This is a genomic window from Calothrix anomala FACHB-343, assembly GCF_014696435.1.
GTDB lineage: Bacteria > Cyanobacteriota > Cyanobacteriia > Cyanobacteriales > Nostocaceae > Aulosira > Aulosira anomala_A.
Genome location: NZ_JACJQG010000032.1, coordinates 1 through 57671, shown reverse-complemented (window position 1 = coordinate 57671; position 57671 = coordinate 1). Strand labels below are relative to the sequence as shown.

At 41.3% G+C, this 57671-nt stretch carries 31 protein-coding genes and 3 pseudogenes (1 of these 34 running past the window's edge); 21 read left to right on the top strand and 13 right to left on the bottom strand.

Annotated elements, in window-relative coordinates; all coding sequences use genetic code 11:
• The 6 genes from H6G08_RS18860 to H6G08_RS18835 all read left to right on the top strand — a co-directional run.
• Nucleotides 1-140 carry the final stretch of an SDR family NAD(P)-dependent oxidoreductase gene (locus H6G08_RS18860; RefSeq protein ID WP_190545669.1) on the top strand. 1594 nt of this gene lie to the left of the window's left edge, so only the last 140 of its 1734 coding nucleotides appear in the window; its start codon lies beyond the left edge, outside the window; the stop codon is at nucleotides 138-140.
• A 543-nt stretch (nucleotides 141-683) separates the two neighbouring features.
• Nucleotides 684-2033, top strand: coding sequence for a beta-ketoacyl [acyl carrier protein] synthase domain-containing protein (locus tag H6G08_RS18855; protein ID WP_190545668.1), 1350 nt, complete (start codon nucleotides 684-686; stop codon nucleotides 2031-2033).
• Between the two features lie 369 nt (nucleotides 2034-2402).
• On the top strand, nucleotides 2403-5774 hold the full coding sequence (locus H6G08_RS18850) for a PfaB family protein (RefSeq protein WP_190545666.1): 3372 nt from the start codon (nucleotides 2403-2405) through the stop codon (nucleotides 5772-5774).
• Nucleotides 5775-5990: 216 nt separating this feature from the next.
• Entirely contained in the window at nucleotides 5991-7661 is a 1671-nt protein-coding gene (locus H6G08_RS18845; protein WP_190545664.1) for a PfaD family polyunsaturated fatty acid/polyketide biosynthesis protein, read from the top strand.
• A gap of 2 nt (nucleotides 7662-7663) precedes the next feature.
• On the top strand, nucleotides 7664-9166 hold the full coding sequence (locus tag H6G08_RS18840) for a thioester reductase domain-containing protein (protein ID WP_190545662.1): 1503 nt from the start codon (nucleotides 7664-7666) through the stop codon (nucleotides 9164-9166).
• Nucleotides 9167-10068: 902 nt separating this feature from the next.
• Entirely contained in the window at nucleotides 10069-16779 is a 6711-nt protein-coding gene (locus H6G08_RS18835; protein ID WP_190545660.1) for a PAS domain-containing protein, read from the top strand.
• A 127-nt stretch (nucleotides 16780-16906) separates the two neighbouring features.
• Here H6G08_RS18835 and H6G08_RS18830 read toward each other — a convergent pair whose 3' ends face one another.
• The 8 genes from H6G08_RS18830 to fdxB form a co-directional block, all read right to left on the bottom strand.
• On the bottom strand, nucleotides 16907-17401 hold the full coding sequence (locus H6G08_RS18830; RefSeq protein WP_190545658.1) for an ArsC/Spx/MgsR family protein: 495 nt from the start codon (nucleotides 17399-17401) through the stop codon (nucleotides 16907-16909).
• A 146-nt stretch (nucleotides 17402-17547) separates the two neighbouring features.
• Nucleotides 17548-18159: a cysteine dioxygenase family protein gene (locus H6G08_RS18825; RefSeq protein ID WP_190545656.1), complete on the bottom strand. Its 612-nt coding sequence runs from the start codon at nucleotides 18157-18159 to the stop codon at nucleotides 17548-17550.
• Between the two features lie 461 nt (nucleotides 18160-18620).
• On the bottom strand, nucleotides 18621-19106 hold the full coding sequence (locus H6G08_RS18820) for a hypothetical protein (protein ID WP_190545715.1): 486 nt from the start codon (nucleotides 19104-19106) through the stop codon (nucleotides 18621-18623).
• Nucleotides 19107-19333: 227 nt separating this feature from the next.
• Nucleotides 19334-19924 (bottom strand): cytochrome c oxidase subunit 3, encoded by a 591-nt coding sequence (locus H6G08_RS18815; protein ID WP_190545654.1) that lies wholly within the window; start codon nucleotides 19922-19924, stop codon nucleotides 19334-19336.
• A gap of 323 nt (nucleotides 19925-20247) precedes the next feature.
• Nucleotides 20248-21927 (bottom strand): cytochrome c oxidase subunit I, encoded by a 1680-nt coding sequence (gene ctaD / locus H6G08_RS18810; protein WP_190545652.1) that lies wholly within the window; start codon nucleotides 21925-21927, stop codon nucleotides 20248-20250.
• 223 nt (nucleotides 21928-22150) lie between these two features.
• A complete protein-coding gene (locus H6G08_RS18805) occupies nucleotides 22151-23008 on the bottom strand; it encodes a cytochrome c oxidase subunit II (RefSeq protein ID WP_242046201.1) in 858 nt (285 codons plus the stop codon).
• Nucleotides 22989-23180, bottom strand: a complete 192-nt coding sequence (locus H6G08_RS37565) for a hypothetical protein (RefSeq protein ID WP_242046200.1) — start codon at nucleotides 23178-23180, stop codon at nucleotides 22989-22991. Before H6G08_RS37565 ends, H6G08_RS18805 begins: the two co-directional genes overlap by 20 nt.
• A 739-nt stretch (nucleotides 23181-23919) precedes the next feature.
• Complete coding sequence (gene fdxB, locus H6G08_RS18800) at nucleotides 23920-24213, bottom strand: ferredoxin III, nif-specific (protein WP_190545648.1); 294 nt, start codon at nucleotides 24211-24213, stop codon at nucleotides 23920-23922.
• Between the two features lie 1018 nt (nucleotides 24214-25231).
• On the opposite strand from fdxB, the gene H6G08_RS18795 reads away from it, so the two are divergent.
• From H6G08_RS18795 to H6G08_RS18775, 5 genes are all read left to right on the top strand, one after another.
• Nucleotides 25232-26824, top strand: coding sequence for a helix-turn-helix domain-containing protein (locus H6G08_RS18795; RefSeq protein WP_190545646.1), 1593 nt, complete (start codon nucleotides 25232-25234; stop codon nucleotides 26822-26824).
• A 218-nt stretch (nucleotides 26825-27042) separates the two neighbouring features.
• Nucleotides 27043-28350, top strand: a complete 1308-nt coding sequence (locus H6G08_RS18790; protein ID WP_190545713.1) for a P-loop NTPase fold protein — start codon at nucleotides 27043-27045, stop codon at nucleotides 28348-28350.
• Nucleotides 28350-34445, top strand: coding sequence for a WD40 domain-containing protein (locus H6G08_RS18785; protein ID WP_190545645.1), 6096 nt, complete (start codon nucleotides 28350-28352; stop codon nucleotides 34443-34445). Before H6G08_RS18790 ends, H6G08_RS18785 begins: the two co-directional genes overlap by 1 nt.
• Nucleotides 34446-34639: 194 nt before the next feature.
• Nucleotides 34640-34987 carry a hypothetical protein gene (locus tag H6G08_RS18780; protein ID WP_242046199.1) on the top strand — a complete coding sequence of 116 codons (348 nt, stop codon included), beginning with the start codon at nucleotides 34640-34642 and terminating at the stop codon, nucleotides 34985-34987.
• A gap of 11 nt (nucleotides 34988-34998) precedes the next feature.
• Nucleotides 34999-35421 (top strand): type II toxin-antitoxin system VapC family toxin, encoded by a 423-nt coding sequence (locus H6G08_RS18775; RefSeq protein WP_190545641.1) that lies wholly within the window; start codon nucleotides 34999-35001, stop codon nucleotides 35419-35421.
• A gap of 235 nt (nucleotides 35422-35656) precedes the next feature.
• Here the strand turns inward: H6G08_RS18775 and dnaK are convergent, their stop codons facing one another.
• Complete coding sequence (gene dnaK, locus H6G08_RS18770) at nucleotides 35657-37561, bottom strand: molecular chaperone DnaK (RefSeq protein WP_190545639.1); 1905 nt, start codon at nucleotides 37559-37561, stop codon at nucleotides 35657-35659.
• A gap of 471 nt (nucleotides 37562-38032) precedes the next feature.
• On the opposite strand from dnaK, the gene H6G08_RS18765 reads away from it, so the two are divergent.
• From H6G08_RS18765 to glsA, 6 genes and pseudogenes are all read left to right on the top strand, one after another.
• A complete protein-coding gene (locus H6G08_RS18765) occupies nucleotides 38033-39025 on the top strand; it encodes an ADP-ribosylglycohydrolase family protein (protein ID WP_190545637.1) in 993 nt (330 codons plus the stop codon).
• A 71-nt stretch (nucleotides 39026-39096) separates the two neighbouring features.
• Nucleotides 39097-39441, top strand: a pseudogene (locus H6G08_RS18760) (Rpn family recombination-promoting nuclease/putative transposase); the annotation flags it as partial.
• A 227-nt stretch (nucleotides 39442-39668) separates the two neighbouring features.
• Entirely contained in the window at nucleotides 39669-40952 is a 1284-nt protein-coding gene (iscB, locus tag H6G08_RS18755; protein WP_190545711.1) for an RNA-guided endonuclease IscB, read from the top strand.
• Nucleotides 40953-41025: 73 nt separating this feature from the next.
• A pseudogene (locus H6G08_RS18750) lies at nucleotides 41026-41517 on the top strand (Rpn family recombination-promoting nuclease/putative transposase); the annotation flags it as partial.
• 161 nt (nucleotides 41518-41678) lie between these two features.
• The gene (dusB, locus tag H6G08_RS18745) at nucleotides 41679-42734 is read left to right on the top strand and encodes a tRNA dihydrouridine synthase DusB (protein ID WP_190545633.1); all 1056 of its coding nucleotides are present in this window, start codon (nucleotides 41679-41681) and stop codon (nucleotides 42732-42734) included.
• Between the two features lie 35 nt (nucleotides 42735-42769).
• Complete coding sequence (gene glsA / locus H6G08_RS18740; protein ID WP_190545631.1) at nucleotides 42770-43684, top strand: glutaminase A; 915 nt, start codon at nucleotides 42770-42772, stop codon at nucleotides 43682-43684.
• A 268-nt stretch (nucleotides 43685-43952) separates the two neighbouring features.
• On the opposite strand, the gene H6G08_RS18735 is transcribed toward glsA, so the two are convergent.
• Nucleotides 43953-45578: a hypothetical protein gene (locus tag H6G08_RS18735; protein WP_190545629.1), complete on the bottom strand. Its 1626-nt coding sequence runs from the start codon at nucleotides 45576-45578 to the stop codon at nucleotides 43953-43955.
• A 630-nt stretch (nucleotides 45579-46208) separates the two neighbouring features.
• On the opposite strand from H6G08_RS18735, the gene psaA reads away from it, so the two are divergent.
• A complete protein-coding gene (psaA, locus tag H6G08_RS18730) occupies nucleotides 46209-48467 on the top strand; it encodes a photosystem I core protein PsaA (RefSeq protein WP_190545627.1) in 2259 nt (752 codons plus the stop codon).
• Between the two features lie 179 nt (nucleotides 48468-48646).
• Nucleotides 48647-50872 carry a photosystem I core protein PsaB gene (psaB, locus tag H6G08_RS18725; protein WP_190545625.1) on the top strand — a complete coding sequence of 742 codons (2226 nt, stop codon included), beginning with the start codon at nucleotides 48647-48649 and terminating at the stop codon, nucleotides 50870-50872.
• Nucleotides 50873-51040: 168 nt separating this feature from the next.
• Here psaB and H6G08_RS18720 read toward each other — a convergent pair whose 3' ends face one another.
• From H6G08_RS18720 to H6G08_RS18710, 3 genes are all read right to left on the bottom strand, one after another.
• Nucleotides 51041-52102, bottom strand: a complete 1062-nt coding sequence (locus H6G08_RS18720) for a DUF1350 family protein (protein ID WP_190545622.1) — start codon at nucleotides 52100-52102, stop codon at nucleotides 51041-51043.
• Nucleotides 52103-52393: 291 nt separating this feature from the next.
• Complete coding sequence (locus H6G08_RS18715; RefSeq protein ID WP_190545621.1) at nucleotides 52394-53071, bottom strand: sugar transferase; 678 nt, start codon at nucleotides 53069-53071, stop codon at nucleotides 52394-52396.
• A gap of 219 nt (nucleotides 53072-53290) precedes the next feature.
• Nucleotides 53291-55501 (bottom strand): GUN4 domain-containing protein, encoded by a 2211-nt coding sequence (locus tag H6G08_RS18710; protein ID WP_190545619.1) that lies wholly within the window; start codon nucleotides 55499-55501, stop codon nucleotides 53291-53293.
• A gap of 794 nt (nucleotides 55502-56295) precedes the next feature.
• Between H6G08_RS18710 and H6G08_RS18705 the strand changes: the two genes are divergently transcribed.
• Both H6G08_RS18705 and H6G08_RS18700 read left to right on the top strand, forming a co-directional pair.
• Nucleotides 56296-56916: a pentapeptide repeat-containing protein gene (locus H6G08_RS18705; protein WP_190545617.1), complete on the top strand. Its 621-nt coding sequence runs from the start codon at nucleotides 56296-56298 to the stop codon at nucleotides 56914-56916.
• A gap of 432 nt (nucleotides 56917-57348) precedes the next feature.
• Nucleotides 57349-57671 (top strand): annotated as a pseudogene (locus H6G08_RS18700) (photosystem II q(b) protein); the annotation flags it as partial.

Sequence of the window (57671 nt, the reverse complement as noted above, 5' to 3'; positions counted from 1 at the left end):
TTTCTTGTGAGGTGAAGGAGAAAAAAGCAACTGGTTTAACTGCTAATTTTATTCTCCACGATCGCGCTGGGCAATTGTACTCTAGAATTTTAGGAGCTAAGGCTGTTGTCGCGCCTATGAGTTTGCTACAGGCTAAGTAATGAATTCGTGATATTTATAGCATTTCTTTATTGATGAAATACAAAGTTAGATGTATTATACTCAATTTGGAAATGCTATAGATTGCATTTAGTTTAGTTTGGGTAAGGGCGTAAGTTCAGTCAAGTTTGGGAATCTAATTGATGTGGTTAATTATCTAGCTTTCCTATGTGATTAGTGAAAGTCTAGTAGGGTGTGTTATCGCGTAGCGTAACGCACCAAAAGCCAGATATATTAACTTACTCAGAACCATAAGATTTATTTTTATAAACCGCCAAGACGCCAAGACGCCAAGAAGAGAAATTTTAGAAAATTGAACCGCAGAGAACACAGAGGACACAGAGAGCAGTCTGAGTAATAGCTTCCGGCGATAAGAATTTCGGTGGAAATGAGAGTTTGGGAGATTTAGTGCGTAAGTCTTAATAAATATATATGTTCGGCTTATGACATCACGAGATTTTTCATTGCAGCAAGATGATTCATAGATACAGTTAATCTAAAATCCAAAATCTAAAATCTAAAATTAATTTGCGAGGATATCAGCAGTGGAAAAAATAGCAATTATCGGATTATCATGTCTGTTTCCAGATGCCAATAATCCTGAGCAGTTTTGGAATAACCTGACAGAAGAGAAAGATAGGACTTCTACTATTACTGTTGAGGATTTGGGTGTAGATCCCACAATATTTTACGATCCAATTAAGGGAAAACCGGAAAAAATATATTTTCTTCAAGGTGGATTTGTTCGGAATTTTCAATTTAATCCCAGCGAGTACAATTTACCTGGAGAATTAGTCGAAAGTTTGGATGATGCTTTTAAATGGTCGTTATATGCAGCAAAACAGGCGATTCAAAATAGCGGTTATTGGGGTAATCAACAAGTTCTCTCTAAATGTGGGGTAATTCTCGGAACTTTATCCTTACCCACGAAGATGTCTAATCAATTGTTTGCTCCAATATATCAGCAAACGATTTCACCTGCGATCGCAGAATTGTTACAAGATAAAAATTTCCGGTTGGCTGCGTTACCGACTACAGCGAAGCCTTCGCCCTATAATGCCATGATAACCGGCTTTCAAGCCGCCTTGGTATCTCAAGCATTTTCTTTATCTGGCAATCATTTCTGTATAGACGCGGCTTGTTCTTCTGCATTTTATGCGATTAAGTTGGCATCTTACTATTTGCGATCGCGTAAAGCTGATGTCATGTTAGCAGGTGCCATTAGTTGTGTCGATCCGCTATTCTTACGCATGTTGTTTTCGGGTATTCAAGGTTATCCCGAAAATGGTATCAGCCGTCCTCTAGATAAGGCTTCTCGCGGCTTAATTACCTCCGACGGAATTGGGATGGTAATGCTCAAGCGATATAGCGATGCTGTCAGAGATGGCGATAAAATTCTCGCCACCATTGCTGGTAACGGACTTTCTAATGATGGTAAAGGTAAGCATTTATTAAGTCCCAATTCTAAAGGACAAACTCTCGCCTTTGAACGGGCATATAAAGAGGCACAAATCAGCCCGAAAGACATTGATTATATGGAATGTCATGCTACCGGCACATTATTAGGAGACACCACAGAATTAAACTCCATAGAAACCTTCTTTGGTACACATCAAGCATCGCCATTAGTAGGTTCTGCTAAGGCGAATGTCGGTCACTTATTAGTAGCTGCGGGAATGGTTGGTTTAGCAAAGACGATTTACAGTATGAATGCTGGCGTGATTCCGCCAACAATTAATATCAGTGAACCAATTGGTAGTGAAAATAGCGTAATTTCTGACCAAAATATTGTGAGAAAGTTGACTGCATGGCCAAATAATTCACCTGTTAAACGTGCAGCTTTAAGCGCCTTTGGTTTTGGTGGAACTAACTCACATTTGATTCTGGAAAAGTAGGACAAGAAGGCAGAAGGCAGGAGGCAGAGGGCAGAAGGGAGGAATAGGGAATTTTTTTCTGAAATATGAAGTTTATTGTTCTCTATAAGTTAAGTAATAAAGATTCAAAGTTTACACAGAAAATACAAAACTTACCGTGTAAAAAATTCTCCAATTAATTTAACACAAGAGAATTAAAAATTTCTCTCTTCTCTCCGCGCCCTCTGCGTCTCTGTGGTTCATCAAATCATGAAACTTAATCACAAAGCCTACCATTTAACTGAACCTTATTACCCACCTACTTAGTCACACCAAAATTACTAATCCTCCCTTCTGCCTTCTGCCCTCTGCCCTATCTACATAACAAACCTTACTTACCCTCAATAAACAATGTTTGAACAAGAAATACAGTCAAGCAAAATTGCCATTGTGGGCATGGACGCCTTTTTTGGTGAATGTCAAAATTTAGATGCTTTTGAACGTACTATTTATGACGGCAAACAGCATTTTATCCCCCTCCCATCCCAGCGATGGTATGGCATAGACGAGAAAGCCGACTTACTCCAAGAATACGGCTTACCCGATGGTAAAGCACCAATAGGCGCATACATCAAAGAATTTACCCTCGATACTTTAGCTTACAAAATTCCCCCAAATGAAGTAGAACAACTCAATCCTCAACAACTGTTACTGTTAACAGTGGCAGATGGGGCGTTAAAAGATGCAGGAATTCAAGAAGGGGCAAATGTTGCAGTTGTTATTGCGGCTGAGGCAGAATTATCTGTGCATCAATTGCAACAACGCTGGAATTTATCCTGGCAAATTAAAGATGGTTTGAATGCGGCAGAAATTGCTTTACCAACCGATAAAATTACTCAATTAGAAACAATAGTTAAAGATAGCGTTCACCATCAAGTAGAGATTGGCGAATACCTTAGTTACATCGCTAACATCATGGCGAGTCGGATTTCTTCGCTGTGGAATTTTACCGGCCCATCCTTCACGATGACGGCGGTAGAAACCTCTGCTTTCAAAGCTTTAGAAGTAGCGCAAATGCTACTCCTCACCGAGGAAGTAGACGCTGTTGTGGTTGGTGCTGTGGATTTGGCTGGCGGGATAGAAAATGTCTTGCTGCGTAGCCAATGGGGAACGGTAAATACTGGCGCGAATACCTTAAGCTACGACCAAAACGCTAATGGTTGGACAGTAGGCGAGGGTGCAGGTGCAGTTGTTCTCAAACGTTATGATACAGCGAAACAAAATGGCGATCGCATTTATGCCGTAGTTGATGCTATCAGTATCGGTCAGGCCTCTTCCACATCTATAGATGCCGATACAATCAACCAAGTCTGTCAAAACGCTTTTCAAATGGCGGATATTCAACCCACAGCAGTTAACTATGTGGAAGTAGTTGCTAGTGGTTTTCCCCAAGAGGATGCAGCAGAAATCGCTGGGATGCTGCAAGCCTATCCCCCTGTAGGTGATGGGTTACATTGTGCCATTGGTAGTGTGAAAGCCAATATCGGACACACTTATGTAGCATCGGGAATCGCCAGTTTAATTAAGACCGCTTTATGTCTCTATCACAACTACATTCCCGCAACTCCTAACTGGTCTGGTGTGAAAACGCCCCACGTTTGGCAAGGTAGTCCTTTTTTTGTCGCCACAGAATCTAGACCTTGGTTCCTCCATAAAGATAGTACCCATAGAATCGCGGCGATTAATGGTATCGGTTGTGATGGGACTTGCGCCCATGTCATCTTGTCTGATGAACCAGACCAAATCAATCTCAGCAATAAATATCTCCAACAACAGCCTTTTTACCTATTCCCTGTAGCGGCTGATGATTGTTCGGCTTTGCTAAATTTGTTAAATAATCTCCAACAAGACATTGATAAGGCTGAGTCTTTAACTAACGCTGCAAGTCAGAATTTCGTCAAATTCCAACAGAATCCGACAGCGAAATACACCTTATCTATTACCGGACGCAACAAGAAAGAATTACTCAAAGAAATCGCCTCAGCGCAAAAAGGCGTAAATACAGCCTTTGAAAAAGGTAGTGATTGGCAAACACCTATAGGTAGTTATTTCACCTCTAAACCTTTGGGTAAAGAGGGTGAGGTAGCTTATGTCTATCCGGCGGCGGTAAATTCCTATGTAGGTATTGGTCGGACTCTCTTCCGCCTATTCCCCGACCTGCAAGCGGAACCTTTCGTTAAGAGTCTCTATAAACGAGTCTCGGATGTAGAGAAACTCGTATTTCCCAGAAGCTTGCATAAATTGTCTACCAGAGAACTAGAAACCCTAGAGAAGAAATTGCTAGATGATTCCCTAGCAATGTTTGAAGCAGAGATGTTCTTTACTAGACTAATTACTACCGTGATTCGCGATCGCTTTCAAGTCAAACCCAAATATGTGTTTGGCTATAGTTTAGGCGAAACCAGCATGATGGTAGCCCAAGGAGTTTGGAGTGATTTCTTTGCTGGTAGTAACAGCTTTAACTCATCAGCCTTATTTGGCGATAGATTATCTGGGCCAAAAAACGCTGTACGCGAATATTGGGGATTACCACCAGCCTCCGACACCTCACACAATAACTTCTGGGCTAACTATGTACTCATGACTACCCCAGAAAAAGTCAGAGAATGTCTGAAAAATGAGAATCGGGTATATTTAACGCAAATTAATACACCAGAAGAAGTATTAATTGCCGGCGAACCAGCAGCTTGTCAAAGAGTAATCAAAGTCCTTGGTTGCAACGCTTTTCCTGCACCCTTCGACCATGTAATCCACTGTGAAACCATGCGTTCCGAGTATGCAGAGTTAGTCAAATTAAACACTTTGCCAACTCAGGAACTACCCGGTATTACCTTCTATTCTGCAGCTGGGTATAAACCAATTTCACTCAATAGTGAAGTAGTCGCCCACAGTATCGCCACCGGACTCAGCCAAGAACTAGATTTTCCCCGCCTAGTTAACCGCGTGTATGCAGATGGTGTCAAAATCTTTGTCGAAGCTGGTGCTGGCGGTATCTGTTCGCGCTGGATAAGTAAAACTCTGCAAGGAAAAGAACACATCACCGTCTCCCTCAACCGCAGAGGTATGGATGATCATACTTCTATAGTTAAAGCATTAGCCAAATTACTCAGCCATCAAGTTGAAGTAGATATTTCTACTCTTTACGAACTTCCCCCAGAAACAGCAAACAAAAGCAAATTAACTCACAGAAATATTACCGTAGGTGGTAAATCAATTACTGACTCAATATTGAGTCCAGAAAATCGCCAACTTTTCCAAAACCCAGCAAACGAAAAAGATACCAACACTGTCACAGTTGATTATCTCAAAACAAATCCAATCATCAATTCACTTAACAAGCCCGTGGTAATTGCTACCACAAATCAACCCAGCCATGATATTTTACCGCCAACCCTTCAGCCAGACACAAGCGCAGAGAAAAATATCAAGGAACACGGTTTAATCTCCACAGAAGAATTAAAATCCTCTGAGATAACTACCACTGCGACAAAAACAACTCAGCCCAGCTTTTCCCCACAACATATAACTCGCAAATTTGGTCAAAGTATCCGTATGTCCGATTTAAATAAGACTCAATATCAAAAGCTCAATGCTAACAACGCCAACGTCACCAAAGCACATACAGCCTTCTTAAAATCCCGACAAGATTTTAGCAAGCAAATGAGTGAAATTATCCAATTACAACTAGCTTGCGCCCAAAACTTACTCAATGAAGAAGCGTAAAAAAGTATAAAAGCAGAGGGCAGACGTAATAGAAACCTTAAAATCTCTGTCCTCTAAAAACAAATACCAAGTTTTCACCCTATCTTCTCTCTTCTCTTGGCGTTCTTGGCGTCTTGGCGGTTCATTAAAACATAATCCTCACACCAAAGCCAACACTTAACGAACGCACCCCTTCACCCTTTATAAAGCATTACTGATAATCGAGGGATAACTAGCGTGACCACTGTCGATACCCCACTAAGCCAACACGAAAACGGACTAGGATTTACCTGCTATTCCTATGGACAAAATCTCATCTGGAAAGGTTCCCTAGATTGCATATCATTCGATCAACAAGGCATAGTAGAAAAATTCCTCACCTTAGAACAACCCTGTTATATAGTCAACGCCGCCGGCAGAATTGGCGTTACCAATGTTGGCTACTTATGCCCAGTTGATAGCACCGTCACCGCACCAGTAGAACTCTTAGCATCAATTCCCCCCATTAAAATTCACCAATTAGGCGACCCCTCTTTTCTCTCCTTTTATGGAGTGAAATATGCCTATGCAACTGGTGCAATGGCTGGCGGTATTGCTTCCGAGGAAATGGTAATCGCCCTCGGAAAAGATAAAATTTTAAGTTCCTTTGGTGCTGGTGGCTTAAGTCCAGATAGATTAGAAGCCGCCATCAACAAAATCCAACAAGCCCTACCTCAAGGCCCCTATGCCTTTAATTTAATTCACAGCCCCAACGAACCCATGATTGAACGTCGGGCTGTGGATTTATTTCTTAAATATGGCGTCACAGTAGTTGAAGCCTCAGCATTTTTAGACTTAACACCCAACATTGTTTATTACCGAGTTGCGGGATTAAGTTTAAATGATGCTAATCAAATTGAAATCAAAAATAAAGTCATCGCCAAAATTTCTCGCCGAGAAGTAGCCAGCAAATTCCTCCAACCACCACCACCAAGAATCCTCAAAGAACTTGTGGAACAAGGCTTAATTACTGAATTACAAGCCACCCTAGCGGCACAAGTTCCAATGGCTGATGATATTACCGTCGAAGCTGATTCTGGCGGACATACAGATAATCGTCCTCTGGTATGTCTCTTACCTTCCATCATGGCGTTGAGAGATGAAATTCAAGAACAATATCATTACCCCCAACCAATTCGTATCGGGGTAGCCGGGGGAATTGCTACACCACAATCAGCCTTAGCAGCTTTTATGATGGGTGCTGCTTATGTAGTTACAGGTTCCATTAATCAATCTTGTGTGGAATCTGGTGCTTGCGAACATACCAAAAAATTACTCGCGCAAGCAGAAATGGCTGATGTCATGATGGCTCCGGCTGCTGATATGTTTGAAATGGGAGTTAAATTACAAGTTCTCAAACGCGGCACAATGTTCCCCATGCGGGCACAAAAATTGTATGAGTTATATCGTGCTTATGACTCAATTGAAGAAATCCCTCAAGCGGAAAAAGAGAAATTAGAAAAGCAAGTTTTCCGCAAAACCATTGCCGAAGTTTGGGAAGGAACAGCAGCTTATTTATCCCAAAGAAATCCAGAGAAACTTGGTAAGGCGGTAAATAATCCTAAATTGAAAATGGCGTTAATTTTTCGCTGGTATTTAGGATTATCTTCTCGTTGGTCTAATTCTGGTGAAAAAGGACGGGAAGTTGATTATCAAATTTGGTGCGGCCCGGCGATGGGTAGCTTCAACGACTGGGTGCGCGGTACATATTTAGCTGAACCTCAAAACCGCAAAGTTGTTGATGTTGCTAACCATATTATGATCGGAGCAGCATTTTTATATCGCATACAAAGTTTGAAATTACAAGGCTTACAAATTCCCGATTACTACAGTCAGTATCGCCCAGCTAGTTCTACAGTGGAGATGTAAAAATGAATCTTAAAAACGCTTATAGTGCAGCAGATATTCAAGCATGGCTGGTTTCTAATTTGGCTGAGTTACTAGGGGTAGAAACTGACGAGATAGATGTTAACGAACATTTAGAAAATTACGGTTTGGATTCAGCCCAAGCAATGATTCTCGTTAGTAAGTTAGAGAAAATGCTGGGTTTCCAACCTTCGCCTTTACTATTATGGCATTATCCCAATATTGCGGCGCTTTCTCAAAGATTAGCTGAAGATTTACCCCAAGATGCCGTTATTCAAGATACTACTGCGGCTGTAAATACTCCCCCAGCTTTAGATTTAAATGCTGAGGCGGTTCTCGACCCGACAATTCGTCCTGATGCTTTACCGCCAGTTTCTATTACTGAACCAAAACATGTCTTTTTAACTGGTGGTACTGGCTATTTAGGCGCATTTATTATCAAGGAATTGTTAGAACAAACTAATGCAGATATTTACTGCTTAGTACGGGCTGCTAATCCTCAAGAAGGTAAGAGCAAGTTAGAAAAAAATCTCCAAGCTTATGCAATTTGGGATGAAAAATATAAATCGAGAATTGTCCCGGTTGTTGGCGATTTAGCTCTACCTTTGTTGGGTATGGGCGCAGAACAGTTTCAAATTTTAGCCGCTAACATCGATACTATTTATCATAGTGGTGCTTTGTTGAATTATGTTTATCCATACGCGCCATTAAAAGCAGCCAATGTGTTAGGTACTCAAGAAGTTTTGAGATTAGCTAGCCAAGTTAAACTCAAGCCTGTACATTATGTTTCTAGCGTAGCGGTGTTTGAATCACCTGCTTATGCTGGTAAGGTAGTGAAAGAGCAAGATGATTTTAATCATTGGGAAGGAATTTTCTTAGGTTATTCACAAACAAAATGGGTAGCTGAGAAGTTAGTAAAAATCGCCCGCGACAGAGGTTTACCTGTTACTATTCACAGACCGCCGTTAATTTCTGGCGATAGCCAAACAGGTATTTGTAATACCCATGACTTTATCAATTTGATGGTCAAAGGTTGTCTGCAAATGGGATATTTCCCAGATGTAGAATATATGATGGATATGTCTCCTGTAGATTATGTCAGCAAGGCGATTGTTTATTTATCAATGCAGCCTTCATCTATTGGTAAAGCTTTTCATTTACAACATCCTCAACCAGCGCCATTGAGTACTTTAATTAAATGGGTACAATCATTTGGTTATCCTGTAAAGGCGATTCCTTATGAACAATGGCAAGAAGAGTTAATTAATAATGTCTCTTCTGTGGATAATCCTTTATATACACTGCGTCCGTTTTTGTTAGAACGTTGGTCTGATGAGCAACTAACAATTCCCGATTTGTATTTGCAATCAAAGCGACCCTTCATTAGCTGTGAGGAGACTTTAAAAGCGCTTGAGGGTAGTTCTATTTCTTGTCCGCCAATTACTGGGGAAATGTTTATGACTTATACTGCGTATTTGATTCAGACTGGTTTTTTGAATGTTGCCTAATTTAGTAGGTCATTTGTAGAGTTTTGTAATTGATAAACAGCCCGCATGAGCGGGTTTTTTTGTGGCGATGAAGATGTCTATAAGTACATCAATAATATTGTAGAGGGCCTGCCATTCGTGTCAACTTAAGCTAAAAATAGCCTCTGTCTTAGCTTTGTCGCGCGCCTGAGAATGAATTCTCAGGGCCAAAGCCCAAGTAGGGGCGGGTTAAGCGAGATAGTCGTAAATTATTGGAGCATATCTGTGAACCCGCCCCTACTGAAGTAGACTCAAGATTTTGAGGATATTTAGTCATCTTGAGATGACTTTGGCTATTAGCAAGGAACTTCAGTTCCTTGCGGTAAATGGGTTTTGCGTTAATTTGACACCTATGGGCACTGCCATGCCCCTACTATTTATGAGATTTTTTTTCAAATTTTTAATTCAACTTTTTGCTTTATACCTCTTACCTCGTGTCTTATTCAACAGAGTTTAGTAGATTCAGCGCTATTGATTTGACTAGTTAGAAAATTAGCTGATCTTTCCTTGAAGATTTCATCATAAATTAAAATTTTTATGCGATAAAATACACTATTTTTGTGCCAAACTCTGAAAAGTAAAAAATTTTAATGAAAGTTCATTAATCAAAAGTAATATTAAACTCCATTAGCATCTTGATTATGCTGTTTTGCTTTGTTCTCAAGAGAGTCAGCAATTCTTAGCATTTGCGAGTTTTACGGAGAAATCACCATCATGAAGCAATTGGTAAATAGAAATTTTTTCCACTAAACGTTGTTGATATTTGACTATTCAAGCTCAACAGGCAAAGAACCACAAGATACAATAGTTGACATCGCGTTAACTGTTTATCTGCTTTACTTTTGATTACAGTCTCAGGCGCGTTTCACCTTTTGTTTTCGCCTATGTTTACCCCTGCGAATTTATGGCTTCCAGCTGAATTGGCAACGGCGATTATTCGCGATCCTTTGACGATCGCGCCTGATGCTACTGTGGTTGATGCGATCGCGTTGATGAATGCAGGTACTACTACTAATAATTTAACAACTGAAAATAATACTACATCTAATTCGCTACTATTACAAGCTCAACATAGTTGTGTTCTAGTAATAGAAGATACAAAATTATTAGGCATTTTTACGCAATTCGATTTAGTACGCCTCAGCAGTTCTGGACAAAATTTAGCAGAAATAGCGATCGCGGAAGTGATGTCTTACCCAGTGCGCACTTTGCAAGTCACAAATTTTACTGACATTTTTGTACCCCTGAGTTTATTTCAGCACTATCCCATTCGTCATTTACCTTTAATAGATCACCAAGGTCAGGTGGTAGGGCTACTCACCCACGATAGTTTACGTCAACTGTTGCGCCCCTTTGACCTTTTGAATTTACTGACGACAGCTGATGTCATGGATCGATCTGTCGTCCAAGCAGCGCCTACAGCAACTCTAGCGGAATTGTCAGAGTTAATGAGCGATCGCGGCGTTAATTCGGTAGTCATTGTTGATAATTCTGATGCAAAAGTTATTCCCTTAGGGATTGTGACCGAACGGGACATTGTGCAGATATTGGGTGTAGACCAGGATTTAACTGCATTTACAGCCCAAAATCATATGGGTAGATTTGTGGATACTGTAGGTGTAGAGAGTTACCTGGGAGAAGTATGGCAATTAATGCAACAGCAGCAAATCAATCAAGTGATTGTTACCCGCGATGATGGTGAATTATTAGGTATTGTCACCCAAAGCTTAATATTGAGTGTTTTTAACCCAATGACGATTTCTGCTTTGGTAGAGCGATTAGTTCAGGAACGTACCGCCAAAATTCAAGAACAAGTAGCCAGGGAACAATTATTAACACAAATCGCTAACAAAATTCGCGCTTCTCTCAACTTAGAAGAAGTATTAGATACGGCGGTGACTGCTTTAAGGGACTTTTTGCAGTGCGATCGCTTGTTAGTTTATCAGTTCCAACCCGATTGGAGTGGCACAATTGTCGCTGAGTCTGTAACTGGGAATTGGCAAGCCTTAAAAGCAGCTACTATTCACGATCCTTGTTTTCGCCAGGAAGCAGCAGAGTTATATCGTAATGGTAAAACCCTAGCCATTGATAACATTTATAACTATGGTTACGCTGATTGTTATTTAGGCTTATTAGAACAATTTCAGGTCAAAGCTAATTTAGTAGTCCCAATTTTAGTAGCAGATAAATTATGGGGTTTGTTAGTCGGTCATCAATGTGCAGACTATCGCCATTGGCAACCAGGAGAATTAACCTTACTGCATGAGATTTCTGTACAATTAGCGATCGCGATTCAGCAAGCCACCGCTTACCAACAACTACAAGTACAAAACGCAATTTTAGAGCGCATTGCCAAAGCCGAAGCACTCACAGACATTTTGCACGATCTGCTGCAAGCCATCGAAATGCAGCTAGACAATGGCGTATGTTCTATTATGCTGCACGACGGTAACAGCAAATTGAATTTTGGCATTAGTACCCAATTATCAGACAGCTACATGCAACAAATCAATGGACTACCCATTGATGAAGGAATGGGTTGCTGTGGAACAGCTGCTTTTCGTCAAGAAACTGTCATTACCTCTGATATTGCTAGCGATCCACTGTGGCAAAACTATCGAGATTTGGCTTTAGCCCAAGGCTTAAAAGCCTGTTGGTCAGTACCAATTATTGGCAGTAATGGGGAAATATTAGGTGTATTTGGCGTTTATTATCGAGAAAACCGCACGCCTAATCTGTGCGAATGCGAAACTGTTACTCAAGCAGCAAATATTGCTAGTATTGCCATTGAACGCCATTTAGCTACCCAAAGTTTACAGCAATTAAACCAAGAATTAGAAAACCGAGTTGCCGAGCGCACTGCAGCCTTGCAAGCTAGTGAAGAACGTTGGCAATTAGCTCTCAGGGGAACTAATGATGGTATTTGGGATTGGGATCTCAAGAATAACAAAATATTTTATTCTCAGCGCTGGAAGCAGATGCGTGGCTTTAGCGACGATGAAATCAGTGATTCCCCAGATGAGTGTTTAAGCCGGATACATCCAGATGATTGCGATCGCGTTATGGCTGCTGTTGAAGACCACTTTGCTGGGAGAACTGAGTTTTTTGAAACTGAATATCGCACTCAATGTCAAGATGGCAGTTATATGTGGGTGCTAGATCGCGGTCAAGTATTGCGGGATGAATCTGGACAAGTCATTCGCATGACTGGTTCGGAAACCGACATCACCCAACGCAAATTAGCTGAAGCAGCGCTAAAAGAAAGCAAACGTCGTTATCTTACCTTAGCCGCAGCCGCTCCTGTGGCAATTTTTCGATTTGATGCGCCTTTAAACTGCGTCTATGTTAACGATCGCTGGAGTCAAATGACTGGCAGATCCAAAGAATCGGCTTTAGGTAAGGGATGGATTGAAGCTTTGCATCCAGAGGATCGAGAGCAACGCCTCGCTGAATGGATGGAAAGTTATATTGAAATGACTCCTGGCAATTATACAATCGGTCAAGGTGAGGGTAGACATTTACGTCCAGATGGCAGTATTAATTGGTTCTACGTCCAAGTTGCCCCAGAAGTTGATGCCAATGGTCAAGTCATTGGCTACATTGGCACCTTAACTGATATCACCGCTCGTAAACTGGCAGAGCAAGAAAATCAACAATTAAAAGAACGCTTAGAATTTTTACTTTCTGCTAGTCCAGCCGTAATCTTTACCTGTAAGCCTGAAGGCGATTATGGTGCTACTTTTATCAGCGACAATCTCTACAACGTCACAGGTTACACCCCAGCAGAATTTTTAGCTGAATCCAGCTTCTGGATCGATCGCGTTCACCCAGACGATCTCCCTGGTTTACTAGCTCATTCTCCATTATTAACATCAGGATCGCATATTGATGAATATCGCTTCCGCCATCAGCAGGGTCATTATATCTGGTTACGCTCAGAACTGCATGTAGTACGTAATCAGCAAGGAACGCCCATTGAATTTATTGGTTACTTTGCTGATATTAGCGATGCCTATCGGCAAGCTGCGCAACGCAAAATTGCCGAGCAAGAAAATCAACAATTAAAAGAACGATTACAATTTTTAATTACTTCTAGCCCAGCAGTAATTTATACCTGTAAAGCTGAGGGCAATTATAGTGCTACCTTTATTAGTGAAAATATTTACAATATAACTGGCTATAGCCAACAAGAATTTTTAGCAGAATCTAGCTTCTGGATTGACCATATTCACCCTGAGGATCGCCCTTGGGTTTTAGCCAAACTTCCCGAAATATTTGTAGCCGGACATCATACTCACGAGTATCGCTTTTTACATCAACAAGGATACTATATCTGGATCGGGGATGAACTGCGTTTAGTACGGAATCAGGAAGGAAGGCCGATTGAATTTGTAGGATATTTTGCCGATATTAGCGATCGCAAACAAGCAGAATTAGCATTAGCAGAAAGCCAGCGATTTATTCAACAAATTGCCGATGCATCGCCAAATATGCTTTATCTTTGCGATTTGCAAACACAACGTAATATTTACGTGAATCGTGAGATTACCTCAATTCTCGGCTACAGCCCTGAAGCTGTGCAAGCAATAGGAGAGAATATGTTTCCCATCTTGTTACACCCCGATGATTTCAACCAACTACCCAGCAGATTAGCAAGATTACATATGGCTGCAGATGGGGAAATCATTGAATTAGAATATCGCATGAGACATGCGGATGGTAATTGGCGCTGGCTTTATAGCCGCGATGCTGTATTTAGCCGCGATGCTGAAGGGCAAGTCTTACAAATCATTGGTACAGCCCAAGATATTACAGATCGCAAACTAGCCGAACAGGAAAATCAACAACTCAAGGAAAGGTTACAGTTTTTACTGGCTGTTAATCCTGCTGTTATTTTTACCTGTACAACCGAGGAAAATTACGGTACTACTTTTATCAGCGAGAATAGCGTTAATGTAACTGGTTATACCTCAGCAGAGTTCTTATCTGATTCTAGTTTCTGGATTGATCGCGTTCACCCAGGGGATGTATCACGGTTATTAGAAGGCATGTCTCAATTATTTGAGCAGGGATATCACATTCATGAATACCGCTTTTCACACAAAGCCGGATATTATATTTGGCTGCGCAATGAACTACGTTTAGTTTGCGATCGCTACGGTAACCCTGTAGAAATTGTCGGTTATGCCGCAGATATTAGCGATCGCAAACAAGCAGAATTAGCATTAGAAGACAGTCAGCGATTTATTCAACAAATTGCCGATGCGTCACCGAATATGCTTTATCTTTACGACTTGCAAAGCCAATGCAATGTTTACGTAAACCGCGAGATTACCTCAGTTCTTGGCTATACTCCGGAAGCTGTGCAAGCAATGGGGGCTAACTTCCTGCAAGACTTGTTACACCCTGAAGATCAAGAGCGATTAGTTACCCAACGGGAAAGCATCGCCATGGCTGCAAATGGGGAAATTATCGAATTTGAATATCGGATGCGGGATGCTAACGGCCAATGGCGTTGGCTATACAGTTGGGATACAATTTTTAGCCGCGATCCAGAAGGACAAGTGCAGCAAATCATTGGTACAGCCCAAGATATTACAGCTCGCAAACTAGCCGAACAAGAAAATCTCCTCCTCAAAGAACGATTGCAATTTGTACTCTCTGCTAGTCCGGCTGTGATTTTTAGCTGTAAACCCGATCGCGATTATGGGACTACCTTTGTCAGTGACAATATCTATAATGTCACAGGCTACACTGCAGCAGAATTTTTGACTGAGTCTAGCTTTTGGATCAACCATGTCCACCCAGAAGATTTACCTCAATTACTGGCGAAAATGCCAGAATTGTTTGCACAAGGGCAGCTAATTAATGAATACCGCTTTTTGCATCAAGCAGGACATTATATCTGGATGTGGAATGAAATCCGCCTAGTGCGCGATTCCCAAGGAAATCCCATTGAAATTGTCGGCTATGCTGCAGATATTACAGAACGCAAACGCTTAGAAGCATCGCAAAATCGCCTGATTGCCTTACTAGAAGCCTCAACTGATTACATCCTGATAGCTGATGTAGCTGGTAACGCCATCTGGAACAATAGCGCATTAAAACGCCTGCGGGGACTGGATGATGGAGAAATTACACAGTACAAACCCAGCGATTACCATCCCCAACAAGGTGTAGAATTGCTGAAACAGCAAGCTATACCCGCAGCAATTACCAATGGTAGCTGGTTGGGAGAAAACATTTTATTAGATGCCCAAGGACAAGAAATTCCCGTTTCTCAATTAATAATTGCCCATAAATGCCCTCAAGGAGAAGTAGAATTTTTCTCCACTATCATGCGTGATATCCGCATACAAAAAGAATACGAACAGGGTTTAGAACGGACAAATGCCGAACTACGTCGCGCTACCCGCCTCAAAGACGAGTTCCTCGCCAATATGAGTCACGAACTACGCACCCCCCTAAACGCAATTTTGGGGATGTCAGAAAGTTTACTAGATATGATATTGGGTTACTTAAACCACCAACAGCAACAAGCGATCGCCACCATTGAACGTAGCGGACAGCATCTTTTAGCTTTAATTAACGACATTCTCGAACTGTCAAAAATTGAAGCCGATAAGCTGGAATTACAAATCGCCAAAGTTTCCGTAGCCCAGCTGTGCAAAACTAGTTTAGATATAGTTAAACAACAAGCATTTAAAAAACAAATTCATCTACATCTGAGCTTGGCAAAACTCGAAAAAGAAATCGCTGTAGATGAGCGACGCATCCAGCAAGTACTAATCAATCTATTATCCAATGCAATTAAATTTACCCCTAGTGGCGGTCGAGTTTGCTTAGAAGTAACTGTACAAAATGTGGGTGAGACAACAGAGGAAAATCACTGGATTATCTTTTCCGTCTCCGACACTGGTATTGGTATTGCTCCCAGCGATCGCGCTAAACTATTCCAACCCTTTGTCCAGATTGACAGCAGCCTAAACCGTAAATACGAAGGTAGCGGACTAGGGTTAGTTTTAGTCAAACGCATCACAGAAATGCATGGCGGGTATATCAGCTTACAAAGCGAACTCGGTCAAGGTAGCTGCTTTAGCATATATTTGCCTTACTCTGCTTGTCCGATTCAGCAACTGTCAACTTTAAACTTTACCCCATCTGCAAATATAGCACCCAACTTAGAAGCGATCGCTCCACCACAAGTCATTACTGCACCCAACACCCAATCACCCCTAATCCTGTTAGCCGAAGATAACGAAGCCAACATCAACACCATCTCTAGTTACCTAGAAGCCAAAGGTTATCGCATAATCATGGCGAGAAATGGCCAAGAAGCTATCGACTTAGTCTACAGCCAGAATCCCGACTTAATTATCATGGATATCCAAATGCCAATAGTTGATGGCTTACAAGCAATTGAGCAAATTCGCCAAAATCAGCAACTAGCCACAATACCAATTATTGCCCTCACAGCAATGGTTATGCTTGGCGATCGCGAAAAATGTCTCGCCGTTGGAGCCAGTGAATATTTAGCTAAACCCGTTAAACTCAAGCAATTAACCGCCTTAATCGAGCAATTTTTAGCAAATTAGGGGCTAGGGGCACGGCACTAGTAAAATTATTGTATGTACCAAAAGATTGTCGATGCCGTGCCCCTACAGCTATTTACCTGAAAATAGCTGTAATGTGCAGCTTCACAGAGAATTGGTATTAACTGATTTAATGGCTACAGCTAGTTTGCTTTTTCTCGTGTCCCTTACAACCGCCTTCGTGATGGTGGTGTTCGTGATTTCCACCTGCACAGCCTTGTAAATCTTTGCTCATCAGGTTTTCCGCCATTTCCCGGAAGGATTCATCGACTGGTTGTAAGCCAATCCAAGCGTCGATGGTTTCAACTTCAAAACCAACTTCGCGGCGATCGCCTACTTGGAGTAATGGACGGCGAATTAATAGCGGATCTTGCAGCATCAGCAATAAAGCTGTATCTGCATCGAGTTTTTCCGGGACTATCTCACCAGATTTGATTCTGGGCGAACTGCGGTTAAACCATTCGGACACGGGGCGATCGCCAAAAAATGACCGCAATCTTTCCGCAGTCCAAGGTTCTGTGAGTAAGCTATAAGCTACAACTTCATGTCCTGCGGCGGTTAATAATACTTTTTGCCGAGTACCGCCTTTACAGCCTGGTTTTTCATAAAAAATTACTCTAGCCATTGATTCATCTCCGGGTTATATCTGTTATCTGGTTAGTGATTTTCAACGCAGAGTTACGCAGATGTTGACGGTTGACGGTTGACGGTTGACTGTTGACAGCCCTGACGATAGATTGTGCAATTTAAAAGCACAATAGCTGATTGAGCCTAAAATTTTTTGGCGATGTGAGTTACTGGATTAAACTCAAATCTTTCTTTAGGATCGGTTTCTCCATAGACGTTAAAAGTCACAGTCGGTTCATCACCTACTGCTTCTACAGAATGAATTGCGTCAGGAGTAAAACTAATAATATCTCCTGGTAATAGATGAATTTCTCCCGTCGCTTCTACTCTATTTTCGGCATCGGGGCTAGGATTACGCCGCCAAATTGTGTTCTTTTCTTGACCTTTTAAAACTGCAACAATTCCCCAGGTTCCATGATTATGAATTGTCGATGATGTTCCTGGTGCAAAAGTGACTGTTTGCACTGTTAACGGGAAACCTAATTCATCATACATGAGTAACACAGAAGTGCCAGTTTTGGGACAAGGTTCTAAATGTTGACTGCGTACCCAATAAGAATTGACAATTAAACGCCTTACCAGCATTCTTAATTCTGGTAAGCGGCTAGATTCATCCTCAACATCATTGAGAACGTCTTCCACTTCAGTTAAAAACCGATAAAGACGATAATTCTCTCGCAGTAAATCCCATGCTCTCGCAGATTTACAAGCTTGTAACTTGCCATCGCCAGCTACAAGAAAATCCCTACCTTGCATAAATTTTAAACTAAACTAATCGAAAAGTATTTTGTGGGAGAACAGGGCCGGGCGGAAGCGACGGCGAATTAATTGGTGGAAGTTCAATCCGAACAACAGGAGGAGGAATTAATGTAGCAGAATGTATGGGAGATAAGGTAAGAAAGTGATTGAACAATGAATGATTCATGACTCTTTTAAGATACATCTGACGAATGGTGGGTTAGACTCCTTAATGTTGATCAACAACTTTTCTCACTTGCCCGCCAGATCGCCCACAGGCTATAAGCCTGGGGCTAATGCTACAAAGCCTGCCTCCGCAGGCTAAAGAAATTGAGCCTGCAAAGGCAGGCTTTGTCCGGTTAGCCCCACCCTTGAGGGTGAGGGCGGGATTTCGAGACAAACGATAGTTTTTACCCCTGATTCGCCAGCAGAATCATTTTAGGGGTGAGATGAGCTTAAGAATTACGAATTACGAATTATTAATCCTCTTCTTCAGGCGGACGGGTAAGAATATCCAGCAGGATTCCGGCTCCAAAATCGTTATTTGGATCTATGGCTTTGACTCGACTACTAATTATTTTAGCTTCTTCGATATTGCCTAGCTTTGCTAATACTAATCCCGAAGCAGCGTAAGCATTCAAATATAGCCTGATTTGAGGGTCTTCTTTCCGACTCACTAAAATCGGTTGCAGTTGTTCCCACTCTTCAGGAAATTTTTCTGCTTCCTTAATTTTATCTAATAATTGGTTTGTTGTTTGCAATGCTAATGAATAATTATTTTTGTAATAAAAGTACCTATATGCTGCTACTAAAACATCTGTATAATTGCCTGTTTTAGCAATAGCCTGTTGCATATATTTCTCAGATTCTGCGGTATTTTCCCAAGTCTCGGCAGCTAAAATTAACAGCTTTTTGATATCTTCGGGAACTTGAAACCATGAGAATTTATTCGCATCTAGTTGCATAGGAATCTCCAAGATTGGGCATGGGGCATTGGGCATTGGGCATTGGCATTGAAAACAATTTTGGATACGTTGACAAGCTCGGTACAAGTTTTGAATTTTAAAATCTAAAATTCCTTGTCTTCCTTGTCCTCCTTGTCCTCCTTGTCCTCCTTGTCCTCCTTGTCCTCCTTGTCTCCCTTGTCCTATTTCCCTTGTCCCCTCCTCATCCCATGCCCCATGCCCCTAATTTAAAACAAAGTGAGAATGTACACTAGGGTAAAGAGAATAATCCAGATGATGTCTACAAAGTGCCAGTAAATTTCTGCCATTTCAATGCCTGTGTGTTTGGTAGCAGAATAATGGCCTGGGCGGAGCGATCGCCAAAACACACCTAAAATTAATAACAGTCCCACAAACACGTGCAAACCGTGGAATCCTGTCATCAAGTAAAAGCAGTTGGCGAAAACGTTGGTAGTCAAGCCATAGCCTAGTGTGGCATATTCATACACCTGACCGCCCAAGAATACCGCACCCATAATTGCGGTGAGGATGTACCAAAACCGCATGGCTTTGACGTTATTCTTTTTAATTGCCTTATCGCCAAAGTGAATCACGAAACTACTAGACACCAGAATAATGGTGTTAATTGTCGGCAGAAATAACTCTACCTCTGTTCCTTCGGGAGGCCAAACTTCTGTACCACCTCTCAAGTACAAGTAAGTGGCAAAAAATCCCCCAAACATCAGGGATTCGGAAACGAGAAAGGTTAACAATCCCCAGACTCGTAAATCTGGGTGATGTTCTTGGTGCTGTTCGCTGGTTGTTGTCGCTATGGTCATATTGTTTAATTAGTGGTCATGAATTGCTGATGAAGGGGCTAGGAGGAAGTATCGTGCTGTGGTGTCATCCCGCCCAGAACTGAAGTTCCGGGCTAATAGTCTAAGTCCACTCAAGTGGACTGAAATATGTTGCTTAGTCTACTTCAGTAGACTTTAGCTATTAGCCTGGGAATTGATTCCCAGGCGGGATAGCAACGCAGCCAGAGATTTGAAATTGATTCAGGGTAAAGTCTAGGAAATAGTATTTTTACTCAGTAGGAGTCCACTCTTTCAAGCTAGCCATTCATAGAAATCTCTTTTTTCTAACCCCTAGCCCCTAATTTCTACGCGCTAACTTCTGGCGTACCTACCGGCACATGATCATGACCGTAGTCGTAAGGGCCGTGAGTAACAACGGGCAATTCTTCCCAGTTTTCAATTGCTGGTGGGGAAGCGGTTGTCCATTCTAAGGTCAAGCCTTGCCAAGGATTATCACCTGCTAAAGGCCCTTTGAGCCAGCTTTGAATCACGTTGTAAGCAAAGGGAATAACTGAAAGCCCCAGGATGATTGAACCAAAGGTACAAATCTGGTTAAGATTAATAAACTGGGGATCGTACATTGCCACGCGACGTGGCATACCTTGCAAACCTAGTTCGTGCATGGGTAAGAAGGTAAGGTTTGTACCGATGAAAGTCAGGGCAAAGTGAATTCTTCCCCAAGTTTCATTTAACATCCGACCAGTCATTTTGGGGAACCAGTGGTAAATACCGGCGTAAATCCCAAATACAGAACCGCCAAATAGTACATAGTGGAAATGTGCCACTACATAATATGTATCGTGGACATGTACGTCAAAGGGAGCAGTACCCATTGTCACGCCGCTTAAGCCGCCCATGACAAACATGGATAACAAGCCGATCGCAAATAGCATGGCACTGGTAAAGCGAATCTTACCACCCCATAATGTAGCTACCCAGCCGAAAATCTTCACGCCTGTGGGCACGGCAACAAGTAAGGTGGAGATGGTGAAGAACATCCGCATCCAGCCGGGTGTACCACTGGTAAACATGTGGTGAACCCAAACAAATAACCCGACAACGCAAATAGCCAAGCTGGAATAAGCGATCGCTTTATAGCCAAAAATTGGTTTACGTGCGTGAACGGGAATTACTTCGGACATAATGCCGAAGATGGGCAGAATCATTAAATATACTGCCGGGTGAGAATAGAACCAGAACAAATGTTGATAAAGGACAACATTACCGCCTGCATCTGGTTTAAAGAAGGAAGTACCAAAGTTAAGGTCAAACAATAACAGCACCAAACCGGCTGCTAACACGGGTGTAGAGACAAGTGCTAGTACGGAAGTTGCTAAAATTGCCCAGCAAAACAAAGGTAATTGATCCCATTTCATGCTGGGAACTTTCATCATCAAAATGGTGATGACAAAGTTCAGGGAACCCAAAATTGAGGAAGTCCCTACCAACACGATCGCCAAAACCCACATACTTTGAGCGATGGGTGCTGTGACTAAACTTAAAGGTGGGTAAGCTGTCCAACCAGATTGAGAACCGCCAAAGATAAAACTAGCAAGTAATAACAAACCTGCTGGTGGGTTTAACCAAAAGGCGATCGCATTCAATTTGGGGAAAGCCATATCCCTAGCACCAACCATGAGCGGTACTAAGAAGTTCCCAAATCCCCCAATGGCACTGGGAACAATCCACAGGAAAATCATAATTGTCCCGTGGTTTGTCATGAAAGCGTTGTAAAGATTGGGGTCGATGAAATCAGCTTCCGGTGTTGACAATTCAACCCGAATCGCCATTGCCATCAAACCGCCAATAATATAGAACACAAACGCTGTCACCAGGTATTGAATCCCAATGACCTTGTGATCCACATTAAAGGTAAAATAATCCTGCCATCTCCAAGCTGTGGGATGTGCAGCGTGACCAACCACCGGATTTTGTCCTTTATTTTTATCTGGTGGCGTATTTCGCGGAAATTCTACTTTTGTCATGTATTTGTCCTTTGTCCTTCTTACAAAGTTCTGATCGCCGGACGCCGGCGCTCAGACTTTGCGCTTTGTCATTTGTCATTTGTGGTTTGTCATTTGTGGTTTGTCATTGTCCTTTGTCATTTGTGGTTTGTCCTTTGTCATTTGTCCTATGTCCTTGATTCCAATAACCAATGACTAATGACCAATGACTAATGACCAATGACTAATGACCAATGACTAATGACTAATGACTCTTGACCATTGACTCTAGAGTTGCTGCATTCACGCCCAAATCTTTTACATGGGGTGCAAGAAACTCGGATGTTGATAAGTCAGCTGGGTTAATTGCGATCGCTTGATGCAAATCTTGCTTTTGGGCAATTTGGTTTTCTGCTAACCAGCTTTGATACTCTTCTGGAGTATGCACAATTACCTCAGATCGCATCGAACCGTGATAACCACCGCACAGTTCAGCGCAAACTACAGGATATGTACCAGGCTTTGTGGCGACAAACCGCAATTGAGTAGCGATACCAGGAATAGCGTCTTGCTTGATGCGGAAATTTGGTACCCAGAACGAGTGAATTACATCCTGTGCTGACAAATTGAGTTGCACATCAGCACCAACAGGAACGTGTAATTCCCCAGCAGTAATGCCACTATCGGGATAGTTAAAAATCCAAGCGTACTGCATCCCTTGGACATCAACAACTAAATCCGGTGCTTTGTCTTGGGTTTTAGATGTTGCGCCGATGCCAATTTTTGGCGCAGCTTGAACTGTTCCTGGTTCATCCAAAGTAGCCGCTATAGCACTACCGCTCATGTGCGCCGCATGAGTTCCGCCATGAGGATGACCGGCTGGTTCTAAGCCGCCCATGCGGTTGAAAACATCTACGCTGTAGATGCCCAAACATACGACAATCAATGTGGGGATAGCAGTCCAGAAAATTTCTAGAGGAACATTACCTTCAACGGGAACACCATCGGTATTATCTCCCCGACGGCGACGGTACTTAAACAAGAAAATCACAATCGTTCCTTCCACTACCAAGAAAAGAGCGATCGCGATCGTAAACATCACATTAAAAAACCCGTCTACCATCGGCGCTTGTAACGACGCCTGTACAGGTAACAGACTGTGATGCTGACCAATCCAAATGCTGATTGCGGAAACTAATATCCCAGCAACCAAAGTCCATAGTGAAACGGGAATTTGTTCCATACATACCACCTGCTCTGTAAAACGCCGTCAAAGGGAATTGGGTATTGGGCATTGGGCATTGGGCATTGGGCATCGGGCTTCGGGCTTCGGGCAAAGACGCGATGAATCGCGTCTCTACAATTGTCCTCCTTGTCCTCCTTGTCCTCCTTGTCCCCCTTGTCCCCCTGCCCCCCTACCTTCCTCATCCCTCTTCCCTTCATCTACAGGGCAGCGTTTTGTTTTCTTTCTCTTTTTCTAACTTACACTTATAAAAATTGGGAGGAATTTTCCAGATCTTTTCATATCTTTCCCCCCAAAATATTTTATTTAATATCTTTATTTTGATGACAAAGTATCCTGCCACTTTGACGAAAACCTAGTTCAGGAGAGTACTTTTAGCTTTAATATGAATTTAGCTATTTGACGAGCAAGTATGGATTTGTTAATAGATAACACTTTAAGATTTACGCATTTGTTTACTACGAACTTTTTACCAACATCGAGTAAACACTAAAGCAACATAGCCAGCATAAATAACTACACAGTTGCACAAGGTTACAAAGCTTACTTTCCACACTTTCTTTCCTTCTGCCTGTTTGGTGAGCGTAGCCGAACCACTGCCATCTGCCTTTTTATAATCCCCTCAAATTACCTTGCCTTTTATACCAATTCTCTAAAACTCAGAAACACATTCAAAGCTAGAAACTCACATACAGTCTGAATTTCTTAATTTTGAATTTTGAATTTTGAATTTTGAATTGGTAATAGTACCTCCTTGAACTAGTGAAAATAATGACTAATTGCAAACCATTTTAGTTGTTTAATGGAGCGTGTGAGTAGCAATTCTTCGGACAAATTCTCGAACAAGCTTCACAACCAATGCAGTTTTCTGGTGTAGCTACAACCATTACTTTGCGTTCAATTTCTTCATCATCTTCATCCTCAACAAATTCGCCTTCTTCGTTGAGAGCTTTTAGATCTAAGACATTGTACCCGCATACTTTCATGCATCTGCCACAGCCGATACATTTATCTTTATCAATTGCTTGAGCAAATTTTGGAGTCCAAGTTTTACCTCCAAAGGTTAATCCTGTTAGTTGTGCCATGATAAATCCTCGGCAATTTGCCTAAAAATATGTTGGTGCCTTAATCATTATCCTAACCTAATCTTAATAGTTTGGTTGTGTCATCAAAGCCGGATTTCGCTATCATCAAAATTTTCTGACTTTTGCAAAATGGTAATTGATTTCTGTATTGACTATGTTAATTGAAAGCTTTTAGCAATAATCAAAAATAATATCGATCTAAGTCATGCTTGCTTAACATCTCTTGCCGCTTTTTCTGCGATGATAGGGCATTGTTAATTTTAAAAATATCAACAGCAACTTCTATCATTAAACATCAATTATATGAATAGCGATGAGTATAAAAATCTAGTTTGATACAATTGATGCCCTTGTCAAAATCAGATTTTTTTGCTTGCTATATATAGCCTTTGGCAAGGTATTGAGATATACAGATGAAGTTTTCTTAATAGCGATCGCTTTTGTTAAGCTAATAGTTAGGATGCAAATTATTGCCGGGATAATTTATAGTTGATTGTTGATACAAACAACAAAAAAGCAAATGTTATTTCTGCACAATACAGCAAATTTTAACGCTAACTTCGCTTAATTGCAAAACTGTAATACTTATGGCAGAATATGAATTAATGTAAAATATTAAAAGTATTAATAAACAAGTTGAATACTATTAAATATAAGCGTTAGTGTTCGCCAAAAACACTTAGGGTAAGGTTTTAAGGTCTTAACAAAATACTCTTTGAATCTTTGCGAATAAAATCCTTAAGAAAGCTCCCCAGGCTCATTGTGAACAAACTTCTCAATATGATTATGAAATCTATAGTTAATAAAGAAGTAAATGATAAGGCTCTGGCGATCAGCCTGAAGTAGTTTACCAGTGGATGCAATATCTGAGAATGAATATGGACAGATTACCTAGCAAGAATAATCTTTCTTGTTAGCAAAATCAACTGGTAGTGAGTCGTGGATGTAATAAATACAAAGTAAACATCCAGGGGAGACTTAAGCCAAACATCTCAACGAGTATAGTTAGAAGTGCATTATGCCATATACAATTCCTAACAACAGTTGCGTTGGATGTGATAATTGCCGTCCCCAATGTCCGACGGGTGCAATTAAAATCGAAAACAACGAATATTGGATCGATCCTTGTCTTTGTAATAATTGTGAAGGTTATTATTCTGAACCGCAATGTGTAGTTGCATGTCCCACAAAATCACCAATTCCTTGGCAAGCGAAAAAGGGTAGATGTAAAGTAGAACCGCGAGATGCTACCAGCCCAGATTTATTTTCTAATGGTAAAAACAATGCTTTTGCGTCAGCGATTGTGATTTGGGAAGCTTGTAATGTTCTAGCACAACGCACTTCTTTAAATTGGGAAATTGATGAAGCTGGCCATTTATCTTATAGTCGCCAAGTGAATCAAGGTAAAGGCGCGATCGCATTTTATATCCAAGACCCATGTAATACTAATAATCGCACTACAGATATTGAGGCTATTGAAGCTTTAGATATTAGAGCAGCTTGCGTTCATTTAATTTTTGCGGCTCATGCTACCGCTTTAGAGCAACCTTGGGAGCAAGAATTCGCCATTGATGAACGTCAGCTAGAGAAATACTTAGGATTAGAAAAACGCAAAGATTTGACTAAAAACGTCAAACTCGCATTAATGAAAAACATCGTTCTGCAAGCTTGTTCCTTGATTGTTTCTATTGACTGGCCGCCACAAGGTAGAATAAATGGATTCTCAATTGCTGGTACTCGCTTGTGGCGTCTAGTTGACATCGAACACCACTTTCAAGAAGATGATATTGGCTGTAAATACTTAATTGGCTTAACTTTTAAAATTAAAGCTGGACTATGGGCGCAGCATTTCTTAAATAAACAAGCCTGTAAGGAACGCACCGCATTTTATCAATATGGTATTCTGCCTAAAACACTATTAACTACTGTAATGAGTATTTGGCAGCAACACGAAGGTACAGCTAGACTCATGCTGTGGTTGCTGTTTAAAACCAAAATGGGTAGAGAACAACGCATTACTGTTCCCACCTTATTACGTGTTGCTTATGGGGAAGCAAAAGTCACTTTAGCCGCCAGACAAAGAGAAGAACGCAAACGTTTGTTGCGGACATTTGAAAGCGATTTAGAAATACTTAATCATTATGGAATAAAACCGATATTCGATCCGGTTACCTATCCGCCAAACATTCAACCCCTATGGGCAAAATTAGCTGATATTCCCGAAGATCCAGAAGCCGCGTTAGAATTTTGGACAAATGATGGTGGTGGCGATACCCGATTAACAGATACAGGCCCCCGTGGTAAGTGGAATTTGTTGATGAATGCGCGAATTTTATCTTTTAACTTACCAATTGAATGGGAGCAACACAACTCAGACTCAGATAAAAAGCCAAGACGGACACTAAATAAAGCCAGAAGACAGCCCAAAACCACAGGCGATTTACTCGGAGAACAAATTTTACAAGCGCGAAAAAACCTCAATCTGTCGCAGCGAGAATTAGCTAAGTTGACAGGTAAAAGCCAAAGCTGGATTCGCGACATTGAAAATGGGCGGTTAAAAGTTAAGCTAGAAGACCAAGCCCTATTACGGAAAGTACTGAATATGGCTTGACGCATTTGATTGCATCAGTCTGCAATCATAAAACTTGCTTTGGAGAAAACTAGAGTTTTAAGGCTGTGTGAGTTTAGCCATTTGCCCATCGCAATTCTGAATTTGGATGTTACTTATGTATCCTATTAACTGCCATTAGAATTACTTAATATACATTTCGGAATATGTCACAAGGCTTATGTATAAACTAAGGGAAAAGCCTTGTGACGAGGTATTTGATGGCACTGGATTTGCAAAAGTTTTATCAGGCGTGTAACCCCAGCAAAACCTTGGCTGTGGAGAATGCTGAGGATCGCAAGTACTATATTGATTTCTCCTCGGTGCGCGGTGGCAGAATTATTGAGGAGTTAAAAGAAAACATCACGTTTTTTTCACCTGATGAGCCTACCTGTGAATTATTTACAGGTCATATTGGCTGCGGTAAGTCTACGGAATTACTCAGACTCAAAGCTGAATTAGAAGAAGCTGGCTTTCATGTAGTTTATTTTGAGTCCAGCCAAGACTTAGAAATGGGCGATGTTGATATTGGAGATATTTTACTCGCGATCGCCCGCCGAGTCAGTGAAAGTCTCGATAGTCTAGAAAAACAACTGAAAATTCCTGAACCTAAAGGGCTAAGAAAGTTACTTGAAGGTGCAGCCAAGCTGGTGCAAGTTGAACTTGAATGGTCTGCGGAGTTTAATGTCGGGATTGGTAAAATTACAGCTAAAGCTAAAAATAGTCCTGAGCTTCGTAGCAAGTTAAGAGAATATTTAGCACCACGCACAAAAGGTATTTTAGATGTCATTAATGAAGAACTGCTAGAAACTGCTGCTAATAAGCTGAAGCAAAATGGCAAACGGGGATTAGTAGTAATCGTTGATAATCTCGATCGATTAGATACTGCTCTCAAACCTTGGGGAAGACCACAACCAGAATATTTATTTGTAGATAGAGCTGAACAGTTACGTCAGCTAAAGTGCCATGTGGTGTACACAATTCCGTTATCGTTGAGGTTTTCTAATGATATTGAAAGGTTAACTCAACGATTTATGGTAGACCCCAAAGTACTACCAATGGTACCAGTACAGCAACGTGATGGCAGTATTTGTGAAGAGGGAATGTACCTACTTAAACAAATGGTGTTAGCAAGAGCTTTCCCTGATGTAGCACGAGAACAACGCCTAGACTTAATTCTCGAGATTTTTGACAAGCCAGAGACTTTTGAGCGGCTTTGCCTTGTTAGTGGCGGTCATGTTCGTGAATTATTACGATTTCTCTATGATTGGATTAAAAAGCAAAGAAGATTGCCATTACAGCAAGAAATATTAGAAAGTATAGTTAGATATCGCTGCAATCAAATGATTTTGGCCATTTCAGATGATGAATGGGAATTGCTGCGTCGAGTAGCGAAAAATAAACAGGTAAATGGAGATGAAGGCTATCGCAGTTTAGTACACAGTAGGTTTGTGTATGAGTATTGCGATCGCGATGGTTTTTGGTTTGATTTAAATCCAATTTTGGCAGAAGCACCAGGGTTAAAGTGATGAGTTTGGAGAATAACGAAAGTTCCTTACAGGAATTGAATTGGGCAATATCTACTTCTCAAGGAGAATTCTCTCTAATTTTAGCCCTTTGTAATGCTGCTAGCCTGCGGAAAAGCTTAGTACAACGCCTGCAAGCATCCAATGAATTGGCGATTCGGGAAATAACATTGGATAAATCTGTGAATAAACTTTTCCAGGCTATCCAAGATTCCCTCGGTGAGGAGCATCCCCAAGCTTTGATGGTATCTGGTTTAGAGGCGGTTAACAACTTAGAGCAAGTTTTGACTACCGCTAACCAAGTACGAGAAGAGTTTAGAAAGAACTTTCATTTTCCCTTGGTGTTGTGGATCACAGATGAAGTACTGCAAAAGCTGATCCGGTTAGCGCCAGATTTACAAAGTTGGGCGACAACAGTTGAATTTGCGATCGCATCTCATAATTTAATAGAGTTTATCGAAGAAACAGCTGATGATGTTTTTACCAAAGTATTGAACGCTGGTGCAGGGAGATATCTTGACAGTAACGCCTTAAATCTGCAAGTTGGTTCCCCACGTCGAATAGAATTAGAGTCAGCATGGCATGAATTACAAAATCGGCGTTTAAGCCTTAATTTTGAACTAGAAGCCAGTTTAGAATTTATGCTTGGTCGAGCTACCTCCAGTTCAATGGAGCAGTCTCGCCAACATTACGATCGCAGTTTAGAACTGTTTAATCAATGTTCCCTATCTCCCCAAACCCTGGAGAGACAGGGTTGCTTACTCTACTCTCTAAGTTTATGGTGGGGTACCTATGCGCTACTACATCATCCCGAACAAGATTACGCTCGTGGTTTTACCAAAGATTATCTTCAGCAGTGTATTCAAGCATTTGAGCAAGCTAACCGCCAAGATTTAGTAGCTAAATTTATTAACGCTTTGGGATTAGTCTTGCAATTACTTCAGCAATGGGAAGATTTAGAAGCTGTTGCAAACAGAGCATTAGCATTACATCAAACTTATCCCGATACATTTAAATTAGCTAGAGCTTATGGCTTTATTGCTGAAGTCGCTATCCATAAATCTGCTTGGAATGAAGCTAAACAAGCAGCTGAACAAGCGCTTTCCCTAGTAAATAGCGTTCAAATAGATGAATCTCACCCCAATGCGGCAGAAATGCAAGCAGATTTAGATTGGGAGAGATCATACCATCGGGGTTGGTATTTGCTAGCCTTAGCGCGATCGCAATCTGCACTCAATCAACCAGAAGCAGTACTGCAAACTTTAGAAACTGCCAGAGTAGAAACTAACGCACAGTACGATCCCGATTTATATATTCGCATTTTGGCAGAGCTACGCGACAGCTACTTTAATAAAGGTGAATATCTCACCGCATTTCATATTAAACAAGAGCAACGCTCTTTAGAACAGCAGTATGGTTTTCGTGCTTTTATTGGTGCAGGGAGATTGCAAGCACAACAAGCAGTTAATAACCCAGCTTTACCATTTGTTGAACATCAAGCAACAGTAGCGTCAGAAATTGCTGCTTCTGGAAGACAGCAAGATATTAATCGCCTGATTGTCCGTATGGGTCGCCCTGATCATAAACTTACGGTAATTCACGGTCAATCGGGTGTAGGTAAAAGTTCAATTCTCCAAGCAGGTTTAATCCCCGCATTAAGACAAAAACCAATTGGGACTCGTGATGTGTTACCTGTGTTACAGCAAGTTTATCCAGACTGGCTCCGAGAACTAAGCCAACGTTTAGCAGAGGCACTTGCAGATACACTATATCCCCTACCTATCAACACCAATGGCGAACCAACAACGCTAGATTCCACAACAGCAATCATCAACCAACTACAAAAACATGATGATTACGACCTATTAACAGTTTTAATATTTGACCAGTTTGAAGAATTTTTCTTTGTCTATAAAGACCCAAGCCATAGACGACCATTCTATGAATTTTTACGTGATTGCCTAGATACACCTTATGTAAAGGTCATTTTATCTTTACGTGAAGATTACTTGCATTATCTCTTGGAATGTAACAATCGCCTCGCTGATTTTGAAGTCATTAACAACAATATTTTAGATAAAGATATTCTCTACTACTTAGATAACTTTTCTCCAGAAGATGCTAAATCAATTATTCAGACTTTAACAGAAAAAACACAATTAGTCTTTGAAACTCCACTAATTGATGAATTAGTGCATGACTTAGCTAGAGATTTAGGTGAAGTGCGACCAATTGAGTTACAAGTGGTAGGAGCGCAACTACAAACCGAAAGAATTACCAAGTTAGAACAGTATCAAGAATACGGCCCCAAAGAAAAATTTGTAGGAAGATTTTTAGAAGAAATCGTTAAAGACTGTGGTTCGGAGAATGAGCAGATAGCAAAACTAGTTTTGTACTTACTCACAGATGAAAATAATACCCGCCCTCTCAAAACTCGTGCTGATTTAGGATTAGAGTTAGAGGTAAAATCAGAAAAATTAGATTTAGTTTTAGAAATATTAGTCAAGTCTGGATTAGTGTTTAAAGTCCCAGCAGTTCCATCTGAGCGTTATCAACTGGTACATGATTATTTAGTCCCATTTGTTCGCCAGCAGCAATCAGAGAGATTAATTAAAGAATTAGAAAAAGAGAGAGAACAAAGAAAACTAACTGAAGCCAAACTGAATGAAGTTCTCCAAAAGCAACTTATAGAAGCACGTAGAGGATTAGTTTGGAAAGTATCAGTAGGAGTAATCACTGGGGCATTGGCAATATTTTTACCAGTGGTGTTAATTGCTCAAAACAATGCCCAGTTAGATTCTATGACTAAGAAATCAACAAATTTACTTAGCTCAAATAAAGATTTAGAAGCACTCTTAGAAGGCGTAAAAGCAGGGAAGCAATTACAAAAATGGTGGTCAATTGGGGTAAAACCTGAGATCGAAATGCAGGTGAAGACAGTCTTACAGGATGTAGCTTATGGAATCAGAGAACGGAACAGCATAGAAGGATATAAAACTGCTGTTACCTGCGTAAGTTTTAGCGCAGATAGTCAAATAGGGGTTGCTGGAAGTGACGATGGTATGGTAAAAATTTGGCAGCGTAATGGCAAAGTAATTTCCAGCTTTCAAGTACATAATAAAAAAGTTACTACTGTTAGCTTCAGTCCTGATGGTCAAATGATAGTTGCTGGCACTGTAGATGGTAAGGTGGTGGTTAGCGATCGCAATGGTAAGGAAATTTCTAATTTCCCAGGACATGAAGAGGAAATTACCAGCATCAGCTTTAGTCCAGATGCTCAAAAATTAATTTCTGGCAGTAAAGACAAAACTATAAAAATTTCCAGTCTGGACGGTAAGATAACTAAAACCTTAAAAGGGCATAAAGACAGTATTAATAGTGTAGTTTTCAGTCCAGATGGACAGCTAATTGCCTCTGGTAGTGAAGACACAACTGTAAAATTTTGGAATATTGATGGCAAGTTGATTAAAACTTTGGATACTGATGATTCAGTTAAAAAAGTCGCTTTTAGTCCTAATAGTCAGACTATAGTTTCAGTCAGTGATTTTAGTCAAACTAAACTCTGGAGACGAGACGGTTCTTTGCTTAATAATATTGATGGTGTCTATGGAGATGCTGCCACTTTCAGCCTTGATGGTAAAACTATTGCTTTTGCTGATTTTACTGACAACGCCATATACATACAAATTTATCAAATCAACACTGGAAAAGTAGTAGAAAACTTTCAATTAAAAGGACATGGAAATAATGTAACTAACATCAGTATCAGTCCCGATCTTCAAATGCTAGCTTCTGGAAGTGAAGATAGAACAGTGAAACTCTGGAACCTTGAAAAGAAAAGTAATTTCAATAAAGATTGGCAATCTACTGACACAATAACTGATGTAAGTTTCAGCCCTAATGGTCAGCTAATTGCTTCTGTAAGCAACGGAAATAAAGTGCAATTATGGCAACAAAACGGCACTCTTAAAACAACCCTGCCTGGACATAATTCCAAAATTAGTTTTAGTACTGATAGCCAAATGTTAGCTACGGCAAGTGAAGAGAGCGTAGTATATCTTTGGCAACGCGATGGTACTTTTCTCAAAACTATCCAAGGAAATAATTTATCGATTAGCCATGATAAGAAAATTATTGGATTAGTCAAAGATGATAATAGTGTGGAACTGGCGGCAAGTGATGGCAAGCATATTGCTACACTCAAAGGTCATAAGGATACAGTGAATGAAATAATTTTCAGTCCAGATAGTAAAACTATTGCCACTGTTAGTAAGAAAACTATCAAACTTTGGAAAATAAATGGTACTTTAATCACCACCCTAAATAGCGATAGCTCTTTTGATGACAGTAGTCCTCAGATAGTTTTCAGTCCAGATAGTAAAACCATTGCCACGGTTATTAACAATAACATTATCAAAATCTGGCAAATAGATGGTACTCTGATTACTACCATAAATAGCAATGGCGATGTTACATTATGGAGTTTCAGCCCTCAGAAAAAGATTTTAGTTATAGAAGAGTCCAAGCGTCTGAAATTCCTAACATTAAATGGTAAAGTAATCAAAACTATTGAACTTTTAAATTCTTCTTCATATGCTAGTGTCAGCACAGATCAAGAGCTAATGGTTATTCGCAGAAATCAAAATCAAAATCAACAGAAAAAGCAGTGGGAATTATGGAGAAATGATGGCACTTTCATCGCTACACTGATGAAAGTAAATACGGATGTTGCTCAAAATAATATCAGTTTCATAAACGATGGACAAACAATTATTTCTCAGAGTTACAAACAGACAACATTTTGGAATCGCAATGGAAATCTTCTAGCAAAATTACATAAAAATGTAATAGCTTATAGCAGTGACTTGCAGATTCTGGTCACCCAAGAAGAAAAGAATATTATCAACCTTTGGAAACCTGATAGCACATTAATTAAAAGTATTAAAATTAAAAATAATAAATCAAATATTCGTAATATAAGTTTCAGTAATAACGAGCAAAATTTAGTCATTGAAACTGATACTGGCGCAGTAGAAATTTGGGATAATAATGGAGATTTCATTCAAAGTATTACAGCTTTAAACGATCGGAACGTTAAACGTTTAATGAAGGATAAATATGATGAATTCCAAAACTTATATTTACCTATAACTTTTGACAATAAAAATTTAGCTTTACGTACCCAAGAAAATCAAGTGCAGTTATGGGAAAATGATGGTAATTATAGAAAAAAATGGTTTTTGAAAAAGACTATTGAAAATCAAGGTAATTTAGTAGGATCGGTACAATTTATTAATGAAAATACAATAGCAATTGTTAGTACCATTGATATGGTAAAGCTATGGAAAATCCCTAATAATATAGATGAAGATGTAAATTTATTAACTGCTATTCAGGGACATAAAAATCAAATTACCAGTTTAAGCATTAGTCCCAAAAATCAAATAATAGCTTCAGCAAGTAAAGATAACACAGTAAAACTTTGGCAGTATGATGGCAAGTTGCTCAAGACATTCACAGAACATAAAGATAATGTAAACAGCATTAGCTTTACTCCAGATGGTAAGTTGATTGCTTCAGCTAGTGATGATAAGACAGTAAAAATATGGCAACCTAATGGCAAAATCATAGAATCATTTGATAAACATGAGAACAATGTCAACAGCGTTAGTTTTAGCCCCAATGGCAAAATGATTGCTTCTGGTAGTAAAGATCGTACTGTTAGAGTTTGGAGTCTAGATGGTAATCAAATAAAACCTTTCAATACAGAAGAACCTGTTAATAAAGTTAGTTTCAGTCCTAATGGTGAAATGATTTCTTCTGCTAGCGACAAGAGTGTGAAACTATCCAGTATTGATGGTTCCTTGCTAGCATCATTTCCCGATCGCCTAAGGATTACAGATATTAGTTTCAGTCCAGATGGTAAGAGTATTGCCACTCTGATTAATAAGAATTATAGTAACGAAATTGCTATTTGGAGTTTTGAGCTTAATCACCTACTCCAACTAGGCTGCAACGCAGCCCGCGACTATCTCCAGAATAACCCCAAGGCAGAGAGCGATCGCCATCTCTGTGACGACATCTACAACAAAAAGTAAAACAGTGATCGTTTTATTCCTCTCTGCGCCTCTGCGCCTTTGCGTGAGACAAAATTATTTATACAATAACTCGACTAGCTAAAAATCACTTTAAGTGCGATCAGCAATGAAAAATTGCGATCGCCATAATTGAAAATTCAGTACGGTAAAATTAAAAGAAAAACGCTCGAAGTGTTTGAAATATGGCGCTCAATGTGAATGTAACGCAATCTCAGCCAGCCATCAACCCCAAAGTGACACTCCTAGTAGAAACCCTCAAAAATGGTGGGTTTGCTGCATCTATATTTGAATTTCCTAACTTTAGAGTCGAAGCAACAACTAAAGAAGAAGCGATCGCTCAACTCCAAGCTACTTTTTTAGAGCGAGTCAGCCACATCGAAGCTATTTCTTGGGATGCACCGCTTTCTGTGCCACCATCTACCTGGATGCAATTTGCTGGTATATTTCAAAACGATCCAGATTTTCAGGAAATCATGGATAAAATTCGCGCAGAGCGAACCTCAGATGATGAAACTGAAGTCGATCCCTCATACTACTTGTAGAGGTTGGTGACTTGTCTCGATATATTCTTGATACCGACCATGTTTCCCTAATTCTTGGCAATCATCCCCAAGTTATTGCTAACGCTTCCTTACATCAAATTGCTGTCACGGTAATTACAGTTCAAGAACTTTTTAACGGCTGGATTGGTAAAATTAATGAGCCGTCTTCAGTGCATAATCTTCCCGCACTCTACTCAAAGCTGTGGACAACCGTCAAATATCTGCAAACAGTTGAGATCCTAGATTTCACACTAGAAGCTGATGAATGTCTCAAACAACTCCTGAAAGAGAATCCTCCTCTGCGGAAAAATCGATTGCAAAAAGATATGCGAATAGCTGCAATCGCATTATCTCTTAATGCCACAGTTGCTACCCGTAACCAACGAGATTTTGCTTTAGTACCCAGATTAGCGATCGTAGATTGGACGCTGTAATCAGGCTTCTCAATTACATTACAGCTATTTTCAGGTAAATAGGCCACGCTGTAGGGGCACGGCATCGACAATCTTTTGGTACATAAAATAATTTTACTGGTGCCGTGCCCCTACGACAGATGTGGTTCAAATAGGTGAAAACTGCTGTAAATAAAAAAATTCCCACCCAAGCATTAACTTGGATGGGTAATAGGGGGTAAGGATGCGATCGCATCCCCACCAATCGCTATGAAAATTATTTGCTTTCTGTGAAGTCAGCATCAATCACATCATCACCGCCGCCAGAGGGAGGAGTGGGGCCGCCATCACCAGCACCAGGCGCACCAGGCGCAGCACCACCAGCTTGTTGATAGATGTTGCTACCAACTGCGAATAATGCTTGTTGCAATTCTGGTGTCAGCTTCTTAATTTGCTCATCATCTTCCTTAGCTACAGCCTCGCGTAGATCTTTCACCAAACCTTCAACTTTGGTTTTGTCAGCAGCAGGAACTTTATCACCTAATTCTTGCAGTTGCTTCTCTGCTTGGTAAGCCAAGGAATCAGCTTGGTTCTTGCGTTCAATCTTCTCACGACGTTCCTTATCAGAAGAAGCGTTTTGTTCAGCTTCTCTCACCATGCGGTCAACATCGTTTTTATCTAGTGTTGAAGCACCAGTGATGCTGATGGATTGTTCCTTACCTGTACCTTTGTCTTTTGCAGTTACGTTAAGGATACCGTTAGCGTCGATGTCAAAGATAACTTCAATTTGAGGGACACCCCGTGGCGCTGAAGGAATACCATCTAAGCGGAAGGTTCCCAGACTCTTGTTATCGTTTGCAAATTCCCGTTCACCTTGAAGAACGTGAATTTCTACATTGCTTTGACCGTCAACTGCTGTGGAGAAGACTTCAGATTTCTTGGTAGGAATTGTGGTGTTACGAGGAATAATCTTAGTCATTACACCACCCAAGGTTTCAACACCCAAAGATAATGGTGTTACGTCTAACAACAAGATACCAGTAACATCACCAGCTAATACCCCAGCTTGAATAGCAGCACCAACAGCTACCACTTCATCGGGGTTAACAGTTTGGTTAGGATCTTTACCCAACAACCGCTTCACTAACTGTTGTACTGCGGGAATCCGGGTAGAACCGCCCACGAGTACCACTTCATCGATATTGTCTTTGGTTAGCTTGGCATCTCTGAGAGCGTTTTCTACAGGGATGCGGGAACGGTCGATTAAGTCCGAGCAGAGTTCTTCAAACTGAGCGCGGGTTAAAGTTGTATCCAGGTGCTTAGGCCCGTCTTGAGTAGCGGTGATAAATGGTAAGTTAATTTCCGCTTGGGTAACGCTGGAAAGCTCAATCTTCGCTTTTTCAGCAGCTTCAGTTAAACGCTGTAAGGCTTGTCTATCTTTGCGTAAATCGATACCTTCTTCCTTACGGAACTGTTCAGCTAAGAAGTCAACAATTTTCTTATCGAAGTCGTCACCACCAAGGTGAGTATCGCCAGATGTTGCTAGTACTTCAAATACGCCATCACCAACTTCTAAGACAGATACGTCGAAGGTACCACCACCAAGGTCAAATACGAGGATGGTTTCGTTACTCTTCTTGTCAAATCCGTAAGCGAGAGAAGCGGCTGTAGGCTCGTTGATAATCCGCAGAACTTCAATACCAGCAATTTTACCAGCGTCTTTTGTAGCTTGGCGCTGAGAGTCGTTAAAATAAGCCGGAACAGTAATTACAGCTTGTGTAACAGTTTCGCCCAGATATTTACTAGCATCTTCAACTAGTTTGCGCAGAACCTTAGCAGAAATTTCTTCAGGAGCAAATTGTTTACCAGCCCCAGGAGAGTCTACCTTAACGTTACCGCTACTGCTGAGTACTTTATAAGAAACTTCTGTAGCTTCGTTTGTAACTTCATCAAAGCGGCGACCAATAAAGCGCTTTACAGAGTAGAAAGTGTTTTCTGGGTTCATCACCGCTTGGCGTTTAGCGATTTGCCCTACCAAAGTATCGCCGTTTTTCGCAAATGCTACAACAGATGGTGTTGTCCGAAAACCTTCTGCGTTAGCAATAACCGTGGGTTTACCACCTTCCATGACTGCTACGCAGGAGTTTGTTGTACCTAAGTCTATTCCAACTACCTTTGCCATTTTAACTGCTGGCTCCGTATAACTACAAATGAATGAGATTTATTAAGGTCTAAATTTTTGAACCAACTGTGTTGATTAATGCAGCCAGTTCAGCATGAATACCTTTGGTGGGGTTTTTTGGGGCATGAGACCCAATACTATGCTGATATATATACTGAGCTTATGTAGTCAGTTCATTAAAGGGGGTTTCCCGAACCTGTTGAGGGACGGTTCAACTTGACGATGCATTGAGTTGGCTCATGGATTAATTCGCTTGCACACTGTACTAATGTATGAGAATTAATACTTTCAGGAATTGGGGCGAACCGTAAAATCAAAGTGGGGTTTGCCGTCTTTATAATGTTTGTCAGTAGTTAGTGGTCAGTTGTCAGTTGTTGAGAAGTCAATGGTCAATGGTCAATAGTCAATGGTCATTTGTGATTAGTCTTTTTTGTCGGTTTATTCACTGACTGTGGGTGGGGAAAAAATTGTATGCGTCGTGCTTCTGGATGTTTATTTGGGCTGGCTTTTGGTGATGCTTTGGGTGCTGTGACGGAATTTCTCAGCGTTGCAGAAATCTGTCGTCGCTTTCCACCTAAGGGGCCCCAAGTACCAGAAGGGAATCCAGCACCGGTGACAGACGATACGCAAATGACTTTAGCTGTGGCGCAGGCGTTAATTGAGGCTGACTCAGCAAACTGGAATGTAGGTAGTTTAGAAGTAGCGCTCAGACGTAACTTTATTGAGTGGTTGAATAGTCCAGATAATAATCGTGCGCCTGGTATGACTTGCTTGGGGGCTTGTAAAGCTTTAGCAACTGGGATACCTTGGCAGGAAGCAACTAGGGTAAATTCTAAAGGTTGTGGTGCAAATATGCGGGTTGCGCCTGTGGGTTTGTTGGGATTAGATGGGACAACTCGTGCAGCTATTTCTCAATTTCAAGCTGCATTAACACATGGTCATCCTACAGCTTTGGCTGCTTCTGATTTAACTGCAACTGCGATCGCAGATCTGATTCAAGGCGGCGATCCACAAAGTTTACCTTCCCGACTTTACAAATATGCCCAGAGTCAGCGCTCAGTTTATCATCATGATTGGCTAGGTTCGCTTTGGCAACGTTCCTACATCAATACACCAGAGGAATTTATTAGTCGTGGCTGGGATGAATGTCTAGCTGTACTCGATCGCCTTAACAATGCATTAGCTAATCCCAACCGCGAAGCCGATCCTTGTTTAGCCACAGGTGATGGTTGGGTAGCAGAAGAAGCATTTGCTACAGGTTTATTATGCTTTTTACTGTTTCCGGAAGCACCATTAGCTGCAATACGTCGCGCAGCAGTTACAGCAGGTGATTCTGATTCTATTGCTTGTTTAACTGGGGCGTTTGCTGGCGCTTATTTAGGTATGGCTGCTTGGCCGGAAGATTGGGTAACTCGTATTGAATACCGCGATCAACTCACAGCAATAAGTAAACTGTGGGATTGAATTTTTTTGTTGTCAATTTAACAGCGTAAAAGCGGTAAAATCGCAAAAGCGCAAATTTCAGCCCAGCCAGAGTGAAAACTGACAGCATCTTTTATCGCCTTTTTCAAGAACTACCAGAAATTTTTTTTGAATTAATTGGAAACCCTCCCGAAAATGCAAAGGCTTATCAATTTTCCTCTGTGGAAATTAAGCAGACTGCATTTCGGATTGATGGTGTTTTTCTTCCAATTCAAGGAGAACAGAATCCGATTTACTTTGTGGAAGTTCAATTTCAACCTGACGCAGAAATTTATTCGCGCCTAGTTTCGGAGATTTTTCTATACTTACGTCAAAACCAACCGAAAAATTCTTGGCGGGGAGTAGTCATTTATCCAACGCGAAGTCTAGATATATCAGATATCAATAATTACAGTCAGACACCCCAGCCCTTTAGGGCGGGGCTTGAAAAAGCCCATCTGACCAGCCTAAGTCTTAACTGACTACTTTAGTGGCAAGAGTTTAAGACCTACCAGGGGATGCGTAGCTAGTCCCCTGCGCTAGAACCAAATTGTTAAACATCTGTATAAGGGTTAAGGAAGTGCAATTTGGATAGTACAGACCACTAACATTGGCGAAGCTAAAATTACCCGAAAGGAGGCACTTTATGTGCAAAGTTTTTGTAATTGATACGAACAAAAGACCACTAAATCCAATACATTCAGCACAAGCAAGACAATTATTAAGAAGCAAAAAAGCAGCCATTTATCGCCGCTTTCCATTCACACTTATTCTTAAAGAATCTTGTCCAGATGTACCCGTAGCACCACTGCGATTAAAGCTTGACCCTGGCGCTAAAACCACAGGTATAGCATTAGTTAACGATGCAACTGGCGAAGTTGTTTTTGCTGCTGAATTAAAGCATAGAGGTTTTGCGATTAGAGACGCTTTGATTTCCAGAAGGCAATTAAGACGTGGCAGAAGAAATCGAAAAACCCGTTACAGAAAGCCAAGATTTCTGAATAGAACTAGACCACCAGGATGGTTAGCACCTAGCCTGATGAGTCGGGTTCACAATGTTGAAACATGGGTAAACAGATTGCGTAAATTTGCACCAATCACAGCGATTAGTACCGAATTAGTCAAGTTTGATATGCAATTAATGCGTAATCCTGAAATCGAAGGCAAGGAATATCAGCAAGGTACATTAGCTGGATATGAAACCAGAGAATATCTACTTGAAAAGTGGAATCGGCAATGCGCCTATTGTGCTGTCAAAGACGTACCTTTACAGATTGAACACATTCACCCATGTTCTAAAGGTGGGTCTAATTCAATCACAAACCTTACATTAAGTTGCGAAAAATGCAACATCAAAAAAGGGACTAAAGATATTAAGGATTTCCTCAAAAAAGACCCTACTACGTTACAGAAAATCTTGGCACAAGCTAAGAAAGCATTGGCTGATGCAGCAGCAGTTAATGCTACTAGATACAAGCTTTTAGAGGTTTTGAAAGCTACGGGTTTACCCGTTGAATGTGGCTCTGGTGGTTTAACAAAGTTCAACAGAACTAGGCAGCAATTAATCAAGACTCATTGGATTGATGCTGCTTGTGTTGGCAAATCAACACCAACATTAAATATCAAAGGTATCAAACCATTGTTGATCACAGCTAATGGTCACGGTAATCGCCAAATGTGCGGTACTGATAAATTCGGTTTTCCGAGTCGTCACCGCACAAATAAACAAATCCATTTTGGTTTTCAAACTGGAGACATTATTAAAGCGGTTGTTACCAGTGGCAAAAAAGTTGGCGAATATGTTGGACGTGTTTTGTGTCGTGCCACAGGTAGTTTTGATATCGCTTCCAAGACCGGAAGAATTTCAGGAATTAGCCATAAATATTGTTCAGCGATTCATAAAAAGGATGGATATAGTTATGCTTTTTGAAGCAATCTTGACGGCGAATAAATACGCAAACGAGCCTTACCCCCATGCATGAATGCAGGGGCTTCCACGGCGCGAGGACTTTGGTGAATTATTCACCAGTCAGCGTATCAGTCGGATCTATCTGGATGAATTAGGTGAAATAACATCATTACCAGTTGGTATTGCTACTATTAAATTAGTTCTGGAAGATAAAGATACAGCAATTGTAAGTGCTAGGGAATTAATCAACAGAACCCAACAGGAAATTAACACCGGATCAAAACAGCGACAGTTACTAGAATTGATAGAGACAATCTTAGTTTATAAGTTTCCTACTATGAGTCGAGAGGAGATAGAGAGTATGTTTGGTTTAAGTGAGTTGAAGCAGACAATAGTTTATCAAGAAGCAAAGCAGGAAGGTATTGAGGAAGGTAGACAGAGAGGTATTGCAGAAGCGAATTTAAATGCTATCTCTGGAATGCTAATGTTAGGTTTGACAATTGAACAAATTACCCAAGCTTTGAATTTGGATATTGAACAAGTGAGAAATGCTGCACAACAAGCAAAAACTCAGAATGATAGATAATTGATCGTCGTTAAAATCTCTGACTAGACTTATACAACAAGGAAAATTATTACCCTCACAGCAATAAGTGTGATGTGACTAAAATTATCGAAAATTTGGCGATCGCTAAATTCGTATTTTAATTAAGAAATATCAATAATTTGACGTTTTGGATTATTTATATGCTTACTCTCTCTCCTAGTCTGCAAGCTAGACTTTCTCAACCTCTGAAAATTGGCTCCTTTGAAGTCAAAAGCCGAGTTTTGCAATCGCCTTTATCTGGAGTCACAGATTTGGTATTTCGCCGTTTGGTACGTCGTTATGCGCCAGATTCGATGATGTACACGGAAATGGTAAATGCTACGGGGTTGCACTATGTGAAACAGTTACCGAAAATTATGGAGGTAGACCCCAACGAACGACCAATTAGCATACAGTTATTTGACTGTCGTCCAGATTTTTTAGCAGAAGCTGCAGTCAAAGCTGTTGCTGAAGGTGCGGATACTGTTGATATTAATATGGGTTGTCCGGTTAATAAAATTACCAAAAACGGTGGTGGTTCTTCGCTGTTACGTCAGCCAGAAGTTGCAGAAGCTATTGTGCGGGAAGTGGTGAAGGCTGTTGATGTCCCAGTAACAGTTAAAACTCGTATTGGCTGGAATGATAAAGAAATTACAATTCTTGATTTTGCCAAACGCATGGAAGACGCTGGCGCACAAATGATCACTGTCCACGGACGCACTCGTGCCCAAGGATACAATGGTAATGCACGTTGGGAATGGATTGCCCGTGTAAAGGAAGTACTTTCTATTCCAGTGATTGGCAACGGGGATATATTCTCTGTAGAAGCGGCGGTGAAATGTTTAGAACAAACTGGTGCTGATGGGGTAATGTGTTCTCGCGGAACTTTAGGTTATCCGTTTTTGGTGGGAGAAGTCGATCATTTCTTGAAAACTGGAGAACTATTAACGCCACCGACTCCGATTCAGCGTTTAGAATGCGCTAGAGATCATTTACAAGCTTTGTGGGAATATAAAGGCGATCGCGGTGTTCGTCAAGCCCGTAAACACATGACTTGGTATGCTAAAGGTTTTGTCGGTGCTGCTGACTTGCGGGGACAGTTAAGTTTAGTGGAAAATGTTAATCAAGGTTTAGATTTAATCGATCGCGCCATTGAACAATTGACTAAGGGTTATGAACCGGAAGTAGATACAGAATCTAACTTCGCAATAGTCTAAAGTTCATAGCCAATTATTTTGAATCTGTACTAATTTTGACAAGACTTTCAGCAATAACCACTACAGAATTATCAACTTGGGTTGAGCAAGCTAAATCCCATGTTCATCGCGGACGAGTAGCCGATCGCACTCCGCGATTAAATATGGCTAATCCTTATTGGTTTGCGGTTCACATCTGTTGTGTCACGGGACAAAATTACAACGTTGGCGATACAGATTGTGTATTCCCACTCATGAGTGTAGTTAAAGCGTTTTCACTACTCTATCTGTTAGAAACTTTCGGTGCAGAGAAGGTTTTGCAATGGGTAGGCGTTGAACCATCACAAGCACCGTTTAATTCCCTAGATCAATTAATTGCCGATCGCGGTTACCCCCGCAATCCGATGATTAACAGTGGCGCTATTACTTTGGCTGCTAAATTACCAGGCGATAATGCTAGCGATCGCACTCAGCGTTTTTGTCAATGGCTAAACCAATTAGCTGGTTGCCAGCTAAAGTTAGATGAATTAATGCTAGCTTCAGTTCGCTTAACACGTTCGCCAGCAAATCAAGCGATCGCTAATTATTTAGCAGAAACCCAATATCTCGATAATCCAGAAATAGTCCTTGACACTTACGAACAAATATGCTGCTTATCGGGAAAGGTAGAAGACTTAGCTTTAATCGGCAAACTCTTAGCAGTGAGAGATGGGATGATATCACCAAAAAACCGCCGAATAGTTAATGCTGTAATGTTAACCTGCGGATTATATGAAGCATCTGCTGAGTTTGCTGTCAAAATTGGTTTACCAATGAAATCTGGCATAGGTGGTGGACTGTTAGCAATAATACCAGGCGCAGGAGCGATCGCTTGTTACAGCCCAGCCTTAGATACCGTAGGAAATCCCGTAGCAGGATTAGCATTTGTCGAAACCTTAGCACAGCAGCTAGAGTTGAGTATTTTTGGCTAAAACTGAGAGAATTAGTTTTTTGCTTACCTGACATACCATTCGCAAAATTAGCCTAAGGGACTTCCAAATAAAAAATATTCCAATCATTAATCTACCAAACCCGCAACTCGTAGGGGCGGGGTTACCCCGCCCCTACAATTTGGCATAATTTATTTTTTGGAGTTCCCTAAACAATAATGTATGAAGCCTGCTTTGGCAGGCTTTGTTCAATTAGCCGCACCCTTCTAGGGTGACGGCGGAATTTCGGGCGCAGCGAGAGATATCGCCCTTAATTAGGTGTAGACGGCTCAACAATTTCTGGTGTTGTAGGCGCTACACTCGGTGATGTTTGAGGTGTAGGGCGTGGGCGACGCTGAAAATATTTGCTTAATCGCGTTGTTAAAGGCTGTTCTACCTCTGGTTGCGGCGACTCTGTAACAGTGGGTGTTGGTGTTACCTCTGGTTGCGGCGACTCTGTAATAGTGGGTGTTGGTGTTACCTCTGGTTGCGGCGATACTGTAACAGTCGGTGTTGGTGTTACCTCTGGTTGCGGCGATACTGTAACAGTCGGTGTTGGTGTTACCTCTGGTTGCGGCGACTCTGTAATAGTGGGTGTTGGCGTTACCTCTGGTTGCGGCGATACTGTAAGAGTCGGTGTTGGTGTTACCTCTGGTTGCGGTGATGCTGTAACAGTCGGTGTCGGCGTTACCTCTGGTTGCGTTGGCGACGCGCTAGGAGACGGTGTAACTACAGGAGTAGGACGACGCTGGAAATATCCGCCAGATTTTGGTTTTTCTCGTAACTGAGTAGCTTCAGGAGTTGGTGTTATTTCTGGTTGTTGTTCTATTATCGGTTCTGGCTGCTGCAATTCAGCTGGCTGTGTTATCGGTGTTTCTGGAACCTTAACTTCTGGAGTTGGCTGTGGTTCTGGTGTGGGTTCTGGTGTTGGTACTTTAGCAGTATAGTTTGGGTCTACAATGCCACGTACCTCATCTGCTGTCAATTCTCCTCTCACAATTCTCGAAAGCGTATCTTTACCATTAGGCTGGTAATTAATTATTCCCACTGTGGTATTGAAGACATTTTTCACAGGATTACCCTGATTATCCAGAAATTCCAGTTTTACCCAATTTTTACCTGGTTTAAAACCTTTGAGGTAAACAGCTTGCCAACGATCCAAAATGAAGCTTTCACCATTAATCGTGCAACGAATCCGCCAATCACTGAGATTATCCTTGGGGTTGTCTTGCGCTAAAAGGTGTAGAGGGGCATTAGTCAGGTAAAAGTCCAGTAAGATAGGTTCTGCCCCATAATCACCTTGAGGAATGCTGTAAGTTAACAACGGTAGAGACGGATCGGGGTTGTTATCTTCAGTTTTGGTAACAATATGAAATTGTATCTGAGCATAAGCACCTTCATTTTTAAAACTTTCATCCCAAGGGCGCGAGGCAAAGACACGCAAAGTATGAGTACCTGGGGCTAAGTCTGATAACACCAGGGGCTGATTTAAATCATAAACAGGTATATAAGGCTGATTATCAAGAATTACATGCAGATGATTCCCTAATTTCAGTTCTGGGTTCTTAAATATGGGTAAATCCTTCACCTGCAAGCGGACTGTAACTTGATTTTCTTGCAGGACTTCCTCGGCTTTTGGTGTAATTATAGTCACCTGTGGCTGGTAGACTTCCAAAGCTGGGCGTAATTCTTGAATTGTATCGGGTGGGGAAACTTCCGCAAACTCTTTGGCAATCTGTTGCGACTTACCCGTATCACCCAAAGATACATCTTGGCTGACAGCTTTTTCACCACACCCTGCCAAACTCAAGATGATTAACAATGTCATCAGCAATTTCACCATAGGGAACCTCCGGGGGAGGAGATTCTCTAAAACTTTTTTCTGCCAAGAGTTCATGCCTTCTACCCAGCGATGTCTTCAAGAACTGCCAAATTATTTTGGCTCAAACTGTCCATAGGGAACTATAGCCCAAAATTTTTACTGCTGTATCCATGTTGAGAAAAGGCCAAGGTAGCAGTGGACTAAGAAAGTCCGAACTGTAGACGGATAAATTTACATCAAGTTCCGCCGTTACTACCGATGTTACCTCTGCTTCCCTGACTCGCCAGGAAAAACAAATTTAGCATTCGCCATTTCGGGCGACATACCATGAACATGCCAATTATTTGAGAGTTTTTTGCTAATCGTAATTTAAGGCTAACAGTAGCAAGCGCAACAGTCAAAAGCCTTACTGTACGACAGCAACCTATAATTTTTACGAATTGTGTTTGTTTGTAAATTAAATGAATAATCTATTGACTTTTTGTCCATTGTTTTGAAGTTCAAAGGCAGATTGGACAGATATTCTGGTGATTTTGAATTATTGTTAAATTATCTCCAACAATGTACAAGTTAAGACTTTATAATTCAACAGAAACAAACTTCCACATCGGGTCTTCATCGCCCCCCAGAATTTTCTGGAGGATGCGGTAATGGTTTACTTTGTGGTTTCCTGATTCCTCATTCCTTATCTAGAGAGGAGGTCGAATGACGATTAGTCCTCCGGAGCGAGAGGAGAAAAAAGCAAAAGTAATAGTCGATAACGATCCAGTACCTACCTCATTTGAGAAATGGGCACAACCAGGTCACTTCGACAGAACTTTAGCTAGAGGTCCCAAAACCACCACATGGATTTGGAACCTACATGCCCTCGCCCACGATTTTGATACACATACAAGCGATCTAGAAGAAATCTCCCGCAAGATATTTGCTGCCCACTTCGGTCACCTAGCCGTAGTGACCATTTGGTTGAGCGGGATGATATTCCACGGCGCTAAGTTTTCCAACTACGAAGCTTGGTTAAGCGACCCTCTAAACGTTAAGCCCAGTGCGCAAGTAGTTTGGCCAATTGTTGGACAAGACATTTTAAACGGTGATGTTGGCGGTGGCTTCCACGGTATTCAAATCACCTCTGGCTTGTTCCAAGTATGGCGTGGCTGGGGTATTACCAACTCCTTCCAGTTGTACTGTACTGCCATCGGCGGCTTGGTATTAGCAGGCTTATTCCTGTTTGCCGGTTGGTTCCATTACCACAAGCGCGCTCCCAAACTGGAATGGTTCCAGAATGTGGAGTCTATGTTGAACCACCACCTACAAGTATTGTTAGGTTGCGGTTCCTTGGGATGGGCTGGACACTTAATCCACGTGTCCGCACCGACCAACAAGCTGTTGGATGCAGGGGTAGCTATCAAAGATATCCCCTTGCCCCACGAGTTCATCCTGAACAAAGGCTTGTTGACAGAGCTTTATCCCAGCTTTGCTAGTGGTTTGGCACCTTTCTTCACCTTGAACTGGGGTCAGTATGCTGACTTCTTGACCTTCAAGGGTGGTCTTAACCCAGTAACAGGCGGCTTGTGGCTGACAGATATCTCTCACCACCACTTGGCGATCGCTGTACTGTTCATCATTGCAGGTCACCAATACCGCACCAACTGGGGTATCGGTCACAGCATTAGAGAAATTCTCGAAAACCATAAAGGTCCTTTCACTGGTGAAGGCCACAAAGGTCTTTACGAAAACCTGACAACTTCTTGGCACGCTCAGTTAGGCACTAACCTTGCCTTCTTGGGTTCCTTGACCATCATCATCGCGCACCACATGTACGCGATGCCACCCTATCCATATTTGGCAACTGATTACGCTACACAGTTGTGTATCTTTACTCACCATATTTGGATTGGTGGTTTCCTAATCGTTGGAGGCGCTGCTCACGCGGCTATCTTCATGGTTCGGGATTACGATCCAGTTGTGAACCAAAACAACGTACTGGATCGGGTGATTCGTCACCGGGATGCGATTATCTCTCACTTAAACTGGGTTTGTATTTTCCTCGGCTTCCACAGCTTTGGACTTTACATTCACAACGACACAATGCGTGCATTGGGTCGTCCCGAAGACATGTTCTCCGATACAGCAATTCAGTTGCAGCCAGTATTTGCGCAATGGGTACAAAATATCCATGCCTTAGCGCCTGGTTCCACTGCACCTAATGCCCTAGAACCGGTTAGCTACGTATTCGGCGGTGGTATTTTGGCTGTAGGTGGTAAAGTAGCAGCTGCTCCCATTGCATTGGGTACAGCAGACTTCTTAATTCACCACATTCATGCTTTTACCATTCACGTAACTGTCCTCATCCTGCTCAAGGGTGTGCTGTTCGCTCGTAGTTCTCGTCTGATCCCAGACAAGGCTAACTTGGGCTTCCGCTTCCCTTGCGACGGTCCTGGTCGTGGTGGTACCTGCCAAGTTTCTGGTTGGGATCACGTATTCCTCGGACTATTCTGGATGTATAACTCCCTGTCAATTGTAATTTTCCACTTCAGCTGGAAGATGCAATCTGATGTATGGGGAACAGTAGACGCAGCAGGTGATGTAACTCACATTACTGGTGGTAACTTTGCCCAAAGTGCCATCACAATCAACGGTTGGTTGCGTGACTTCTTGTGGGCGCAAGCTTCACAAGTAATCAACTCCTACGGAAGTGAACTGTCTGCTTACGGACTCATGTTCTTAGGCGCTCACTTTGTATGGGCATTCAGCTTGATGTTCCTGTTCAGTGGTCGCGGCTACTGGCAAGAATTAATTGAGTCCATCGTTTGGGCGCATAATAAACTGAAGGTAGCACCATCTATTCAACCTCGCGCTTTGAGCATCACTCAAGGTCGGGCAGTAGGTGTAGCTCACTACCTCTTAGGAGGAATTGCTACTACCTGGGCATTCTTCCACGCACATATTCTTTCAGTAGGATAGCAATCAGCGAATTGAGGGTTTTGGTGAGGCAGCTTGCTCTGGGAATAATCCGCAAAGAGCAACTGCCAAACCAGGAAAGATTTGAGATTTAGCCCAAAATCAAAAATCTATACCAAACATCTAAAATCCAAAATGAAGCTGAAACCTGATGGCTAAAGGTCAGAGGAATTATCACACCTATGGCAACAAAATTTCCAAAATTTAGCCAGGATCTCGCACAGGACCCGACTACTCGTCGGATATGGTATGCGATCGCAACAGGCAATGACTTTGAAAGCCATGATGGCATGACTGAAGAAAATCTTTACCAAAAGATTTTCGCCACTCACTTCGGTCACTTGGCAATCATTTTCCTGTGGGCTTCCAGCCTCCTGTTCCACGTAGCCTGGCAAGGTAACTTTGAAGAGTGGATCAAAGATCCCCTTCACATCCGTCCCATCGCTCACGCAATTTGGGACCCCCACTTCGGTAAACCAGCGATCGAAGCCTTCACCCAAGCTGGTGCTAGTAATCCTGTAAACATTGCTTACTCTGGTGTTTACCACTGGTGGTACACCATCGGTATGCGCACAAACAGCGAACTGTACGCAGGTTCAGTTTTCCTACTACTGTTTGCAGCCGTACTACTGTTTGCAGGTTGGTTGCACTTGCAACCCAAGTACCGTCCTAGCCTAGCTTGGTTCAAGAATGCTGAATCTCGCTTGAACCACCACTTAGCTGGTTTGTTCGGCGTTAGCTCTCTGGCTTGGGCTGGTCACTTAATCCACGTTGCTATCCCCGAAGCTCGCGGACAGCATGTAGGTTGGGACAACTTCCTCAGCACCGCTCCCCACCCAGCAGGGTTACAACCCTTCTTCACTGGTAACTGGAGTGTTTATGCCCAAAATCCTGACACAGCAGGTCATATTTTCGGCACATCTCAAGGTGCAGGTACTGCAATCCTGACTTTCTTAGGTGGTTTCCATCCCCAAACAGAAGCTCTGTGGTTGACTGACATTGCTCACCACCACTTAGCGATCGCTGTACTCTTCATTGTTGCTGGTCACATGTACCGTACCAACTTTGGTATTGGTCACAGCATCAAAGAAATGATGAATGCCAAAACTTTCTTTGGCAAACCTGTTGAAGGGCCGTTCAATATGCCTCACCAAGGTATATATGACACCTACAACAACTCCCTGCACTTCCAATTAGGTTGGCACCTAGCTTGCTTGGGTGTAATCACCTCTTTGGTAGCACAACACATGTACTCCCTGCCTTCCTACGCATTTATTGCTAAGGACTACACTACACAGGCAGCGTTGTACACCCACCACCAATACATCGCCATCTTCTTGATGGTTGGTGCTTTCGCCCACGGCGCTATCTTCTGGGTTCGTGACTACGACCCCGAACAAAACAAAGGTAACGTACTAGACCGTGTTCTCAAGCACAAAGAAGCGATTATCTCCCACCTCAGCTGGGTGTCTCTCTTCTTAGGCTTCCACACTCTAGGCTTATACGTTCACAACGACGTAGTAGTTGCTTTCGGTACTCCTGAAAAGCAAATCCTAATTGAGCCAGTATTTGCTCAGTTCGTCCAAGCAGCTAATGGTAAGGTACTTTACGGATTGGATGTACTGTTGTCCAACCCTGATAGTATTGCTTACACAGCTTATCCGAACTACGCTAACGTCTGGTTACCTGGTTGGTTAGATGCTATTAATGCTGGTACCAACTCCCTCTTCTTAACAATTGGCCCTGGCGATTTCTTGGTACACCATGCGATCGCTCTTGGTCTGCACACCACCACCTTGATTCTCGTTAAGGGTGCTTTGGATGCCCGTGGCTCCAAGCTGATGCCCGATAAAAAGGACTTCGGTTATGCATTCCCTTGCGACGGCCCTGGTCGTGGCGGTACTTGCGATATCTCTGCTTGGGACGCTTTCTATCTAGCTTTGTTCTGGGCATTGAACACAGTAGGTTGGTTAACCTTCTACTGGCACTGGAAACACCTGGGTGTTTGGCAAGGTAACGTTGCTCAGTTCAACGAAAACTCCACCTACCTCATGGGCTGGTTCCGTGACTACCTCTGGGCTAACTCCGCTCAGTTGATCAACGGTTACAACCCCTACGGCGTGAATAACTTGTCTGTTTGGGCTTGGATGTTCCTATTCGGACACTTAGTTTGGGCAACAGGCTTCATGTTCCTCATCTCCTGGAGAGGTTACTGGCAAGAGTTGATTGAAACTCTAGTTTGGGCACACGAGCGCACTCCTCTAGCTAACCTAGTTCGCTGGAAAGATAAGCCCGTTGCACTCTCAATCGTTCAAGCTCGTTTGGTTGGTTTAGCTCACTTCACCGTTGGCTACTTCGTAACCTACGCAGCCTTCCTAATCGCTTCTACTGCTGGTAAGTTCGGTTGATCTGGCTAGTAGTTTTGTAGGTGATTAAAAAAAATCCCTCGCCGCAAGGTGGGGGATTTTTTGTTGGGATAGTAAAAATATTAAATTTTATTTTTATTAATGGGAAGGATAAAGAACGGGCGAACAACAGATTAGTAGTAAGTAATAATCAACCTACATCAGACTAGATTAATTTCTTAAACTTTGGAATAATTGAATTACAGGAGATTCAAACTCTGCATATCTTTTTTGTATAGACTCAATCAAGGGGATATTATCGCTAAAATCGGGAAAATTTATAGCAACATTACCCAGTTGAATCCCTAATGGTCTTAAATGTCCACCTTTTAAAACTACCTTAAAACCTGCAGGTGGTTTTTTACAATCATTTTCAAACCACTGACAAGTTGATAAAGCTAGTTTATCTGTTTGAAATGAATTTAACCCCAGAAGATTAAATAAATTAGCATAAGTAATTAAACTAAAAGTTTCTGCTGGGGTAGGTTTGACATTTAAACCTAAATTAATCACTACACCTGCTAAAGGATTGGGAATAGCACTTTCCAAACCTGTATTTACAGGAGCTAATAATAAAGAGGGTTGATTCTTAATAAAGATGCTGGTAATTTCAACTTCTTTTTTTAACTCTTGGTAGTTAGGTTCTCGCTTGATATAATATTTGATTAATTTGATAGCTTTTTCCCGCTTTACTTGTAAATCGTCAATCAGAATTAACAAGTCTTTAACAATACTTTCAGTCTTATTCTCAATTTTTACTTGAGAATCGGTTGGCTTGGCTGTTGTTTGCACTACAAATGCAATAAATTTCTTAAGTTCTTGAAGATCCTGATAATATTGAGGTTCACTAGGTTTGCTAATCGTAGGTAAAGCACTAAAAGCTTCTAAAAGAGCAATATATTTACAGCCAATACTATGACCTATCCAAGAAAAATTTTGGTCGCTGAGATAGGGTTTATAATCATAACCAGCAAATATTGCTCTTCTGACAAGTTCTGGCATAATTTCATACTGTTCTCTGATTAAAAAGCCAGACTCGGCATAATGATCGAAAGTAAAATTAAATGGCAAAATAACAATTGTATAACCATCATTAAATAATCGTTGCAGTAGAGAACGATAGAACAGCATCGGCCAAAATGTGCCAAAGAAAGCACCGCCAATAAATTGAATTACGCCTTGAGGTTTTGGATGTAGAGCCACCCAACTATGAGAAATCGGTTGAAATTTCATCTTTAAATGATATAAATTTTCTATTTTGCGAAAGCGGATAAATTTTAACTAATAATTTTCTATTTGTCACCTGGGTTGTTAGCCCTCAGTAAATCCTATTTAGGTATCTGCAAAACCTTAATTAAGGAAGTTGACTATATTCCATACTTGCAAGCTAGTCTCTCATTGAAAATATCTCACAAGCAAATATGAAAATCTCTCTCTTCTCTATTCCCTAGTCCCTATTTATCTAATTTAAAGGCGCGACGATCGCGCCCATAATTGATATTTTTCATTGACTAGATTATTGTTTTAAAATGCCCCAACTCTAGCAAAAATGACATAGATTGTTTTGATAATTAAGTATAAATCATATAATGGATGCCAATTATCTTGATACTTTAAATCTAAGTCAACTATTTGCTCAAAATTGGTTACTTGAGAACGTCCATTAACTTGCCATTCTCCTGTCAAACCTGGTTTAACATTTAAACGCTGCCAATGCTTTTGTGTATAGTGAATAACTTCATCACCTGTAGGTGGACGAGTACCAACTAAGCTCATATCATTGAGCAACACATTCCAGAATTGTGGTAGTTCATCCAAACTGCTACTTCTTAAGAAGCGTCCAACTTTAGTGATTCTAAAATCGTTTTTGTTTTTAAATATTAAACCATTAGCTTCGTTATCAACTAAAGATTTTAATTGTTCAGCTTCACTCACCATTGAACGGAATTTATAGAGCCGAAATGGCCTTCCTTGTAACCCGTAACGTTCTTGAGCAAAGAAAATTGGCCCTGGACTATCGATTTTAATAGCGATCGCAATTGGCACAAATAAAATTGCTAAAATACATAGTCCCACCAAACTCCCCAAAATATCTAACAGGCGCTTAAATTTAGACTGTACTGAGGGATGAGGAGTTAATTCTGATTCCCATAACGTCAAAGAAAAATCTGGAGAAATGCGTTGTAATTGGGTGTACTGCATTGTTAGCCCTCAAGTCACAAGAGTATGATTACTGATATTTTTGCTATGTTTATACAAATCACTTGCTGTAAAATCAAGAAAGTTCAGTATATTTTGGGATACAGTTGTTTTTGAGTAAATTCCAGGAAATTAATTAACGTTAGTAGGTTGTTTCTTAGCCTCATACTTCACCCTGATGAATTGTTTTGATAATTAGCGAACTACTTTATATATCTGCGTTTAGATAGAACTGCCGTTTTTACAAGTTTCAATGCGTCTAAACAGAGCAACGCATAATTCCCACCAATTAGCAGTTGCGATCGCACTATGCCATTCCCACACTCCTAACACTTTGACACGCCAAATCGGTTCAAAAAAACCTACATAAGGTAGATGTCCCATAGGTGCATCCCCCTCCCAGGTGAGACTGTTATAATCAAGCCAGTAATCTCGCAAGCGCCAACCAACACGATTTGCAAAGTCAATGCAAGTTTCAGACGCAGCAACTTTGGCACTACCAATCATTAAAGCCAACATAGGATCGGTAGCAGCACAATCTTTAATACCCTCCCAGATACGACTCTGAACGCTGAAACCGAAGCGTCCATGACTATAACTTACCCAAAGTTTGTCAATAGTATAAAGGTCTTTACAAGGAATTTTGTTGATTGTATCAATGTCCAAATATGGCTGTTTTTCAACTACCTTGAGGATGAGATTTGTAGTTTCTCGATCTGCTTCTTGCCATCTTTGAGCTTGCAGTAAATCGCGTAAATAAGCGTAATCAATCCCCACTTCAGAACTTAAATCATCAGGGGGATAATTATGAATATTTTCCGCTTTTTCTTGCATATTTTCTGATGAAAATATAGTTTTACCAGGTAAAACTTCAATGATTCCCTGAGAACCAGACAACCAAAAATATAATTGGATATCAGTTTGGGCAAATTCTACTTGTAATTGAGTAATCCAAGCAGCTGCGGTGAGTCCACTTGCTTGTATTCCTTGATTTAAAGTTGCTAACAGCGTATTTGCAAATTTTTCCCTATTTTCAGGTGATACAGCCGCCGCAATTAAACATTGTCCTGCATCTAATCCTAATTGCAGTTCTTCTAGCCAATCCCGTAGCGATACTTTCCCGCCACCATTTTCTATGGGACAATCTAAAATAATAATTTGTTGCGACTGACATCGGCGTAGTTGTTTTTTCAACCATGCGCGATTGATTGTGACTTCATCAGACAATAATAATATAGCTTCGCCTTGTTCTGTCTCTTGAATTTGCCCTCGCAAATATAATAAAACTGTTGCTATTGTGTCTATGTTAGGAGAATTAGTAGTTAATTCAGCAAAAGATTCCGCAAGTAAGCATTTTTGAATCGCTTTGCGCACATTTGACTGGGAATTGTTACCCCTTATAGTCCAATAATTGACTGCAAAACTACCAGCAGTGCTGAGTATTTTACTTAAAGATAGGGAGGCTTGACTTTGATCCAATCCTTCTACAATTAATGCTTGTCGTGGATGTCGTGAGGCGGGAATATTTTTCGGTTTAATTCCTAAAATGACTTCGCCAACTCCTTCTACAATGCGCTTAGGAGTTTGTGAAGGATATTCAGGATGGATAGAATTATCTCCCCTTCCTTTTTTTAGTTGATTAATTACTCGTAGTTGTTGATTAGCTTTATCTATATATGTCAGTGTTTGGTGATAAACATAGCGATAAAGTCCATCAGCTTCGATAATGCCTTGAGAATCAGCAGCTTCTCCTTTTAACCCGCGAATTAAGTAATATGTAAATACTCCATGTCCTAATTGGGGAAATTCCCAAGATTGCTGAGAGCGATCGCAAGATAATAAAGCATAAAATCCTTTCCGTTTGGCGGCGCGTTGTCGGAGAATTTCCACCAACTCTGGTGTCGGGTTAAGCTGCGGATCTACTTCGCCTCTTGCACCTAACAGCGTCATCCCTCCACTATGACAAGCATCTAATATTAATAATTGTTGCTGGGCAGAACAATTTTCTAACAGTTGCAAAACTTCCTGCAACTGTAAACCAGTATCTATTAAGTTTGATTTTTGTGTATCTTGTAAACAAAGTATTACTTGCTGCGTCGATGGCTCTAGCATCCCATGCCCAGAGAAATAAAATAGCACAGTGTCAATCGGTTTAGTCACTGCCGCAATTTCTCTGAGACTGGTAAGAACATTTGCTAACTTTGGCTGTTTAGAAGCGAAATCGTTATATATTATTACCTCTTTTTGAGGAAAAGCTTGTGTTGCAGCATGTAAAGCTTCACCTAACCCCTGACAATCTAAGGCTGAATATTGCAAACTGGGTATTTCTTCATCTTCATATTGGTTTACACCCACCAATAAAAGCCAAAGCTTTGCCACACCCGTTTCTAGGGCATGAGTTGAGTGACTAGTACGAACCCCAACTGGACACATCTAAGCAGCTTTAAGAAAGAAACTATTTCCTTAAATATACGTAAATTTGGTTCAGTTAGTTCCCTGGGTAGGGGATATTTTCGCCGATTTGACACTCTCCGCCGTTCTACGGCGGAGATTCTTGGTTCAACGAGTCCACTTAAATTAGACCCCTTGCGGTATCTAAAAAAGAGGTGGTTCTCTCCCCAAGCTTTAACTTCCGGTATGCCCTACCGTAGTTGCATTACTAAGGCAGTGCGTTGCTGGTTTCCAGTATTGTGCAAACTGCCGTGCAAAATTTGTTTGAGTTAAATGCTGGTCGTCTAGCCCCATGAAGATTTTACCTATTCCTGGGCAGGAACTAGAACTATGGAATAGAACCCCATATCTTCAATTGTCAAGGTACAGCGTCTACTTGTTAGGTAGCAATAGGGTTTTTTAAGTGGTTAATTACCCTTCCACATACCCTATTCTACCAAAAGCCGTCCTATAAGGACGGGGTTTTAGACCCAAATTTTCGATAACTGAGAAATTGTTGCTTATTTGTAACGGAATTGTTATATTTCTTTACATAAAGACATGTAAAGTATCTATATCTGGCATCAAAGTGAACGAAAAAAGCGATCGCTAACTCGTCACCTTGAGCAAAACGCCTATCGTTGCTGCTCAAAACCACTACTGCCAAGCAAATTGTTAAATAGCTTGAAGATTACTGCAGTGTCTTACCCAGCCACACCAACAAGCTATTTACAGCAATTTTCACTCACATAGTCTAATTTTTGAACAATTATTCGAGATTTGGGAGGGCAGGCTTGATGGATGTTGATGAACTTCTCAAAAGCTACAGTGCAGGAGAGAGAAATTTCACTCAAGTAAGCCTGCACTCAGCCAACTTGAGTGAGGTATGTTTAGCAGGAATCAATTTAGCTAGCGCTAATCTGACTCAAGCGACTTTATCTCAAGCAAACTTGCAGGGAGCAAACCTGATTGAAGCCAATTTAACAGCAGCTTCCCTGTGGAGAACCAACTTAAGTCAAGCAAATTTAATCTGGGCTAACCTCAAGGCTGCTAACCTGATTCGGGCTAACCTGACTCAAGTTGACTTGCACAAAGCTTCCTTATTCCAAGCAGATTTAAGGCTAGCAAATCTGCGTAATGCCGATCTGAGCGGCGTAAATTTGGCTGGTGCTGACTTACGTTATGCAAACCTCAGTGGTGCTTTTCTCGCCGGAGCAAATCTTAGAGGTGCAAACCTGACTGGCGCTAACTTAAGCAGAACAGATTTAAGTCACGCCATTCTCACCAAAGCCATCTTCTTTAAAACCGATCTTCGTTACGTTGATTTTACAGAAGTGGATCTGACAGGTTTAGATTTAAGTTACTGCTTCGTGAGTAGAGAAAGCCTACCAATACAAGACTTTCTGGAAGTGGGATAAACTCTGCTGTCTGCCAATTTATAAACATTTTTGAGAGACGTTACAAGTAACGTCTCTCAAACTTATGAAGACTAACTTGAAAATGGGCATTGGGCATGGGAAAGACAGATTTTCATGCTTGGTTGTGCCAAAACCTGGCGTGAATGGCTAACTTGAAAGATTTATTTCTTCCTTGTCTCCCTTGTCTTCCTTGTCCCCCTTCCCTTCCCTACTCCTTCATACATGGCGATGAAACAATTTTCATCGAGACAACCTTCTAGCCTCTGCCTTTCCTCAGTCACAATTCAGACTATTAGATAAGCAAAACTAATTAAGTGTATTAATTTTACAAATATATCAGCCCTTGATTAATTTTTGTAAAGCAGTGTAAAGTAACATTACAGACGCAAACGAAACGTCTGATTTATACATACCAAACGCATTCATACAAAAATGACAGCAACTCTACAACAGCGCTCAAGCGCCAACGTATGGGATCGCTTCTGCGAATGGATTACCAGCACCAACAACCGCCTATACATCGGTTGGTTCGGTGTGTTAATGATCCCCACCCTATTAGCCGCAACCGCTTGCTTCGTAATCGCCTTCATCGCTGCACCTCCAGTAGACATCGATGGTATCCGCGAACCAGTTGCAGGTTCTTTGATTTACGGAAACAACATCATCTCTGGTGCAGTTGTTCCTTCCTCCAACGCTATCGGTTTACACTTCTACCCCATTTGGGAAGCAGCTTCCTTAGATGAGTGGTTGTACAA

Excerpts from the sequence above, each read along its gene's own strand:
- H6G08_RS18850 (WP_190545666.1), top strand. The coding sequence starts at position 2,403 with ATGTTTGAACAAGAAATACAGTCAAGCAAAATTGCCATTGTGGGCATG.
- H6G08_RS18840 (WP_190545662.1), top strand. The coding sequence starts at position 7,664 with ATGAATCTTAAAAACGCTTATAGTGCAGCAGATATTCAAGCATGGCTG.
- H6G08_RS18835 (WP_190545660.1), top strand. The coding sequence starts at position 10,069 with ATGTTTACCCCTGCGAATTTATGGCTTCCAGCTGAATTGGCAACGGCG.
- H6G08_RS18830 (WP_190545658.1), bottom strand. The coding sequence starts at position 17,401 with ATGGCTAGAGTAATTTTTTATGAAAAACCAGGCTGTAAAGGCGGTACT.
- H6G08_RS18825 (WP_190545656.1), bottom strand. The coding sequence starts at position 18,159 with ATGCAAGGTAGGGATTTTCTTGTAGCTGGCGATGGCAAGTTACAAGCT.
- H6G08_RS18820 (WP_190545715.1), bottom strand. The coding sequence starts at position 19,106 with ATGCAACTAGATGCGAATAAATTCTCATGGTTTCAAGTTCCCGAAGAT.
- H6G08_RS18815 (WP_190545654.1), bottom strand. The coding sequence starts at position 19,924 with ATGACCATAGCGACAACAACCAGCGAACAGCACCAAGAACATCACCCA.
- ctaD (WP_190545652.1), bottom strand. The coding sequence starts at position 21,927 with ATGACAAAAGTAGAATTTCCGCGAAATACGCCACCAGATAAAAATAAA.
- H6G08_RS18805 (WP_242046201.1), bottom strand. The coding sequence starts at position 23,008 with ATGGTAGACGGGTTTTTTAATGTGATGTTTACGATCGCGATCGCTCTT.
- H6G08_RS37565 (WP_242046200.1), bottom strand. The coding sequence starts at position 23,180 with ATGCCCAATACCCAATTCCCTTTGACGGCGTTTTACAGAGCAGGTGGT.
- fdxB (WP_190545648.1), bottom strand. The coding sequence starts at position 24,213 with ATGGCACAACTAACAGGATTAACCTTTGGAGGTAAAACTTGGACTCCA.
- H6G08_RS18795 (WP_190545646.1), top strand. The coding sequence starts at position 25,232 with ATGCCATATACAATTCCTAACAACAGTTGCGTTGGATGTGATAATTGC.
- H6G08_RS18790 (WP_190545713.1), top strand. The coding sequence starts at position 27,043 with ATGGCACTGGATTTGCAAAAGTTTTATCAGGCGTGTAACCCCAGCAAA.
- H6G08_RS18785 (WP_190545645.1), top strand. The coding sequence starts at position 28,350 with ATGAGTTTGGAGAATAACGAAAGTTCCTTACAGGAATTGAATTGGGCA.
- dnaK (WP_190545639.1), bottom strand. The coding sequence starts at position 37,561 with ATGGCAAAGGTAGTTGGAATAGACTTAGGTACAACAAACTCCTGCGTA.
- H6G08_RS18765 (WP_190545637.1), top strand. The coding sequence starts at position 38,033 with ATGCGTCGTGCTTCTGGATGTTTATTTGGGCTGGCTTTTGGTGATGCT.
- iscB (WP_190545711.1), top strand. The coding sequence starts at position 39,669 with ATGTGCAAAGTTTTTGTAATTGATACGAACAAAAGACCACTAAATCCA.
- dusB (WP_190545633.1), top strand. The coding sequence starts at position 41,679 with ATGCTTACTCTCTCTCCTAGTCTGCAAGCTAGACTTTCTCAACCTCTG.
- H6G08_RS18735 (WP_190545629.1), bottom strand. The coding sequence starts at position 45,578 with ATGAACTCTTGGCAGAAAAAAGTTTTAGAGAATCTCCTCCCCCGGAGG.
- psaA (WP_190545627.1), top strand. The coding sequence starts at position 46,209 with ATGACGATTAGTCCTCCGGAGCGAGAGGAGAAAAAAGCAAAAGTAATA.
- psaB (WP_190545625.1), top strand. The coding sequence starts at position 48,647 with ATGGCAACAAAATTTCCAAAATTTAGCCAGGATCTCGCACAGGACCCG.
- H6G08_RS18720 (WP_190545622.1), bottom strand. The coding sequence starts at position 52,102 with ATGAAATTTCAACCGATTTCTCATAGTTGGGTGGCTCTACATCCAAAA.
- H6G08_RS18715 (WP_190545621.1), bottom strand. The coding sequence starts at position 53,071 with ATGCAGTACACCCAATTACAACGCATTTCTCCAGATTTTTCTTTGACG.
- H6G08_RS18710 (WP_190545619.1), bottom strand. The coding sequence starts at position 55,501 with ATGTGTCCAGTTGGGGTTCGTACTAGTCACTCAACTCATGCCCTAGAA.
- H6G08_RS18705 (WP_190545617.1), top strand. The coding sequence starts at position 56,296 with ATGGATGTTGATGAACTTCTCAAAAGCTACAGTGCAGGAGAGAGAAAT.